The sequence below is a fragment of the Arthrobacter sp. D2-10 genome, assembly GCF_054161285.1.
The window spans coordinates 3372720-3430390 of sequence record NZ_CP096431.1 but is presented as its reverse complement, the minus strand read 5'-3'; the positions used below and the strand labels follow the sequence as shown (position 1 = coordinate 3430390).

44 protein-coding genes (2 of these 44 cut by a window edge) are annotated in these 57671 nt (G+C 60.4%); 23 read left to right on the top strand and 21 right to left on the bottom strand.

Annotated elements, in window-relative coordinates; translation table 11 throughout:
- The 3 genes from M1D74_RS16015 to M1D74_RS16005 form a co-directional block, all read left to right on the top strand.
- Positions 1 to 594, top strand: partial view of a helix-turn-helix domain-containing protein gene (locus tag M1D74_RS16015; protein ID WP_458115977.1) — the 3' portion only. 3 nt of this gene lie to the left of the window's left edge; only the last 594 of its 597 coding nucleotides appear in the window; the start codon falls outside the window, past its left edge; the stop codon is at positions 592 to 594.
- A 402-nt stretch (positions 595 to 996) separates the two neighbouring features.
- A complete protein-coding gene (locus M1D74_RS16010; protein ID WP_458115976.1) occupies positions 997 to 1491 on the top strand; it encodes a hypothetical protein in 495 nt (164 codons plus the stop codon).
- Positions 1492 to 1500: 9 nt separating this feature from the next.
- Positions 1501 to 2331 (top strand): DUF4386 family protein, encoded by an 831-nt coding sequence (locus tag M1D74_RS16005; RefSeq protein WP_458115975.1) that lies wholly within the window; start codon positions 1501 to 1503, stop codon positions 2329 to 2331.
- Here M1D74_RS16005 and M1D74_RS16000 read toward each other — a convergent pair.
- The 5 genes from M1D74_RS16000 to M1D74_RS15980 all read right to left on the bottom strand — a co-directional run bounded on the left by M1D74_RS16000 (position 2317) and on the right by M1D74_RS15980 (position 7286).
- A complete protein-coding gene (locus M1D74_RS16000; RefSeq protein ID WP_458115974.1) occupies positions 2317 to 2451 on the bottom strand; it encodes a hypothetical protein in 135 nt (44 codons plus the stop codon). The genes M1D74_RS16005 and M1D74_RS16000 overlap by 15 nt on opposite strands.
- Before the next feature lie 286 nt (positions 2452 to 2737).
- Entirely contained in the window at positions 2738 to 3349 is a 612-nt protein-coding gene (locus M1D74_RS15995) for a recombinase family protein (protein ID WP_458115973.1), read from the bottom strand.
- A 2021-nt stretch (positions 3350 to 5370) separates the two neighbouring features.
- Positions 5371 to 6063: a hypothetical protein gene (locus M1D74_RS15990; RefSeq protein WP_458115972.1), complete on the bottom strand. Its 693-nt coding sequence runs from the start codon at positions 6061 to 6063 to the stop codon at positions 5371 to 5373.
- 468 nt (positions 6064 to 6531) lie between these two features.
- Positions 6532 to 6909 (bottom strand): hypothetical protein, encoded by a 378-nt coding sequence (locus tag M1D74_RS15985; RefSeq protein ID WP_458115971.1) that lies wholly within the window; start codon positions 6907 to 6909, stop codon positions 6532 to 6534.
- A gap of 44 nt (positions 6910 to 6953) precedes the next feature.
- The gene (locus tag M1D74_RS15980) at positions 6954 to 7286 is read right to left on the bottom strand and encodes a hypothetical protein (protein ID WP_458115970.1); all 333 of its coding nucleotides are present in this window, start codon (positions 7284 to 7286) and stop codon (positions 6954 to 6956) included.
- Between the two features lie 280 nt (positions 7287 to 7566).
- Here M1D74_RS15980 and M1D74_RS15975 point away from each other — a divergent pair, with 280 nt between their 5' ends.
- The 7 genes from M1D74_RS15975 (at position 7567) to M1D74_RS15945 (ending at position 15425) form a co-directional block, all read left to right on the top strand.
- Complete coding sequence (locus M1D74_RS15975) at positions 7567 to 8235, top strand: LuxR C-terminal-related transcriptional regulator (protein ID WP_458115969.1); 669 nt, start codon at positions 7567 to 7569, stop codon at positions 8233 to 8235.
- 53 nt (positions 8236 to 8288) lie between these two features.
- On the top strand, positions 8289 to 9434 hold the full coding sequence (locus M1D74_RS15970; protein ID WP_458115968.1) for a sensor histidine kinase: 1146 nt from the start codon (positions 8289 to 8291) through the stop codon (positions 9432 to 9434).
- Between the two features lie 38 nt (positions 9435 to 9472).
- Complete coding sequence (locus M1D74_RS15965) at positions 9473 to 10429, top strand: hypothetical protein (protein ID WP_458115967.1); 957 nt, start codon at positions 9473 to 9475, stop codon at positions 10427 to 10429.
- Between the two features lie 275 nt (positions 10430 to 10704).
- Positions 10705 to 10872: a hypothetical protein gene (locus M1D74_RS15960; protein WP_458115966.1), complete on the top strand. Its 168-nt coding sequence runs from the start codon at positions 10705 to 10707 to the stop codon at positions 10870 to 10872.
- Positions 10873 to 11386: 514 nt separating this feature from the next.
- A complete protein-coding gene (locus tag M1D74_RS15955) occupies positions 11387 to 11869 on the top strand; it encodes a DUF4870 domain-containing protein (protein WP_458115965.1) in 483 nt (160 codons plus the stop codon).
- A gap of 308 nt (positions 11870 to 12177) precedes the next feature.
- Positions 12178 to 12984, top strand: coding sequence for a PASTA domain-containing protein (locus M1D74_RS15950; protein ID WP_458115964.1), 807 nt, complete (start codon positions 12178 to 12180; stop codon positions 12982 to 12984).
- A gap of 182 nt (positions 12985 to 13166) precedes the next feature.
- Positions 13167 to 15425, top strand: coding sequence for a GDSL-type esterase/lipase family protein (locus M1D74_RS15945; protein WP_458115963.1), 2259 nt, complete (start codon positions 13167 to 13169; stop codon positions 15423 to 15425).
- A 257-nt stretch (positions 15426 to 15682) separates the two neighbouring features.
- Here M1D74_RS15945 and M1D74_RS15940 read toward each other — a convergent pair whose 3' ends face one another.
- Both M1D74_RS15940 and M1D74_RS15935 read right to left on the bottom strand, forming a co-directional pair.
- Positions 15683 to 15973: a hypothetical protein gene (locus M1D74_RS15940; protein WP_458115962.1), complete on the bottom strand. Its 291-nt coding sequence runs from the start codon at positions 15971 to 15973 to the stop codon at positions 15683 to 15685.
- A gap of 815 nt (positions 15974 to 16788) precedes the next feature.
- Complete coding sequence (locus M1D74_RS15935) at positions 16789 to 17415, bottom strand: NYN domain-containing protein (protein WP_458115961.1); 627 nt, start codon at positions 17413 to 17415, stop codon at positions 16789 to 16791.
- A gap of 282 nt (positions 17416 to 17697) precedes the next feature.
- On the opposite strand from M1D74_RS15935, the gene M1D74_RS15930 reads away from it, so the two are divergent.
- The 4 genes from M1D74_RS15930 (at position 17698) to M1D74_RS15915 (ending at position 24159) form a co-directional block, all read left to right on the top strand.
- The gene (locus M1D74_RS15930; protein WP_458115960.1) at positions 17698 to 18468 is read left to right on the top strand and encodes a YfbU family protein; all 771 of its coding nucleotides are present in this window, start codon (positions 17698 to 17700) and stop codon (positions 18466 to 18468) included.
- Positions 18469 to 18667: 199 nt separating this feature from the next.
- The gene (locus tag M1D74_RS15925; protein ID WP_458115959.1) at positions 18668 to 19072 is read left to right on the top strand and encodes a TnpV protein; all 405 of its coding nucleotides are present in this window, start codon (positions 18668 to 18670) and stop codon (positions 19070 to 19072) included.
- Positions 19073 to 19176: 104 nt separating this feature from the next.
- Positions 19177 to 22662, top strand: coding sequence for a hypothetical protein (locus tag M1D74_RS15920; protein WP_458115958.1), 3486 nt, complete (start codon positions 19177 to 19179; stop codon positions 22660 to 22662).
- A 153-nt stretch (positions 22663 to 22815) separates the two neighbouring features.
- Entirely contained in the window at positions 22816 to 24159 is a 1344-nt protein-coding gene (locus M1D74_RS15915; RefSeq protein WP_458115957.1) for a helicase-related protein, read from the top strand.
- Positions 24160 to 24177: 18 nt separating this feature from the next.
- Here M1D74_RS15915 and M1D74_RS15910 read toward each other — a convergent pair whose 3' ends face one another.
- Both M1D74_RS15910 and M1D74_RS15905 read right to left on the bottom strand, forming a co-directional pair.
- Positions 24178 to 24480, bottom strand: a complete 303-nt coding sequence (locus M1D74_RS15910; protein WP_458115956.1) for a hypothetical protein — start codon at positions 24478 to 24480, stop codon at positions 24178 to 24180.
- Positions 24481 to 24527: 47 nt separating this feature from the next.
- A complete protein-coding gene (locus M1D74_RS15905; protein WP_458115955.1) occupies positions 24528 to 24737 on the bottom strand; it encodes a helix-turn-helix transcriptional regulator in 210 nt (69 codons plus the stop codon).
- 447 nt (positions 24738 to 25184) lie between these two features.
- Between M1D74_RS15905 and mobC the strand changes: the two genes are divergently transcribed.
- Genes mobC through M1D74_RS15890 form a run of 3 tightly spaced genes read left to right on the top strand, consistent with a single transcriptional unit; the run spans position 25185 to position 27912 of the window.
- Complete coding sequence (mobC, locus tag M1D74_RS15900) at positions 25185 to 25604, top strand: plasmid mobilization relaxosome protein MobC (protein ID WP_458115954.1); 420 nt, start codon at positions 25185 to 25187, stop codon at positions 25602 to 25604.
- Positions 25601 to 27142: a relaxase/mobilization nuclease domain-containing protein gene (locus M1D74_RS15895; protein ID WP_458115953.1), complete on the top strand. Its 1542-nt coding sequence runs from the start codon at positions 25601 to 25603 to the stop codon at positions 27140 to 27142. The genes mobC and M1D74_RS15895 overlap by 4 nt, the downstream gene beginning before the upstream one ends.
- Before the next feature lie 2 nt (positions 27143 to 27144).
- Positions 27145 to 27912: a hypothetical protein gene (locus M1D74_RS15890; RefSeq protein ID WP_458115952.1), complete on the top strand. Its 768-nt coding sequence runs from the start codon at positions 27145 to 27147 to the stop codon at positions 27910 to 27912.
- A gap of 282 nt (positions 27913 to 28194) precedes the next feature.
- Here M1D74_RS15890 and M1D74_RS15885 read toward each other — a convergent pair whose 3' ends face one another.
- The 10 genes from M1D74_RS15885 to M1D74_RS15840 all read right to left on the bottom strand — a co-directional run bounded on the left by M1D74_RS15885 (position 28195) and on the right by M1D74_RS15840 (position 43255).
- A complete protein-coding gene (locus M1D74_RS15885) occupies positions 28195 to 28617 on the bottom strand; it encodes an organic hydroperoxide resistance protein (protein WP_458115951.1) in 423 nt (140 codons plus the stop codon).
- Between the two features lie 175 nt (positions 28618 to 28792).
- Complete coding sequence (locus tag M1D74_RS15880; RefSeq protein ID WP_458115950.1) at positions 28793 to 30058, bottom strand: alpha-hydroxy acid oxidase; 1266 nt, start codon at positions 30056 to 30058, stop codon at positions 28793 to 28795.
- On the bottom strand, positions 30051 to 31568 hold the full coding sequence (locus M1D74_RS15875; protein WP_458115949.1) for a rhamnulokinase: 1518 nt from the start codon (positions 31566 to 31568) through the stop codon (positions 30051 to 30053). The genes M1D74_RS15880 and M1D74_RS15875 overlap by 8 nt, the downstream gene beginning before the upstream one ends.
- Positions 31569 to 31577: 9 nt before the next feature.
- On the bottom strand, positions 31578 to 33632 hold the full coding sequence (locus M1D74_RS15870; protein ID WP_458115948.1) for a bifunctional aldolase/short-chain dehydrogenase: 2055 nt from the start codon (positions 33630 to 33632) through the stop codon (positions 31578 to 31580).
- 2 nt (positions 33633 to 33634) lie between these two features.
- Positions 33635 to 34801, bottom strand: coding sequence for an L-rhamnose isomerase (rhaI, locus tag M1D74_RS15865; RefSeq protein ID WP_309070226.1), 1167 nt, complete (start codon positions 34799 to 34801; stop codon positions 33635 to 33637).
- A gap of 289 nt (positions 34802 to 35090) precedes the next feature.
- A complete protein-coding gene (locus M1D74_RS15860) occupies positions 35091 to 37592 on the bottom strand; it encodes a beta-glucosidase (protein WP_458115947.1) in 2502 nt (833 codons plus the stop codon).
- A gap of 114 nt (positions 37593 to 37706) precedes the next feature.
- Entirely contained in the window at positions 37707 to 39953 is a 2247-nt protein-coding gene (locus tag M1D74_RS15855) for a family 78 glycoside hydrolase catalytic domain (RefSeq protein WP_458115946.1), read from the bottom strand.
- Positions 39954 to 40117: 164 nt separating this feature from the next.
- Positions 40118 to 40939, bottom strand: coding sequence for a carbohydrate ABC transporter permease (locus tag M1D74_RS15850; RefSeq protein ID WP_458115945.1), 822 nt, complete (start codon positions 40937 to 40939; stop codon positions 40118 to 40120).
- Between the two features lies 1 nt (position 40940).
- Complete coding sequence (locus M1D74_RS15845; protein WP_458115944.1) at positions 40941 to 41870, bottom strand: carbohydrate ABC transporter permease; 930 nt, start codon at positions 41868 to 41870, stop codon at positions 40941 to 40943.
- Between the two features lie 98 nt (positions 41871 to 41968).
- On the bottom strand, positions 41969 to 43255 hold the full coding sequence (locus tag M1D74_RS15840; protein WP_458115943.1) for an ABC transporter substrate-binding protein: 1287 nt from the start codon (positions 43253 to 43255) through the stop codon (positions 41969 to 41971).
- Positions 43256 to 43553: 298 nt separating this feature from the next.
- On the opposite strand from M1D74_RS15840, the gene M1D74_RS15835 reads away from it, so the two are divergent.
- Entirely contained in the window at positions 43554 to 44603 is a 1050-nt protein-coding gene (locus M1D74_RS15835) for a LacI family DNA-binding transcriptional regulator (RefSeq protein WP_458115942.1), read from the top strand.
- A gap of 216 nt (positions 44604 to 44819) precedes the next feature.
- On the opposite strand, the gene M1D74_RS15830 is transcribed toward M1D74_RS15835, so the two are convergent.
- A complete protein-coding gene (locus M1D74_RS15830) occupies positions 44820 to 48035 on the bottom strand; it encodes a family 78 glycoside hydrolase catalytic domain (RefSeq protein ID WP_458115941.1) in 3216 nt (1071 codons plus the stop codon).
- Positions 48036 to 48238: 203 nt separating this feature from the next.
- A complete protein-coding gene (locus M1D74_RS15825; protein WP_458115940.1) occupies positions 48239 to 51457 on the bottom strand; it encodes a family 78 glycoside hydrolase catalytic domain in 3219 nt (1072 codons plus the stop codon).
- Between the two features lie 759 nt (positions 51458 to 52216).
- On the opposite strand from M1D74_RS15825, the gene M1D74_RS15820 reads away from it, so the two are divergent.
- The 5 genes from M1D74_RS15820 to M1D74_RS15800 form a co-directional block, all read left to right on the top strand.
- Entirely contained in the window at positions 52217 to 53740 is a 1524-nt protein-coding gene (locus M1D74_RS15820; protein WP_458115939.1) for a sugar ABC transporter ATP-binding protein, read from the top strand.
- Positions 53737 to 54768, top strand: coding sequence for an ABC transporter permease (locus tag M1D74_RS15815; protein WP_458115938.1), 1032 nt, complete (start codon positions 53737 to 53739; stop codon positions 54766 to 54768). Before M1D74_RS15820 ends, M1D74_RS15815 begins: the two co-directional genes overlap by 4 nt.
- Complete coding sequence (locus M1D74_RS15810) at positions 54765 to 55814, top strand: ABC transporter permease (protein ID WP_458115937.1); 1050 nt, start codon at positions 54765 to 54767, stop codon at positions 55812 to 55814. The genes M1D74_RS15815 and M1D74_RS15810 overlap by 4 nt, the downstream gene beginning before the upstream one ends.
- Before the next feature lie 67 nt (positions 55815 to 55881).
- A complete protein-coding gene (gene rhaS / locus M1D74_RS15805; protein WP_458115936.1) occupies positions 55882 to 56928 on the top strand; it encodes a rhamnose ABC transporter substrate-binding protein in 1047 nt (348 codons plus the stop codon).
- Between the two features lie 182 nt (positions 56929 to 57110).
- Positions 57111 to 57671, top strand: partial view of a LacI family DNA-binding transcriptional regulator gene (locus M1D74_RS15800; protein ID WP_458115935.1) — the 5' portion only. The gene runs 438 nt beyond the window's last position; the window shows 561 of its 999 coding nt (coding positions 1-561); its start codon is at positions 57111 to 57113; the stop codon falls past the right edge of the window.

Sequence of the window (57671 nt, the reverse complement as noted above, 5' to 3'; positions counted from 1 at the left end):
GATGACCAAACAATGGCGATTGCGGCGACGCTTGATCACATCGGCGCCCGCCTGAAACAACTGCGTACCCGGCGCGGTGTAACCCTGACCAGTCTTGCGGCAGCCACCGGTATATCCAAGAGCACGCTCTCGCGGCTGGAGACAGGGCAACGGCGGGCGAACCTGGAACTGCTCCTTCCCTTGGCCTTAGCGTTCCATGTTCCACTGGATGAGTTGGTCGGTGCACCGGAGGTCGGAGACCCGCGCATTCGGCTAAAACCTGCGAATGCGAATGGGCGCACTGTGATCCCGCTGACCCGCCAGCCAGGAGGCATGCAGGCATGGAAAATCATCATTCCGACCTCCAAGTCCACCCCGGAACTGAAAAGCCATGAAGGCTATGAATGGCTGTACGTCCTCTCGGGCCGCATGCGGCTTGTCCTCGGCGATCATGACCTGGTCCTGGGGTCGGGAGAGGTAGCTGAATTCGACACTCACGTACCTCACTGGTTCGGCAGCACCGGTGAACGGCCGGCGGAGGTTCTCAGCGTGTTCGGCGGACAGGGTGAGCGGATGCACGTCCGCGCAAAGTCCACTAAAGAACAACCCCAGTAACGCGGAGGTCGGCGGCAGGCCGCTCGTTAAGATTCGGGAGCAACGCGGGACCCCAGCGAACGCCATCTTCGAATGTAGAAGCCAGATCGCCCCTGTCGCTTGCGATAGCGCCCAGCTATCGAGCCCGCCCGTATTCCCGCATGGCCCTTAGTTGCTCGCGTTGGATCAACACTTACGACCCCTCGAGCATGGAAGACGTTGGCCGCCTCAAGGCCCGCGGTGAATCGCCCGGCGGGGATTACTGGCGACGACGCCCACAGAGCATTACCAACAACTATCCGAATGTGAGCATCGGGTCTTGCCGTCCCAGTTTCAGCAACAAAACTCACCCACGTCTTCCAGGGAGCGCACCCTCTCTATAGGAGCTCACACCTGCGCAGCTCCCAGAACTAGGAGAACGCGATGAGATCCCCTGCAGCAACTGAGCCCAACCCAAACCCGGCAAACGTCACGTCGACCAGCCAAACGGTTTCCCTTCCCAGTCTCTACCTCATGCGGGCCGGCTACCTATTCATGGCTCTCGGACTGGCAATTACCCGGTGGCCGATCCTCATCGGACACGATACGTTCTTGGCTCCGATGGAAGGCGTGGTGTTGTGCATGCTTTTTGCGCAGTCCCTGCTGTTCTTCCTCGGCGTCCGCTACCCGCTGCAAATGATCCCGATCTTGCTGTTCGAGCTGGCGTGGAAGGTGATCTGGCTCAGCACTGTGGCACTGCCACTCTGGCTCGCCGGTGACTTAAACGGCGCCAACGCCAGTATCGCAATCAACTGCTCCTTGCTCGTGATCGTCCTCATCATCCTTCCCTGGCCTCACCTGGTCCGGCAGTACGTGACCAAGCGCGGCGACCGATGGCTGCCCGCCCGTCCGCTGACCCCGGTCCCACCAACTCGCTAGGAGCCAGTCATGACATCCACTGAACCACCAAACCGGAAGCGCCGTCCCATGGAAGCTCACCGGAAAACCTCCCTGTCCGCAGGCGTCCTCTACCTGATCACGTTCGCCTCCATCCCGACCCTTTTTCTCTATGAGGGTGTGAAGACCGACGCCGCCTACATTGCAGGAGCTGGACCCGACACCGCGGTTGTCTTCGGCGGCCTGCTGGAGGTCATTGTCGCTCTGGCGTGTATCGGTACGGGCGTCGCTCTGTACCCGATGGTCAAGCGGCAGAACGAAGGAGTCGCGCTCGGTTTCGTCGGCGCGCGAATCCTGGAAGCCGCCGCCATTTCCGCCGGTGTTGTGGCCCTCATGTCGATCGTCAGCCTTCGGCAAACCGGTGTAGGAGACGAAGCGCTGGTTACCGGTCAGGCACTGCTTGCGCAGCACATTTGGACCACTCTTCTTGGTCAAGGTTTGATTCCCGCATTCAACGCGCTGCTACTCGGCTCGCTCATGTACAGGTCCCGATTGCTGCCCAGGGCGCTACCCATCTTCGGGTTCATTGGAGCACCACTGCTCAGCGGCGCTGACCGGGTAATCGACTACACCGAGGAGGACTTCACCCGCACGACGGAACAGTACGACGTTGTCATGGACTGCGTCGGCAACGTAGCGTTCAACCAACTGCAGACAGCGATCAAGCCCGGGGGGGCGCTGCTGTCAGTCATCACCGATCTTCACGGGGCCATCACTGCTGGGCGACGCTCCCGCCGGACAGGTAAGCACGTCATCGCTGGTAACGTCCCCTTCGTTGCAGCTGACCTCGCGCATGTCGCGCGGCTCTCAGAAGCGGGGTAATTTCGCCCGGTCATTGACCGAACCTTCGACCTCTCCGACATCGTCGACGCGCACCGCTACGTCGACACTGGACGGAAGAAGGGCAACGTCGTCCTTCACATCGCGACTTAGATCCAACATAAGGACACACCACGGGGTCCTGTTCCTTCCCATGGGCTGAATCGTCATTGCGGTCATGTGCCCGCAGCCGATCAATGGACGCGTCGTTGCCGGGTCGCAGTAGCAATCGAGGCCGACTAGGAGAAAGTGACTGCCAGGCCGAGGCGAGATGTAGCGCTGAGGTACACCCATACGCACCAGGCAGTACCAGTAAGTTTCGCGGCGCGTTAGGGCCGGTTTCCGGTCTTTTGCAATGGATGCGTGCAGAGGTCTAGACATGAGGCACCAGACAGCTGCGGAGGCGTCCTCATTCCCTGGGAAGCGTGGCGATCCATTGTTGTGCGTCGAGGTTGGCGATGCGGCGGTACAGGGTGGCTCTGGACATGCCGAGGTCACGGGCGACGTGGGAGGCGGGTTGGCCTTGTTCGATGAGTCGGCGGGCGTTGGCGATCTGGCTGTCGCTAAAGATCGGTCGTCGTCCGCCGAGGTCGAGGCCGGCGGTGCGGCGTTTGGCGTTGGAGTCGTTGACGCGTTCGCGTTTGATCTCGAGCTCCATCTGCGCAAGGGCAGCCATGACGGTGAAGACCATCGAGCCCATGGGAGTGCCGGTGTCTACGTTCCCGCCGCCGAGGTTCAGGACGCGCAGGTTCACTTTCTGAGCTCGAAGTTCATCGGCCAGGGCGAGCATCTTGGAAGTGGAGCGGCCGAGACGGTCGAGGGTGGTGACGATCAGGGTGTCACCTTGATGCAGTGCGTTGAGGGCTTCGTTGAACTGGGGCCGCTGAGCGTGAGCACCGCTGACGCTGTGGTCGATGTACAGGTCATCGCGGCGGACGCCGGCGGCGAGTAGGTCGACGACCTGCCGGTCGGTGTCCTGGACGCGAGTTGATACCCGCGCGTATCCGATGAGCTTGCCCATGCGGCTCCTCTATGTGGATTGGTCCCAAATTGTCTCGCAACCAACTTCTCAGTCGCGAAATGACATCCCTGCTTATGAGACAGGGTAGCAAGACATGGAGGGAGTAGCAGTGGCGGGGATGCGGGCTGTCTCGGCCTGGTGTGTTGCAACCCTAGCGTTGCAAGACAAGGACCAGTTTTCTGTCGCGGTTCCTTATATCTAAGGGACGAGCCGGACCTCGCCCTTAGGTAACGCCATCACCATGGTTTCCACAAGGGAGATTGTGCAGAGTTCAATAGAATAACCACAACCATCAGGGGGAACCCGTGAAGAACCGAATCCTACTCGCATCGGTTTCCTCGGTGGTTCTATTGAGTGGATGTTCTGGGGGGAGCCTGAGCGACCAGCCATCCCAAACCCAATCTCCATCCCTGATACCATCGCAGGCCGAGTCGCCGGCGGCCACCACGACAAGCTCGCCCGGTACACCTGGAGTACCAGCATTCAATCGGGATGCACTAGTTGGCACTTGGAGGGGTGAAGTCACGGGGGACAGTAGTAAGTATGAAGTTGTCGCCGTAATATCCAACACAGGCGGACAACTAACTGCGGAGGTTTCATACCCACAAATTTCATGTGAATCGCGGTGGCAAGAGAAAGAAGTCAATCAAAGTGAAGTCCTCCTCGTGGAGGATCTTGTATCCGGTCCCTGCCTTGATGGTTCGGAGGTGGCGCTGAGTGTCGTAGATGACCAATTGTCCGCGGAGTTTCGCTCTCCACAATCGGAGAGTACGCCGACCTCAATCATGATCCCAGAGGTGGAGCGCAACGACCCAGTAATTGGAACTGCGAGATTCGACGTCACTCACCGAGATGGTTACGAGATGTCGTTCGATGTCGCATGGCATCAAGCAATGGATACCCCTGGGGAGGAACTGAACGCAATCACAAGTTCGGACTGCTTGGGTGAGCGCTTGTTCATCACGAACCCCGAAGGATTCTCATTCAAAACGGTGCGCATATCGGTGGAGATTGACCGCCCAGAGGTGAACGGCTTCCAATGGCCTGCGGGAGCCGTTCCCAATCTGAACCTACACAATGGTCAGCGAGGAATGACCTGCGGGTTTGGGGCTACGGGGGAACATAGCCCTTCTGCTACGGCGGTACCTGGAGAGACGGTGCAGGTGTTTTGGGCCCAAAAAACCCCGAACAATCCCGAGGGTTTCATAGACTTCGACCTTTCTACCCTCTCAGTATCCGTTGGAGGTACTCCTGGAACATCAGTAACAAAATGCGTCGTATCAGGTGCGGAAGACATTCCCGAAGCGCTTGGCGGGGACTCAATCTGCCATGTGGCATATCCAGGGTGACCCGGCACATCAGATAAGGCATGACACCACAAACAAGGGATCCTCACCGTTCAGTTGGCACCTGCACCGAGTTGTTAGAACTAGGGCGTGATTACCTGAGACTCGAACCGGGACTGCGTGCAACTCGTCGTCCGCCTTCAGCGCAGCTGCGGCATGCTTGCCTCTAGAGCTTTTCTGAACCGGTCATTTGCTGTGCGCACGAGGTTGATGTGCTCTTCGTGAACTTTCCGCTCGTTTCGCAACCAGCCAGTTCGTGCATGACTGCCACGACATCTCGCGCATCGAAAAGTGCCTGCGTGGTTGACGGTGCTACATTGTTGACCGGCCTGTTGGGCAACCACGAGTTCAGCCCGTCTCGTACTATCGTCTTGCATCCCATAGACTTGCAAGACTATCGAACGTTGCAGACGCCGGACCTGCATCTTGTACCTTCTCGGGCAGGTCGTACGGTAATCTGCGCACTACCGCTGCCCTTCCTACACTCACCGCACCGTACTGAGCTTGAGGCCGCCAATTCTAGATCCTCAAGACTATGAAGGGGGACCATGAGGGCAGGCGCTGCCTGACTGAACGACCGCGCTCAGCCAGCCAGGAGGCGTTGATATAGATCAGACTGCTCCGGGCGGGCAACTATCCGGGCCTCCGGCGAAGTGCAGGTGATGGACGAGGTAATCAGTGCCGCTTTATGACTTCGTTTACATCATCCAATACAGCTTTGGAATCGTGCTGAGGGCATAGTTCTTGGAGCGCATAGACGATGGCCCACCTTCGAAGCCATAAGTGCTCCGGGAGCGAAAAGTAGAGCTCACGCAGGTAGGTGATGCGCTCCGGTTGGGGTAGGCCAGCCAGATGGCAACCTTCGGCACCGTACTGCAGAAGATCCGCGTCGCTGGTACCCTCTTCGCCCTTGGCTTGATTGTAGTCGTAGTCGAGGTGTACTAGTTCCAAGAAAGCCAGTTGCTGTTCGGGCGTGTACTGAGAGATATCAAACTCTGCATACGGTGGTGCCTCAAGCGGAATACTCGTCGGCCCAGACTCGGCGTTTAGGTCATAGACCGAGTAGAAAATTGCTTGGCCAAATATCGCGAAGCTCACCTCGTACTGTTCATTGGTGAACTGGTTCTGCCCCGTCTCGGTGAAGCCCGCGGAGAGCAGAGCGCCCCTCGCCTCCGTAGTACTTTGCGCCGCGATCTCGTCGAGCGACCCCTCTGTGAGAGGACTAATCATCTTGACCGTCCATTGTCGTTCAATCGGACGGGCCGCTTCGATATCCATCGCGTCGTGATCCACCGTTCCAATCAACGGGATGTTCGCGGGGAAGCCCGGCGGAAGCCCGTCGGGCGAACCCGTGACCTCTGTTGTCACAATGTCTGCACCCGGCTTAGCGGGCGCCGATGTTGATGCGCTGGTCGGAGCTGAGGATGAGGATGCTGGGCTTGCCGTTGGCGTAGCCTCCGCACTGTTTGAATCCGAAACAGCACAGCCGGGGAGTAAGCCAACCGATAAGACAAGTAGTGATGTGGTCGCCGCACGTCGCATGGCATCTCCCGGTTAGTGATATGTGCACCGCTGCACGATGTGTGTGGCACTTTTCCATATGCGCAATGGGGCACCGTGGTGGGTACTGAGGCAGACGATGTTTCCTCACTGCAGCCTAGATCAAAACAGCCTTCTGAAGTGCTGCCAATGGCCCGCGATGACCCATAGAAACCTCCGCGGTACCTGCAGCCGTTGCCTCAAGCGGAAACCCTCCGGGAGGGCGCTTCGTTGCTTCACAAGAAACTTCCGCGCGCGGCGCGGCGCCCGTTGGGGTGCCGAGGTATGCACGACGTCCTATTTAGATAGAGCGTTTCGAACGTGGTCAGAGAACTTTTTCAGAGGAGGGTATCCAGCCGAATCTTTTGGACCTAGAGGTATGAACAGGAAGGTTGCCTGCGATGTTAAGTATTGGCCAGGGACAAGCAGGACGGTGTTTTGAGCCTCTTCAGTCTCGTTGAATACCAGTCCAAAGGTTATGACGGTGAGGAAACCGGCTCTTTTGACGGTGTATTGGATGGAATGATGCTCATCAACTTCATTTTCAGTTACCTTGGTGATGCCCCCTGAAGCCGCGGACGCTGCCTCAAGCCCGATAGCTCGTACTTGCGCGAACGATTTCGGTGTATGTAGGACTAGTTTCGTTGCCTGGATTTTCTCGTCGATGGACGCCATGACGTCACCTTTCATTTGGGTTTGGTTGTTCGTTCCGGCTTTGTTCAGAGCCGTTCCATGGAGTAGAGCAAAGACCCAGATTGGTCGTACACGGTGACTTGGTCGTTGCCGTTGAACTCGACTTGATACGAGGCTTGATTGGGCGGTTGAGAGACGACAAGCGAGTAGCGTCCGTTCGGGCCCTCTTCGTCTGAGAGGGAGCATGACATTCCTCCTCCGATGTCCAATGGCTCCCCGCCGGAGTAGAACATGCCCTGGCATGCGCCTCCTTCGGTGATGACCTTGACACCCGTCCCATCATCGGCGGACCAATTGCCCGTGAGGTCCGGTGCTCCACCGCATGCGGTCAAGGATGCGATGAGAACGGAGAGAACCATGCCTTGACGAATCGGCTTTCGAGATTTCAGTGACGTTTGCATGCGCTGCGGCCTTCCGAATGCGAGGGCTGATTGTGAACCCGATCCTGACGTTATGCATGACCTTGGAGTACGACCAGAGAATCTTCCTACTACTTGGATGTTTGTCACCGAAACTGGGGACACATCTCTGCTCTTCGACCCTGACCGATGTGTAACGCGTCACAATTGGTGCCTAGGATGCCGGAACCCAGAATGGTGTAATCAACTCACCGAGATGTACGAGCAAGGGGGCTGCTGCATGGACACGGTGCGTGCTGGAATCATCGATGATCACGAAGCCGTGCGAATCGGTTTTGCAGTGTCGGCTTCACGGCAGATGAATATCAAGCCTCGGGTAATGGTGATCGGACTGGCGCCGACGGTGGACGCTTTCCTAAGCGCCGGTGCTGGGATCTGCGACGTAGTTGCACTCGATCTATCCTTGGCCGACGGTTCTCGACCCGGGGATAACGTCGCACGTTTGACGGATGAGGGCTACAAAGTTCTTGTCTTCACGCTTGGAGACAACGTGTCCCACATTCAAGACGCCTTGGCTAACGGCGCCATGGGGGTGTCATTGAAGTCGGAACCAGTGTCAGAAACTTTCGCAAAGATTCGCCGGGTTTCGACGGGGGAGACAATCGACAGCCAAGAGTTGGCTGCAGCGATCGAGGTGGACACCAGTTTCGTGGATGCGAATCTGTCAGATCGAGAGCGCGAATGCATTGCCCTCTACGCTGCAGGGCTGGGTCAGTACCAAGTTTCTCGACGTATGGGAGTTGCGGAAAGCACAGTGAAGAAGAACATCGACCGCATTCGGGAAAAATACGAGGCCGCAGGGAGGCCCGCGAATACCAAGATCGATCTTTATCGGCGGGCGGTCGAAGACGGCCTTCTGCCGCCGCTCTTGCCCTTACAGAAGGGCTGAGGATGTTCGCGCCCCGACTCACCGGTATCTCCTCCCGAGATACACATCGCCTGATGGGTCGAGGTATCACCGCGTTTTCTCTGTTATTGCTGTTGCAAGCCGGCGGGTCGATTGCGGCTCAGACACCTTACGCATCGCATTGGTGGAACGCACTGTTCCTTTGGTTCTTCTTAACCGTGGTCGCCGGCTCCGCCGCCGCTTCGATCAGGGGCCGCGGTCTCTTCTGGATCGCACGTATTTCGGCGGCGCTCATTTTGTCAGGGCTGGCACTATGGCCGCTCGCTGTCCCGCCAGGAGTGCCAGGAAGTTTTGGCACGCCGTGGATGTGGGCAATGATCAACGTCGGTGCGGCGTGGTGTGCCTTTGGCTTCGGAGCACGAATGGGCTGCCTTTACGCGTTGTTAATCGGGGTCATCTTCACTTATGTCCGTACGACTCCTCAGGGAGGGGCAGCGCCCTTAAGTCTTGCTCTCCAGGATGCATTGTTCGCAACTGTTCTTGGACTCATAATCTGCGTAACCATCGGCATTCTGCGGCATGCTGCAGAGCTCACTGACGCGGCTGCTGAAGAAGCCATCGAACGCTACCGCGATGCTGCAACTGTGAGTGCCCTCAGCCAAGAACGCCTCCGAGTGGACGCCCTGCTCCACGACAGCGTGATGACTTCCCTTTTGACGGCCGCTCAGGCCAGCTCCCCGGAGGAACGGGCGGCTAGCGCCAAGCTGGCATTCAACGCTCTCGACCGGCTTCAGCAGGAGTGTGGCGGCACAGTGGAAGCGACACCAGCGACCCTATCTGAAATTGCCGCACGCATCCGCTTTGCTGTTGGGGGCAACGCGACGCACCCGGTTGTGACCGTCACAAGCGATTCTGGCGAAGATTTCTTACTTCCTGCAGAGGTCGTCGAAGCGGTATTCGAAGCGGCAACTGAAGCGGTTAAGAACTCCAAACGCCATTCTAGGGCCAGTCGATGCGAGGTCCGTCTCAAGGGGCATCGCACCGCCGATACTAAGAAGATCAGCGTTACTGTCAGGGACAACGGTGCAGGGTTCGACTACGCTCAGGTCTCGGATCGGCGTCTTGGCATTCGCATCTCCATTGTCGGACGTATAGAAGCCGCAGGTGGCTCAGCAAAGGTTCATACTGCCCCGGGTATAGGGACAGAGGTTCGAATGGACTGGGAATGGATTGATCCATGATTCGAGCCATATCGACGAGGATCATGTCGTTCTTGTGCTTGACGTTCAGCGCGATCCATGTCGCTCTGGGTCTCTTGAATCTGAATCTTGTCTCGGCGACCTGGCCTGTCTACATTGCCATGGTGATATATTGCGCCGCCGCAGTCCTCACCCTCAGGCCAAGCCCGGGCCGACTACCGCTGGGCTACGGAATCGCTTCACTATGCGCGGTTGTTCTCATGAATCTACTTGTCTGCGGCGTACTGCCTTTGGACACATGGCCAGGTTATGCCTCGTGGCAGTTGGCGGCGACCTACACATTGCTAGTGATCATGAATATCCGGGGCAGAGTATTGCTCTCTTGGGTCGGCGTGATCTGTTCCGTCATAATCACCACTCTCTGGGCATCCGGTGCCTCGATGGGAGTCCTTGGGGGTCTGATGCTGAATGTGGCTACTGTCGGGTGGGTCTTAGTGAGCACCGGCGTCGGTCACCTGCTGCGCAGCAACGACCGGAAAGTCGCCCAGTACAGAGCCGACGCACAAGCGGCTGCAGATTGGTATGCCGCCGACCGTGCTCTCCATCTGGCTCGCACTCGATGGCTGGATCACGTGACAGAAATCGCGGGCGGCCCACTGTCTCTAATCGCTGACCCCGCACATGAGATCACGGACAACGAACGACAGGAATTGCGGCTGGCAGAAGCCCAGTTCCGCGATGAAATCCGCGGTCGAGTCCTGGCAACCTCAGAGGTCGTTGAAGCGGCCCGGAGAGCCCGCGAACGCGGCATCACGGTACAGCTTCTGGATGACCGGCGGCAAGACCTTGCCCCGCGCGTGCTGGCTGCCGCGTCTGAACGGGTCGTAAGCATCCTCAACGATGCACGCTCCGGTACAGTCACAGCCCGGGCGAGACCACAAGGCAGCAAACTCGCAGTGACGATTTTTGCCTCAACCCCCGAGTCATCTGAAGAGGCGACATTTGTGGAATTCCCGGATCAGTCCGACGGGCAGTAAGTAGGATGACGCCCACAGATTGCGATCGTACGCCCTTCTGGGGACATTTCAGCGGCGGCACCGCAAACCTCCTAGACCGCTCTATTCCAGAATGCCTACGATCCACCATGGACTGGAATTGAAGCCGGGCCCAGTACGAAGGTCTCCCGCTTCGCAGGAAAGGAAAGCCCATGCTGATCGGCCTCATCTCGACGACAGGTCAGGTCGACGGTGCGGCCAGCTTCGTAATGAGTATCCACCGCTCACTCCAGTAACTCCGCATCGAAGGGTTTCTCATGAACGCAAAAAAAATACTCACCGCCATCGGTCTCGTACTGATCGGCATCGGGATCATAAAGGTCTCCATCATTGGCTACTATCCGCGCGAAATGCCGTTCTTCATCGGCGTTCTTATTGTTGGAGCTGCCTGCACCCTCATCGGGCAGAAGCTCCCCACAAAATAGGCCCCGAATCCCCACGCAGCCCTGAGGAATTTCAATGCAAAAGTATCTGCCGCATAACCGACCGTCGCACGCTGTAGCTCTCATCGTGCTGGTCACAGCATCCATAGGTCTCACAGGATGCTCAAACCCAGGGGCTACAACCTGTGACGAGTACGCGGCACAGTCCCTCAACGAACGGTCAGAAACACAAGAAGCGCTTCTCATTGCCCACGACCTGGAACCCAACGCGATGGGTAACGCGCTCGGAATTGCAGAGGCAATCAACTCCTTCTGCGGATTGAACGGAATATCGGCCGAGGAATCTGCAGCTGGGCAAAACGGCAGCAGCCCTATTGAAAACGCTGCTGATTGGTCAGCCCCGACCTGGTGAACATGGCGCCGAGCTAGTTCAGACCCAGTTAACTTTCTGACTTCTCTGCTCGGGAATGGCGACGGGCGCTTAGCCTCAAGCTACGCGCTGCTACCCGAGGGCGAATCTTCCTCTAAGCACAAACTCCCATGAACAGGAATGAAGATGAGCAATGATTCACCGTACCCATCACCCGAGCGTCCGCCAACACAGGTTGCGGGGTCCTATACGTTCACCAGCGATACGCCACCAGTGATACCGCCCAGCAAAGCTGGTTTGTACAGGCCCCCCATAGCACCGTCGTCGACTCCGGAACTTGCACCCTCTGAGGACAAGCAATGGGCGACCATCGCCCACCTTGGCGGAGTCGCCGGCTTTATTCCTTCCTTGGTGATCTACTTGATCTACGGCAAACGCGGACGCTTCGCAAGGCAGGAGTCTGCAGAAGCGCTCAATTTTCACCTCACCATTTTCGCTGCATACATCGTCTGTGCCATTTTTTCCTTGATCCCAATAGTCGGACTGTTGTTCAGCCTTTGCATCTTCGGGCTGTGGATAGCAAATATCGTGCTGTCCATTTTAGCGGGCATGTCCGCTAATCGCGGTGAACCGTTCAGGTATCCCTTGCCCGTGCGAACAATAACTTAGAAATTTCCTTCCTCGGAACGACACCAAGAATCACAATAGGAAGGCCAGAGATGGAGAAGCCATCGAGGGTTCAGGACGACGGAGGTCCGACCGAAACGCAGGCGCCACCTGAGCGAACGGGAAAGTCCCGCAGTGCCCCGCGCTGGCTGCGCCTCAGTTCGGCGATCCTCCTGCTTTGCATCGCCTCAGGTTCCATAGGACTCATCTTGGGATGGGTCGCCCGAGGGGCAATCATTCCGGAACCGCTAACGGTGACCGACTCTCCGTCTCCACCTAGCCTCAGCGACGCATCAGCAGGAACCCTTCCAATGCCTGACGTCCGAGGGCTGAACGAAGCCGACGCACGTCAGGTCCTGGCCGACGCGGGTTACAGCCCAACGGTGGTGGAAATTGATGAAATTCCATCCGTGTTGGCTGCTGGAACTGTTGCGGCTCAAAGCCCTGTTGCCGGTACGACGAAACCCGAATCCATCATCCTGTCCCTTCCATCCCCTGCAAAGATGCCCGACTTGACGGGGGAGACCCTCGAAGAGGCGACGCGCATACTGGCTGCCATGGGAGCGCAACCAGTGGTGGAACGAACATATGACGGTAGTGCTGATGCCGGAACAATACTCAAGACCGATCCCGCCACCGGAGCAGTTCTCATCCCAACGCCTATGCTTATAGTCGCCAGTGCTCCAGCAAGCGAGTCACTGTCCTCATTGGAGGGCGACGGGGACTGCAATGCAGTTGCTTCCGCCAGCGTTAACGGAACCACTATCACTGATGGAGTTAGCTGCAGAGTTGGAGAGGAGATGTCCAAAACCTTCTGGCTACTCGGGCGGGATCTAGCTGGGCTCAAGGCGATCGTTGGGATAGAGGATGGTGCAGATCCGGGAAGTCGAGCCAAAGTGAAAATATCCGCCGACGAAGCCGTCCTCCTCGATCAAGAACTCGCTTACGGGCAAAGTGTCGAACTAGACGCCGACATCACCGGTGCGCTCCGTCTCGAGGTAGAAGTTTCCCGAACTGCTGACACGGCCGGAAACTTGAGCAGATACTCGGTCCTATTGGGGGACGCTGTCGTAGTCGGCTCCGCGGAAGCGATTGCAGGGCTAGAGGTCACCCCATGAGTAAAGCCCATCATTCAATCGTTGCTGTACTGGGTGCGATCGCCATTTGCATCGGATTATCATCACCGTCCGTCGCAACAACCGGAACACTCGCCCCCGACGCTGAGTCCGCGGGAAGTCTTACAGCACCATTCCAACCCAAAGGCTCTGATGTCCTGATTCTCCTTGACACTTCTGGCTCCATGGCGGACGAGGACAGTCAAGGGATAGTGAAGATTGACGCTGCCAGGAGTGCCATCCTTCAACAGACCCAGGAACTTCCTGTCTCGACGAGGCTGGGCTTGATGACATACCCGGCTGGTAGTTCAAACGAAAGAGGGTGTCAGTCAGGGCATCTACAGCTCCCTGTCAGTAGCTCGTCCGCAACTAACGTGGGTACGACGCTGACCACGCTTCCCGAGCCGGACGGCGACACACCAACGAGCGATGCGATGCTCGAAGGTGCCGATTACCTCAAAAGTGAGGGCTCATCCCAAGCGACAATAGTCCTCGTTTCCGACGGTGAATCCAACTGCGGCGACGATCCGTGTGAAACCGCGAAGAAGCTCAAGGCCGAAAACATCAACGTCACAGTAAACACAGTCGGTTTCGACATCTCCGCGTCGGGCGCTGCGGAGCTTGAATGCGTCGCCGCTGCCTCCGGCGGAGTCTACGTGACAGCTCGGGACGCATCTGAGCTCGCGGAAGCGTTGAAAAGTCAGCTGGGGAATGGACTGGGCGTGAGTGTCACAGCTCCGGCAACCCCAGTCCCAATGTATGAACAAACTTTCGATGTCATGGTTACAGTGTCAGTTGCGCCGGGACACCGCGCTTCCAATGTGATCGTTCAAGTCCGGGACACCGATACGTCGTCCGGATCGTCCGTTCATAGGCCAATCATGATGCTCGGCAATTTGGGATCTGGAACCAAAATTACGACCCGCTGGCTAATCCGACCACCGACTAATCCTGAACTAGATGAGTCGACCTACTCCGTCAGCGTCACCGCTGAAGGGTCTGCCCCAATAACCGAGAATTTTCGAGTTTCCTATACCCACGACTTACCAACCGGTGCGAACCTCAGTGGCAGTCTGAGAAATTTCAAAAACATCGTCGTGCTTGGAGACTCCTACTCCTCCGGTGAAGGGGCCAGCAACGCCGCCCGCCCATATTTCCAGGTAGCGGATCAATCACCCGCCTGTCACCGGACGAAGAACCAGTACGCCAACTGGCTATACAGTCCGGAACAAGTACGTGTTCTCGCCTGCTCCGGTGCCGTCAGCCTCAATATCTACAACTCGGGGCAACACGGGGAGCCAAGCCAGCTCGATCAACTCAGGAAAATGCTCGCGACTGGTTACCGCCCGGACGCCATATTTCTAACCATCACTGGGAACGACATTGGATTCGGCGACATCGCAAACGCCTGCGCGAAGAGTGCTCTCGTTGACCGTGCAGTGACGGAGCGCAGCCCACTCGCTAATTGTCCGGCGAGTGAGGTCTCCGGAGAGGCACATACCGCCGTCCTCGACCTTGTCGAATCGGTCCCGGCATATCTGATGACTGTGCTCGTACGAACCAGTTGGGTCTTCGAGGACCTTGGCATCGAGACTCCTCCTATAATCGTCCTCAAATACCCGCAGATGCTCGCCGTCGACGAAGGGCTCCCGTTGCGTTGCAGCGGGCGGCATGGTTTCCAAATGGCGGCGCTCGGAGCCGCCTTCAAATCGTTCTCGGCCCTTCAAGACAAATTGAACGAGAACATTGACGAAGGCGCAACGCTGGCGCGCGAGGAAGGCGTGACCAGCGTCCACGTGGCCGAGACAGGTCAGGCTATCCCCGCCGCGCACAATCTATGCTCCTCGGACCCATGGTTTGTTCCAGTTACCGCAAACGACGCGGCTGCCGGGTCCCCAGAAATGCTGCATCCAAATATCGCTGGCCATCAAGCAATCGCCGCGAAGCTGAACTCATGGGCAGCCAGCCCAGAAGCAGCGGATTTAGTTCCGGCGACTTCATCAACCGGTGCAGACCCATGGTGGAAGAAGGCAACGATTCAGTGGTGGCCTACGGAGTCCGAAGTGACAGTGCCGCTCAGCCAGCCGATAGGCGTGGGGAAGATCGGGTACGGGACAAACGTAATCCATGTAACCGGTGGAGACCCGCTCACAGGTGTAACCATCTACGTGAAATCAGAGCCCCGTGTCCTCGGTAGCGTCACCTTGAATGAGAAGGGTGAAGCAACTCTGACGGTTAATCTGCAAGCCACCGAACTCCCGCCCGGGAATCATACGGTGAACGCCATGGGCACCATAGAGGGCAGACCCGTGGTTGCTTCAGTACCGGTCACACTAGCGCAACCATTTCCCCTAGCCTTCTGGATCATAGGAACTATCTCGGTCGTCATGCTTGTCAGCGCCTGGCGATTGCTGGCGCGAAAGGTAGGTGGAGCGCGCACATAATCTGTGGGCGGCAGTATCCCGCCTAACTGGACGATGTGCGTCCCGGCCCTCCGAGGGACGAGCCCGTCCCGGGCGCGGCGCCCGACCACCGATGCGCTTTCCGACGAGGCATGATGGGATGACGACGGATTACAACTCGTGCGAAGGGATCGATGCTGAACCCGTACCCTCAGAAGCAGCGCCACCCCCCCCCAGCTCGAGTAGCTGTGGGGGAATATAGCAAGCTGTCTGAATTATGAAGGGGCACCTTAAAAGTCCTAGTCACCGATCGGACTGTCACATAGGACGCATTGGCGCCGCTTGCCGGCAGTGTTCGCCGCAATAACCAGCAGTCCCTCGGGATGGGTATCCCATTTGTCTGCGACCGATGAGCACCAAGCCGGGTGGAAGACTGTGCCGGTGCGCGTTACGTAGACCTGTTCGGTTCCTACGCGCGGGGATCCGTCAACGCGACGACTGGCGGGTTCCATGGGCTGCAGCTCTCCCAGTTCGGCGGCCCGCTGGTGAGCCTGCCTGCTGTTTCGAACCGTGCCGCGCTTGGGACTCATCGACTGTTCTTTCTGCTCGTTGGGGGTTGGGCCTCTTCGTCCGCCGCTTTCCTCGCCCCGCTGGTTGCGGGGAACGAACTCGGGGTTCGCTGACCTAGGCGTCTTGGCCTCATCCCTTTTGTCGCGATTGGCACTTCTACGCTTGATTATCGTCCAGTTCGGTTCCGTCGCGCTCCTATGGGTCTTGCGCAGGAAGCCCTTGCCGCCCGGCTTCACCGCCCGACAGGGCTCACCCTTGACTGAATAGCAGGTCGTACAGAGCTCTTGATTCTTCTCGAAGACTGGCTGCCTGATTCGAATCATCTTTCCACCCGGGGAACCGCCGGTTGAGCCACTCAATGCCATCTTCGACCTCCATTATCAGGGGGCTGGCGCATACGCCCCATGGACACTGAATCACCGTAGCCGAGCAGAACAACACTCCGTTTGGCGGCTCGCTCGGACGCCCTTGCCAGGTTGATGTGTGCCAAGGAGGCTGTGCACACTCATCACTTGCTCGAGACGAGCTTTTCCGTGCCGATGACGTGGTGAATGTGTGCAGGAGGGCTTCTGCTTCCTGCTGTCCATATGTGTGCAGGAAAGCAGTAGAGCGAAGGGAGCTTTTGTCCTGCCTATGTGAACAGGAGGCGCTTAGCTCGACCGACATCGATTGAGCGCACAGAGAATGGTGAGCGAGCATCGCACTCGTTCGTCGTATGGATTTAGGCAGAAAAAAACCCGGACCAACGAGGGACCGGGTGAGTTATGTACTTAGCTTATTGCACACTGTAAGACAGTGCAACTTGGCACTGTAAGACGGAGTGGTTTTTGCTTTACTACCAGCCTGTAGGCCGAGTAATCGTGCCTATGGTGTCCGGCAGTTGGTTGGAGGTGAAGTGACTGGGTGTCACCTGCCAGTTCCAATCTTTGGATTTTGCGATGATTTTGGCCGGAATCTTCAAGGCTCCTGCTGTGTAGCCGGTGCTCGGGTTGATAACTGCTGTAGGCATCAGCGTGCGGACGTGCTCGACAGGGAAGCGGAGATCGCTGTCATTAGAAATCACTACGGCGGCATCGATCCGTGAGCTGAGGGCATCAATGAGCAGGTGAGATGCGACGTTGACGTCGCTGCCCTTCTCTTCGGTGTGAAGGTAGGACACCAAGAAGTTTGCGTTAGGAACGTCGGCACCCGTGGAGTCTTTGACCATGATCGGCCAGGCTGAGCTAACGAGCTGTGGTTTCCCGTTTTGGCCTCGTACGGCCATGGGCGCGTGTTTAATTTTCTGCTGGTAGTAGCCGCGCTCGACTCGATCAGCAACGCCTGTTTGTAGCAACGCCCTGATGTAGGCGTCCTGATGCTGGAAACCGGTGGGATCGGTCTGTGAACTGATCGGAGCAGTGCAGTACACCAGGCGATCAATCTTCGCGTTGCTCCAGGTAGCGGCCCCGCTCCAGTTCTCCACTGTGGCCTTGTGTAGGTAAGTCCCAATGACGGACTCCGCGAACGCTCGGACATTGAGCCACCGCCACCCAGGAGTGGAGGCACCACAGTGCCCCTTGCCGCCGTAGTACAGGTTGAACCCATCTACGTAGACCCCAACACGCATCGCACAAACCTCTCACCGGTACACCGATCCCAGTGCACCATACGTGCACACGATCCACTCTAGAGCTTGCAGGTGTACTACAGCAAGCGCATACTGTCTTATATGTACTCGCAGAGTTCATGAAAAGGAAAAGAATCAATGGCCACAGTGACTATTCGTTTGGACGACAATCTTCGGGACCGAATTGCTGACGAAGCAGATAAGAGCGGGCTCACAATCAGCACTTATATCCGCAACGCGTTGGAGAACCACCTATCCTTTGCGCAGACCGATGACTTGGAAAGTCCACGGCCGGATGACATGGACGACGTTGATTTGTCGCCCTTTCAGCGCCGTGTCCTCGTACAGTTGCATCGAGCGATTTTGGCGGCTCAGGGTGACTTGAGTGACTCCTACTACGATGCTCGAGAAGAATCGCGGCAGGTCCAGATCCTTGAGCATGGTTACGAAGGCGACTACGGGGAGGAATTTGCGGGCATCAGTTTCCCGATGTCTCGCGCGCAGTGCGCCTTGGTCTGGGACATCCTCGACATGTTCCGCATCCTCAATGCAAGCGTCGATGCTTTGGATAAGAGTGAGCCGGGAGCTGGATGGACCAGACTTGGCATTGATCGCAACTACGGGTCTTTTCAAGGGTTCGATGCGAACCACTCTCTCGAGCACAGGTTGTTGAGCTATACCCGATTCCTAGTTGAGAGCGGTAGGTGGGAGGAACAAGCAGAGTTTCTGAGCAGTCGGGAGAGAGGTAACTCCCACAGTCCGATGGTTCCGGTCTACCGATCAATGCTTAGCGTATTCAAGCCGATATGGAGTAGGGCTTTAAGAACGGGTACCCGCTGGCATCTGTCCGAAAGTGAACTGCGATCAGTATTCACTGCTGTGCCAGAGGCAAGCATTACGGGAGATTAGTTTTGGGAGTCCTGCAAGGAGCGTGAGCCGCCTAGGTCGTTAACGCGCGGCACTCACTCGCGGGTGCTGGGTACGGTGGGAAGAGTATTTCTACCGGCACCAGGGGGACGTCCGATGGCGCGATCGCGCAAGCGCAACCAGATTGATGGTCAGGCAAGTCTCGATGCATTTCTTTTCGCCCCACCAGAGGAGGTTCGTGATGAACAAGTACGGCAAGTTCGCGCAGGAGACGTGGAAGATGACCGCGCCGTCGCAGTACGCCCTGATCCCGGACCCGGAGGAGTTCTTCCGGAGCCTGGGCGAGGAAGCGATGCAGAGGGTGGGGGAGCTGCAGTACGAGCTGGCGGGACCGGATCCGAAGGGCGAGAGCTACCTGGAGAAAGGGGGCAGGCTGAACGCGTCGAGGATGCAGGCCGAGGAGATCGTCAGGGCCGAGATGTTGACCCCGGACGTGATGGAGACCGAGGGCGACGAGACGGACGAGGAAACGGGGATGTCAGCGACCCACGAGTACCTGCAGACGGTGGAACAACTGCGCAGAGAGTTGGCGGAGGGGACAGCGATCGAGGAAGCGGAGTACCAGAAGAAGGTGGACAACAGCTAGGTGACACCGCTCGTCCGGAACGAGTTTCCCGGTTCATTCCTGCACGGCAGGACGATCTAGCCCCCTCTGGTGCCAGGGCCCGCTTCCAGGCGAATGTTGCTGCGTTGCGCGTACTGCGTGAGCTGCAGGAACAGGACCGGATCGCGACAGACGCTGAGCGGAAGGTATTGGCCCGGTGGGGAAGTTGGGGTGCATCCGGTGTTGCGGAGGTATTCGATGAAAGCCGCAGTGAGTACGAAGCCGACCGCGCTGAGTTACGCGAGCTGCTGAGCGAGGACGAGTATCGGGCGGCGAACCGCACCGTCATCAACGCCCACTACACCGATCCGGCTCTCGCAACGGAAATCTGGCAAACCCTCAACACTCTCGGCTTCGACGGGGGACGGGTCCTGGAACCGGGATCCGGCGCTGGAACCTTCATCGGTCTGGCACCCGAATCAGCGACCATGACCGGTGTGGAGCTGGACCCGATCACGGCCGGCATCTCCCAGGCCCTGTACCCGGACGCGGACATCCGGGCCGAGTCATTCGCTGATACCCGCCTGCCAGCCGGCTACTTCGACGCTGCCGTGGGGAATGTCCCGTTCGCCAAGACCAGGCTGCACGACCCGCGCCACAACGCGGGTAGCCACTCGATGCACAACCACTTCATCATCAAGTCACTGGACCTTACACGTCCGGGAGGCGTTGTCGGCGTCATCTCCTCAGCGTTCACCCTCGATGCGCAGAATCCTGCTGCCCGCCGCGAAATCTATGAAACGGCGGACCTGCTCGGAGCCGTCCGGCTCCCCACCGGAGCGCACCGCCGCGCTGCGGGCACCGATGCCCTCACCGACGTGCTGATCTTCCGCAAGCGTCTTCTAGGCGAGGAGCCGCTCAACCCGCAGTGGCTGGAATCGCACGCCCTCCCCATTGAAGATGGTGCTGGTCAGGACCTGGCCCGTATGAACGCCTACTTCATTGACAATCCAGGACGCGTGCTGGGTGAGCCGGTCGTGGGTAATGGCATGTACGGCTCGGCGACTCTCACCGTCCGCAACGAGGACCTGCGATCGGTGCCAGAACAGTTGCACCAACAGTTGCAGGACATTGCCCGCGCCGCCGTCGACGCCGGCAGGGGAGTGGCCGAGCGTCAGCCCGGCCAGATCATTGAATCAGTCGCGATCGTGCCCGTCGGCAGCGAATTGCAGGTCGGGCACATCACCGCGGAGGCAGACGGAACGTTCACCCAGGTCGGCATCGACGGTGCTCTCACCCCGCTCAGCGTTCCCAGGACACAGCAGGCAGAGCTGCGCTCACTGCTTAGCCTGCGGGACCTTGCCCGGTCAGTGCTCTCCCTCGAGGCGGGCAACGTCGAAGACACCGCCGAACTGGACGCAGCACGCGAACAGCTGCGCAACACTTACCGCACCTATGCGAATACCTACGGCCCCATCAACCGGTTCATCGAGCGGCGGACCGGGCGGACCAATGACGCCGGCGAAGACATCATGGCCCGGGTGACACCCAAAGCGGCGGCACTGCTGCGCAATGACCCGTTCGGGCCGCTGGTCCCCGCGCTGGAGAACTTCGACGAGGCCAGCCAGACGGCATCCCCGGCAGCCCTGCAGCGCGAACGTCAGGTGCAGCCCCGCCAGCCCGTGCGCGGCGTGGACACACCTGCAGAAGCCCTGGCTGTCACCCTCGACACCACAGGGGAAGTCGACCTGTCCCAGGTGGCACTCCTGCTGGGCATCGAGGAAGCCGCCGCGAGGGACGCGCTCGGAGACCTCGTGTATGAAGTGCCGGGCGGGGGCGGGATGCTGGAAACACGCGCCGAGTATCTGAGCGGGAACATCCGCGAGAAGATCGACGCGGCGCAGGAAGCCGCAGCCGAAGACCCCCGGTTTGAACGGAACATCGCTGATTTGCAGGCCGTCCTGCCACTGCCGTTGGGTGTGCATGAAATCGAGGCCCGCATCGGGTCGATCTGGATTTCCCCCGAGATCCATGAGGAGTTCCTGCGGAGCATCCTCCGCGACCAGCAGGCCCGCGTGGATCGGGTCAGTGGCGCCAACTGGGACGTGCAGGCGAACCGGCACAGCTTCATGGCCCGTAACGACTGGGGGACCGGTCGCATGTCGGCCGGTGAAATCTTCAAGAACCTGCTGGAGCAGAAGCGGGTCCAGGTCACCGACCCCGATCCCGACAACCCCGAAAGCTCCCGGCGGATCATCAACCCGACCGAGACAACGGCGGCGCAGGAAAAAGCGGAGCTGATGCAGGACCGCTTCAGCGAGTGGGTATGGGAGGACCCGGAACGCGCCGTCGCCCTGACGGATGAGTACAACCGCCGGTTCAACTCCCTGGTGCTGCGGGATTACAGCGTCGAAGGTGAGCGCCTCACGTTCCCCGGACTGGTCAAGGACTGGACTCCACGTCCGCACCAACGCGCTGCCGTGGCACGGATGATTTCCGAACCGTCGGTGGGTCTCTTCCACGAGGTCGGCGCCGGCAAGACCGCTGAAATGGTGATGGGATCGATGGAGCTGCGCCGGCTCGGTATGGCCCGCAAGCCCGCCGTGGTGGTTCCGAACCACATGCTCGATCAGTTCGCCCGCGAGTGGCTGCAGATTTACCCGCAGGCGCAGATCCTCGCCGCCTCGTCGGCGGACCTTGCAGGGGATAAGCGCCGCCACTTCGTCGCCCGTGCGGCCGCGAACGACTGGGATGCGATCATCATGACCCGCACCGCCTTCGAGCGAGTGTCACTGTCCCCCGAAGCAGAGGACCGGTATGTGGCGCGTCAGGAGGAGAGGATGCGAGCCGAGCTGCGCGCCGCCAGCGAACGTGCCGCGGAGCAGGGCCGGCCAAGCGTGACCGTCAAACGCATAGAAGCGAGCTTGCAAGCCGCCGCTGAGAAGCGGAAAGCGAAGATGGACCGTGAAACCGATCCTGGTATAACGTTCGAGCAAACCGGCATCGACTACCTCATCGTGGATGAGCTGCACGATTTCAAGAACCTCGCTACAGCATCCAACATCCGCGATGCAGCCATTGACGGGTCCAAACGTGCCTCCGACCTCCACGCCAAGGTCGAGTACCTGAGGGAAACCCATGGGGACCGGGTCATCACCGGCGCGACGGCCACGCCGATCGCCAACAGCGTGACCGAGATGTACGTGATGCAGCGCTACCTGCGCCCGGACCTGCTGGAGAATGCCGGCATCAACGACTTCGACACCTGGGCAGCGACATTCGGTCAGGTAGTCACCGAAATGGAGATGACCGTCGCCGGCGGGGACACCTTCAAAATGAAGGAACGCTTCGCGAAGTTCCAGAACGTGCCCGAGCTGCTGAAGATGTTCCACACCTTCGCGGACGTGAAAACCGCAGAAGACCTGAAACTTCCAGTGCCTGACCTCGCGCAGCGCGAAGACGGGCAGCGCCTGCCCCGCATGGTCACCGTCGAACCATCCGCGGAGCTGCAGGAGTACATCGCGGACATCGGTGAACGAGCTGAGCGGATCCAACAGCGCCTCGTCGACCCAACCGAGGACAACATGCTGAAGATTTCCAGCGACGGCCGGAAGGCTGCACTGGACATGTGACTTGTCCACCCGGAGCTTGGGTCCCTCATTAGTGAAACGAAGATCAGTGCCACCGCTGACCTGATCGCCCGGGTATACGAGGACACAAAGGACCACACCTACAACGACCCCAAGACCGGCGACCCGCATGCGACACCGGGCGCCCTGCAGATCGTGTTCTGCGACCTGGGCACACCATCGGATACGTGGAACGTGTACGAGCAGCTGCGCGAAGACCTCGTACAGCGGGGGGTGCCCGAGCAGAAGATCCGGTTCATGCACGAAGCCAAGAACGACGCCGAGAAGGGTCGGCTGTTCTCGGCCTGCCGCACCGGCGACGTCGCCGTACTCGTCGGTTCAACGCAGAAGATGGGTGTAGGTACCAACATCCAGGCCCGGGCCGTGCACCTGGTGGACCTGGATGCACCATGGCGGCCAGCCGATGTGTCCCAGAGGCATGGCCGGATCATCCGGCAGGGCAACCAAAACCCGGAGGTCGCGATTTCTCAAATCGTCACCAAGGGATCGTTCGACACTTACATGTGGCAGACGCTGGAACGCAAGAGCAAATTCATTGACCAAATCATGCGTGGCCGGCTCGACGTCCGGGAGATCGAAGACGTCGGGGAGAACACGCTGTCCTTCGCGGAGGTCAAAGCAATTTCCAGCGGGAACCCGCTGATCCTGGAGAAGTCCAAAGCGGATCAGGAACTGTCCCGACTTAGCCGCCTGGAGACTGCGTGGCACCGAAACCAAGCGGCGCTTACACACCGCAAGAACAGCGCACAGAAGCGCGGCGAATCATTGGTGGCCGAGCTGCCCGCACTGCGTGACGCCGCGGCGCGCACCGTCCCCAACTTCGGTGACGCTGCATTCCGTATGACCCTCAACGGGCGCGCCTATGACAAGCGCACCGACGCCGCCGAAGCGCTGCGTGAATGGGCGAGCACGCACGCAGCGGTCCGACCGCCCATCAGCGGGTCCAGGGACCTCGGTGTCATCGGTTCCATCGGCGGGCACAACATCAGGTTCGTGCAGGGCCAGGCGAACATGGTCGACATGGGGGCTTCCCGAATAGAGCTGCAGATTGATGGTGCCCCCGGAGTTGCGGTAGACCTTTCACGCACGGACTCACTGGCTCCCACAGTTGGGGTGATCCAGCGTCTGGAGAACCAGGTGAAGCGCCTCCCCGACGAGGTTAAGAAACAGGAGCAGCGCATCGAGGAAGCCCGCCAGGAGTACCGTGACGCTGCGACTGCCCTGGCGGAGCCGTTCAAGCACGTGGAGGCTCTGGAAGCTGCCCGCTGCGAGGTTGAGAGCATCGCGAAGGCAATGAGGGGAGAAGATTCCGAACAGACCAGTCTCGACCCCGAACTGGAGGTTCTCAAACGCGATATGAGGCTTAGCTATCCGACAGCTCCGCGACCCGGAAAGGTTCCAGCTGCTGCCCTTGCTGAGGTCTCAGGCGCGCGTGCACGAGGGTCCCAGCTGGAGCAGGGCGAGGAGTTGGAGCGCTAACCGGCTTGAGGGAGCGTCTTACTCCGTTGTGCCGGGCGTAGTGTTCGTTTCGGATGATGCTGAACTGGTTGTAGCGGAGCGCTTGCGCCGCTTGGCCGCTGCATTGTTGTCGAGTCCGAGCTTCTTCAGTTCGTCCTCACTCCAGCCTTCTTTGGTGGCGCGCACGTAGGCTCTCTTGTCTTCTCTTTCGGCCTCGGCCAACTGTTCGCGGAGTTCGTTTACGCGTTGCCGGGCGATCACCAGTTCGGAGACCACCTCGATACGCGAGTCGAGTATCTGACGAGCTTGGTTTCGGGTTGCTTCGAGATCGATTGTCGTCATGCATCAACCTTAATCCGTGCCATCGTCAATCGACGGAGACGTGACCATCAGGCACATAATTCACCGCTAGTTCGAACTGGTAGATCGTGCAGGTGCGCGTTGCGTGGATCGTTGAACCAGCTGTCGACGTCGGCCATGTCGTAGCGGATTGCTTTGCGTCCGAAGTTGTAGAACGGGGGACCCATTTCCCGCCGCCTCCATGACGCCAGCTCCATCATGCTGACGCCGTACTTCTCAACCACCTGGCGCGGTGTCACCAACCCATCCATCTTTCGTCTCACTTTCATCTCTCGATCACCGTTCCTTTCCGCAACGCCGTCATCACTTGGCCGCGAAGTGAATTGGCAAGTTGGAGTCGGGGGACCGTGGAATACCGGAGGGAGCGAAGCGAGTGAGGATATGCCGCGAAAGCCGCCGGCGGAGACTTGCCAAGAGAAGGGCGGACAGTACCTTCAACAGCCGAAACGGAACGGCGCAGCCGTGCAGGCCACATGGCGCGAAGCGCCTCCTCAGAAGCTTGAGAACCCCACCCGCCAAAAATCGTCGGGCGACTTAGAGAGCGGAGCACCGGCGGAGCAAGCTATGCGCCTATGTGCCATAAACGCCGATCCGCGCTGGCGCCTTCGGCTGGTCGGTGACACACTGATGGTGTGGGGCCTCCAGGGGAGGGGCGCTGCGCTGGGCCGGTGAAGAGGGGGACGGGCATGGCTGAGAGCGACGAGAACGACGAGCAGGGAACCGCTGCCAAGCCAGCGCGTCGTGTGTGGTCGTCGCGGCGTAAGCGCATCGAGGGTAAGACTCAGTATGTGCGTGTCTCCATGTCTGAGATGGAGCGTGCCAGGCTGTTGAAGCTTGAGGCGCAAACCGGGTTGTCTCCGTCAGCGATTCTGGTTGACGCAGCCCTGGGTACTGGTGACCCTGCTTCTTTGCACTTGCGTAAGCAGGAACTCGCGACTCTTCTGGAGATCCGATACCTCGTTGCCACCGCGGCGAACAACATCAATCAGGTCGCACGTCACCAGAACACAACCGGGGAGATGGCTTCGAACGGACGAGCCGTGGTGCAGGAAGCCCGTGAGGTGATGGCGAAGATTGTTGACGTGCTTGAGGAACTGAAGCCGTGATCCCGAACATCACCAAGGGTGACCGTCCGGTCGGGCTGATGAAGTATCTGGTCGGTCCCGGCAAGCGCAACGAGCACACGGACCCGCATCTGGTCGCAGGCAGTCCCACAATTTTGGCGTGGTTCGATGACGTGCAACTGGACGAGAGTTCGGCTGTCATGGTCGCCAAGGAACTGGACCTGAACCGGCGCACCTTCGACATGGAGATCCCGAACCATGTGTGGCATTGCTCGTTGTCACTGCGGGCCGACGAGCGTCCGGTGACCGAGCAGCAGTGGACTGACATTGCCCAGGAGTTCGTGGACGAGATGGGCTGCACGGAGGCAAGTGGCAAGGCACCGGTGCAGTGGGTCGCCGTTCACCACGGAAAGAGCATCGCTGGGAACGACCACATACACATCGTTGCCTCCCGTGTCCGATCGGACGGCACGAAGTGGCATGACGGAGCCGACTATCCGAAGGCGCAACGAGTGGCCCGCGGCATCGAGAAGAAGTACGGCTTGATGGAGCTGGGACAGTACGCCGAACGCGGCTTCAAACCAGCAGAACAGACGGTTGGCCGCGGGCAGGAGCCGGCACGTTTCCGGATGGAACGTGTCGTCCGTTCAAGCGCTGTCGCATCCCAGTGCGAGGCGGAATTCGTGCGCAGGCTCCGCCGCAGTGGCTTGCTGGTCAGTGCCCGCTTCGCGGACGGCGGGCGAAGCGTCGTCACCGGGTACGCGGTCGCCGAACGGCCACCGAAAGGCATGCGCCCGATCTGGTTCGGCGGAGGCAAACTCGCCAAGGACCTCACCCTCCCTGCGCTGCGGACCGGCTGGCCCGATACTCCGCAGCAAGCACAGGAAGCCGCCGAGGAATGGTGGGCCGCCAAGCGCCACCACAGGATCGCAAACCCGGGCGCCCCAGACATGAAACAAGACTCCCCGGCGACCTCATCGGCGGGTAGAGCATTTGATGAGGACCTGGCACGGAAGTTCGCACTGCAGCTAGCAGAGGCCCGACGAGCGATGACGAAAGTTGCACCGGACGATCATCAAACCTGGGCGCACGTGGCACGCGAAACTTCCGGGCTGCTTGGCGCCTGGTCCAGGGCAACCGAACCAATCCCCGGGCCGCTAGCTGAGGCCGCGCGGGCGATGGCGAGATCCGCTCACCGTAGCGGCATGAAAATCACCGACCCCGTTGACCCGCCGCTGCGAATGGCCGGCACCACTGCTTTCCTGCTAGCGGCGACTACCGCGCCATCCCCGGTTGCCCAGGCGCTGATCATGCAGCAGATGCTGCGCACCTTTGGTGCCATCCGCGCCATGCATGAAGCCGGTAAGGAACTCCGAGAAGCAACCGTTCTGACCCAAACTATCCGGAATCAGCTGGCCGCCGTCGCAGCACCCTTGCCGGACGTTCCCGAACCAAAGCTGCAGCCGGCACATGACGGACCAAGCCGGCAGGTAAGAGCGCTGACCGAAGTAGACGGATACGCAGCACGGCAGCGCCAGCAGGAACAACAAGCCGCACACGATCAAGGAATGGGGAGATAATCGTGAATCACGGACCAGACGGAGCCAACGACCTGCTACGCGGACAAGCACAGGCCGCGCTAGCCGTAGCCGGGCGGCTCGGGGAAGTGCTCGCCCGCCAACGCGCCGAACGGCAGCAGGAACTACAACGCGCAGCCGAGTCCGAGCGCCGCCAACTCCAGGAACGCTTCGAAGCCGAACGCGCAGTCATGCGAACCCAACTCGCCGCAGTACATCAAACGCAATTCTGGGAATCCGCCCGGCCCCAGGACATCGCCACCCACTACGCCCTCGCACAACAGTGGGAGCTCTTCGACGACATGGCACGGCTCTCCCGCGAACACATGCACGATGAAATTAAGGACCGATACAACCTAGCCCCTGAGCAGTTCCTCGACGGGTACGCAGCATCTTCAGAAACTGGAGGCAAGCAAACCACGGGGAGAACATTCGAGAAGCAGGAAGTCCAGCAAGACTCCACTCAAGCCGAACAGCAAGCTGCAGCCATCACTAGGGGAGACATGCAGAACGACTCTGACATGCAGGAGGCCTACGAGGCAGGCAAGGGTTGGTGGGACTCCAGTGACCGCCGCGCACAACTCGCTGAACGGCTCATGGACGTCTTCGGGCACTCCGACGAAGGCAAGGAGGCCGTCTCCGCTGTACTCGCCGCAGACCAAGACCAAGGAACACACCCTGAGGAGAGCGTTCGAACGGGGCACAAGCTTTCGAAGGGCAAGAAGTTCGTCAGTCGAGGCGCAAGCAGGGAACGTCAAGTTGGTTTGGGCTAGAAGAGGGCTGCTTCAGCCCTCAGCGAACAGTCCGTATGGACACCGTCGCCCCTTCGGGTGATCCCTGCATAGACCAATCCCAGAAAGCCGATACAACATACATTTCTGGTTGGGACCGACCACGGCGCCGCGACTCCTGCTGGATGACGCTCGTGGAACACGGTCCTATCTTCAGCACGAACACTCAGAGCCACCATCACCCCTTTCCCGCCCAGCTTCTGATGATGACGGCCGGGTACGTCCCTGTCAGGTGAGCCCGCCCGGCCGTAATCTCTTGCCTCGTTAGTCGTCCGAGACCGTGATGGTGACTTGGACGTTACCGCGGATGGCGTTGCTGTAGGGGCATACTTGGTGAGCTTCATCGGCCATGGCCTGCGCCTGATCTTGTGGCACGTTTGGGATCACAACTTCGAGGGTGACTTCCAGGCCGAAACCCCCGTGATCGTATGATCCAAGGCCGACTTTGGCCCCGACACTGGAGTCACCCAGCTCCGTCTTGGACTGGCGTGCTACTAGCTGCAGTGCGGAATGAAAACAAGCGGCGTAGCCGGCGGCGAAGAGTTGTTCAGGGTTAGCTCCATTGCCTGAGCCGCCGAGAGCAGCCGGAGTCGCCAGTTCAAGGTCAACGTGCCCGTCTGAAGTCCGGGTGCGCCCGTTGCGGCCCGCACCGGTAGCTAGGGCTTCTGCAGTGTAAATGGTATTCACGTGATGTCCTTCAGGTTCAGATTCGAAGGTGCTGGCGGTTGTGCCGGTCAGGGCAACGAAGTTGGAGCGAATGGCGTCACGGAAGCACACGAAAACCGTGGGGTGCTTACCAACCCAGTCGATACGTCCATTTCCAGAGCGACCATCGGCCGGTTGCCGGTAACGGACGCGTTTATTAACCCAGGACGGCGCTCTGCGCCCGCGCTGCTGTGGTTACCGGTACAAGGCGAGTTAGTTGGGTGACGTGCTTGGGTTCCAACTCACCGAGGTGGGAGACGCCGAGCAGGCGCATGGTCCGTTCAATTTCGTCCCGCAGAATCGCAATGGTCTTGTCGACGCCTTGGCGGCCGCCGGCCATCAGTCCGTATAGGTAAGCTCGTCCGATGAGGGTGAACTTCGCGCCGAGGGCGAGGGAGGCCACGATGTCCGCGCCATTCATGATGCCGGTATCGATCATGATGGTGGCATCACGGCCAACTTCGCGAACTACCTGCGGGAGCAGATGGAAGGGGACGGGCGCCCGGTCGAGCTGCCGCCCGCCATGGTTGGACAGGATGATCCCGTCGACTCCCATATCTACCAGGCGGACTGAGTCCTCAACGTTCTGCACGCCCTTGATGAGGATCTTGCCTGGCCATAGGTCGCGGATGATGGCGAGGTCGTCGTAGCTGATGGTGGGGTCCATTGCCGCGTTGAGCAGGTCTCCGACGGTGCCGCCGGTATCGCTCAAGGATGCGAATTCAAGCTTTGGGGTGGTCAGGAAGTCAATCCACCACCATGGGCGCGGGACAGCGTTGAGGATGGTTCCGATCGACAGCTGTGGTGGGATGGAAAAGCCATTGCGCTTGTCACGCAGGCGTGCGCCCGCCACGGGGGTGTCGACGGTGAACATGAGGGTGTCGAAACCGGCTTCACCGGCGCGGCGGACCAGTTCGTAGGAGATTTCCCGTTGCCGCATCACATAGAGCTGAAACCAGTTGCGTCCCTGCGGGTTGGCGGCTTTGACGTCCTCGATCGAGGTGGTGCCGAGGGTGGACAGGGTGAAGGGGATGCCCGCAGCTGCGGCTGCACCGGCACCTGCGGTCTCGCCCTCAGTTTGCATGAGCCGGGTGAAACCGGTCGGTGCGATACCGAACGGCAACGCACTGGGCCCGCCGAGGATCTCTACGGAGGTGTCCACGTGTTCAGCTGGGCGGAGCACCGAGGGATGGAACTCAATGTCCTCGAACGCCTGCCGGGCACGGTTGAGCGACAGCTCTCCCTCCGCACCACCGTCGGTATAGTCGAAGGCCGCCTTTGGGGTGCGGCGCTTGGCGAATGTACGCAGATCCGCGATGGTAAGAGCGGAATCAAGTCGCCGCTTCTTACCGTTCAGCTCGAGCTTCTTGAACTGCATCAACTCGAGCATTTCCGAGGGTACGGGAAGTTGGCGCTTAGTCATGGGATAAGTCCTTCGATAGGGACACTGCCGATTCGGTATTGAGGGGCAACGCAGATGAACGAGGTTCGTAGTGGGTCCGAGCCCTTCCTGCTGCCACCAGGCTTCTCAGGGTGCTCAAATTCCCCTCGATATGGCCGTTGGCGCGGGCTTGAACGAGGATGTTGCCCAACGCTGTGGCTTCAACCGGCCCCGCTATCACCGGTTTACCCGTAGCATCAGCGGTCAACTGACATAGAAGCTGGTTCTGCGATCCCCCTCCTACAATGTGGACTACTTCCGCTTCCACGCCCGTCAGGGTTTCGGCATCGGCAAGGGTCCGGGCGTATCCAACTGCGAGACTGTCGAGGATGCAACGCACTATTGCTGCAGGGTGCTGCAGAAGTGGGGACTGACTATCGCCGACGGCATGCTGGATGCGCTGCGGCATATCACCGGGGGGTACGAAGGCATCCGAGTCCGCATCAATCTGAGGACCACCCGGGGGCAGTGCTGCCGCGGCAGCCAAGAGGGCTTCCAGTGTTTCGTCGGTTCCGTCTTCAGCCCATGAACGCTGGCATTCACTGAGGAGCCATAAGCCCCCAACATTGCGGAGGTACCGGATGGTCCGGTCGACGCCGCGTTCGTTGGTGAAGTTCGCAGTCCGGCTTGCTTCGGTAAGTACTGGGTGCCGTAATTCCATGCCCACGAGTGACCAGGTGCCGGAGGAAATGTAGGCAAAGTTCGGCGACGAGGCGGGAACCGCCGCGACGGCCGAAGCAGTGTCATGAGACCCGACGGCGATGACCTTCGTTGATGCCGGCAGTTTCGTCCGGTCGGCTACCTCAGGCATTAGATTCCCGATCAGTTCGCCCGGACCTATCAAGGGCGGAAACAGATCGGCGGGCAATTCGAGGGCATCGAAGAATTCGGTTGCCCACTCCCCGGCAACAGCATCGAAGAGGCCTGTGGTTGAGGCGTTCGTGACCTCGGTGCGGCGTTGCCCTGTCAGCCGGTAGGCGAGCAGGTCAGGGATGAGTAGGGCTTGCACCTCGTCCAGGTTCCGCTCAGCCGCCAACTGGTAGATGGTGTTGAAGGGGAGAAACTGCAGCCCGGTGGTGCTGTAAAGGCGCGCGTGGTCGACCTTTTCGTGCACCTTCTCGACAGAGCCTTTAACGCGATCATCCCGGTAGCTGAACGGCTGAGCGAGCAGTTCACCTGCAGGGTTGACCAGGCCGTAGTCCACTGCCCACGTGTCGATACCGATACTGGCAATGTGTTCACCTCGAGCGGCTGCAACTGTCGCCGCTTCCCGCAGACCTGTGAGGACTTCCTCGAGAAGCGCATTAAAATTCCACCGAAGGCCACCCTCGGAGGGGGCTGCTCCGTTCGGAAACCGGTGCACTACTTCCATCTGTATCTGCCGATCGGGCGCCGTTTGCTCCGGGCCGTCGGCGCTCATCCGGCCGAGGATGACCCGGCCGGATGAGGCGCCGATATCGATGGCTGCGTAGACCGCAGGCTTCGAACTCATCGACGGAACTTAGCGGAGGAACGCGGCGGCGACGCCGGCGTCGACGGGGACGTGCAGCCCGGTGGTGTGGGACAGTTCGGCGGAGGTGAGTACGACGGCGGCGTTCGCCACGTTCTCCGGAAGCACCTCGCGCTTGAGGAGCGTCCGCTGGGCGTAGTACTCGCCCAGCTTCTCCTCGTCGACGCCGTAGACCGCGGCGCGCTTGGCGCCCCAGCCGCCGGCGAAGATACCGGAGCCGCGGACCACGCCGTCGGGGTTGATGCCGTTGACCCGGACACCGTACTCACCGAGTTCAGCGGCGAGCAGGCGCACCTGGTGGGCCTGGTCTGCCTTGGTGGCCGAGTACGCGATGTTGTTCGGGCCGGCGAAGACGGAGTTCTTCGAGGAGATGTAGATGATGTCCCCGCCCATCTCCTGGTCGATGAGGACCTTCGCGGCGGCCTTCGAGACCAGGAACGAGCCCTTGGCCATCACGTTGTGCTGCAGGTCCCAGTCCTTCTCGGAGGTCTCGAGCAGCGGCTTGGAGATGGACAGGCCGGCGTTGTTGACCACGAGGTCGAGCCCGCCGAAGGCCAGGACGGCTGCGTCGATCGCCTGCTGAACCTGCTCGGGGCTGGTCACGTCGGCCTGCACGCCGATCGCGACGTCGGAGCCGCCGAGTTCGTCGGCTACCTTCTCAGCGTTTTCGAGGTTCAGGTCGGCGATGACCACGCACGCACCCTCAGCGGCCAGGCGGGTGGCGATGGCCTTGCCGATGCCGGAGGCCGCGCCGGTGACCAGCGCGATGCGGGTGGCGTGGGACTTGGGCTTGGGCATCCGCGCGAGCTTTGCCTCTTCCAGCGCCCAGTATTCGATGCGGAACTTCTCCGACTCATCAATCGGTGCGTAGGTCGAGATCGCCTCGGCGCCGCGCATGACGTTGATGGCGTTGATGTAGAACTCGCCTGCGACGCGGGCGGTCTGCTTGTTCGCCCCGTAGGAGAACATTCCGACGCCGGGGATCAGGACGATCGCGGGGTCGGCTCCGCGCATGGCCGGGGAATCAGACTCGGCGTGGCGCTCGTAATAGCCGCGGTAGTCCTCGCGGTACTCCTGATGCAGTTCCTTCAGGCGGGCAACGGAAGCCTCGATGGAAGCATCTGCCGGCAGGTCCAGGACCAGCGGCTTGACCTTGGTGCGCAGGAAGTGGTCCGGGCAGGAAGTGCCCAGGGCTGCCAGCCGTGGATGTTCGGAGGCGCTCAGGAAGTCCAGGACGGCGTCGTCGTCGGTGAAGTGCCCGACCTGCGCCCGGTCGGTGGAAGCCAGGCCGCGGATCACCGGCGCCAGCGCCGCTGCCTTCGCGCGGCGCTCCTCCGGTGCGAGCGCCGCGTAGCCCTCGAGGGGTTCACCGAACGGGTTCGGGCGGCCGTTCTCGGCGATGTAGCGTTCGGCGGTCTCGATGATCCACAGGGAGTTATTCTCGGCCTCTTCGGAGGTCTCGCCCCAGGCGGTAATGCCGTGCCCACCGAGAATGGTGCCCACGGCCTGCGGGTTCTCGGCCTTGATCGCGGCGATGTCCAGGCCGAGCTGGAATCCGGGACGGCGCCAGGGAACCCACACCACCTTGTCGCCGAAGATCTTCTCGGTGAGCGCTTCGCCGTCGACCGCCGTCGCAATCGCGATACCGGAGTCCGGGTGAAGGTGGTCAACGTGCGCGGCGTCGACGAGGCCGTGCATGGCGGTATCGATCGAAGGGGCGGCGCCGCCCTTGCCGTGCAGGGTGTAATCGAACGCGGCGACCATCTCGTCCTCGCGGTCAAGGCCCGGGTAGACGTTGGTCAGGGCGCGCAGGCGGTCCAGGCGCAGCACGGCCAGACCCTGCTCCTTGAGCGTGCCAAGGTCACCACCGGAGCCCTTCACCCACAGCAGCTCGACGTTCTCACCGGTTACCGGGTCGGTGTCGGAGCCCTTCGCGGACGTGTTGCCGCCCGCGTAGTTGGTGTTGCGCTTGTCCGCTCCCAGCCGGTTGGAGCGCTCGATGAGAGCCTGGACTGTGCTGTTTACTGTGCTCACTGCGTTCTCCATCGTTACGCGCCCCATCCTGCCTGCTGCCCGCCCTGGCGGTCTGCATTGATCTTTTCCTGGTAGCCGCTGGCTGCGTAGGCAGCCATCGGGTCCGCGGGGAGGCCGCGGGATTCACGCCACTGCGCGAGCGCCGGACGGACGTCGGTGTAGAAGGCATCCATGAAGAGGGCATGGGCGCCGAGTACGTCGCCGGCCTCCTGCGCCTTGGTCAGCGCGGCGCGGTCGACGAGCAGCGCACGCGCGGCCATCTCCTGGACATTGAGCACCGAGCGGATCTGCCCGGGAATCTTCTCTTCGAGGTTGTGGCACTGGTCCAGCATCAACGCGACGTTGCTGGCGGGATCGAGCGCGCCGCCGCGGACAACTTCGTACATGATGCGGAACAGCTGGAACGGATCTGCCGATCCCACAATGAGGTCGTCGTCGGCGTAGAAGCGGGAATTGAAGTCGAAGGATCCGAGCTTCCCGAGACGGATCAGCTGCGCCACGATGAACTCGATGTTGGTGCCGGGTGCATGGTGGCCGGTGTCCAGGCAGACAAACGCCTTCTCGCCCAGGGCCAGCGTGTGGGCGTAGGAGGTGCCCCAGTCCGGAACGTCGGTGTGGTAGAAAGCCGGCTCGAAGAACTTGTACTCGAGGACCATGCGCTGGTCATCGCCCAGGCGGGCGTAGACCTTCTGCAGGGAGTCATGCAGCCAGTCCTGGCGTGAGCGCATGTCACCCTGCCCGGGGTAGTTGGTACCGTCGGCCAGCCAGATCTTCAGGTCCTGGGAGCCGGTGACATTCATGACGTCAATGCACTCGTACATATGGTCCAGGGCCTTGTTGCGCACGGACGGGTCACTATGGGTCAGGGAACCGAACTTGTAGATGTCGTCCTGGAAGGTGTTGCTGTTGATCGTGCCCAGCTTGATGCCGAGGCCCTGCGCGAAGTCCGACAGCTCCGAGTAGTTCTCGACCTTGTCCCAGGGGATGTGCAGGGCAACAGAGGGAGCCAGGCCGGTCAGTTCGTTAACCTTGGCGGCGTCTGTGATCTTTTCCTGCACAGTGCGCGGGGTGCCCGGTGTCTGGAACACCTTGAAACGGGTTCCGGAATTGCCGTAAGCCCAGGACGGCACCTCGATAGCGAGGTTCTCCAGGGTCGGTGTAATGCCGCTTAAGTCAACCATGTGTGTCTCCATCTGGTGCTGGCGTCCGGGGGTGCTTCGCCATTCTGTTTATGTACTTCTGCTGGGGCAGCGGTGCCACCTGCAGGGATGAACATCGAACTTGAATCGTTTCATTGTAACGTTTCAAAGATACCGGCAGGCCCGATAAGTGTCAATGATCCGCTCGAACGGATGTGATCTCAACGCCAGAAATGAACGTGACTGCCAGGATTGCCCGCGAGGTCGCGGGCTACGCTGTGGGTTATGCCCTGGAAGTGCTGCCCAAGGCATAATCCACAGCGTCGGTGAATCACTTCTGCGGGTCGAGCGGGGAAGCGGCGGATCTTGTCAAGCTGATCGTGGCAGCCTGGGGTAAATCTGTGACGCTCGTACCGATCAGCAGACGATAGTTCCCTTCCTCGTACTGCCAACCGTTGTCCCAGTGGGCAAGGAGACGGGTGGGAACGTCGATATTTACGTTGGCAGTCCCCCCACCGTCAACTTCGATAGCGGTGGATGCAACTAGCCAGCGGATTGGACGATCCACAGCAGAGTCATCCTTTTCGGCGTACACCTGAACTACCTGCTTGCCCCGTCTCGAGCCAGTGTTGGACAAGGTTACCTCCAGCGGCAGCACTTCGCCCGCGGACGCACCCGGGAGTGTTGCGACCGCGTCGATGCTCCATGTGGTGTATCCGAGGCCGTAGCCGAATTCGTAGGCCGGTACGGTGCCGGATTTGAGCCATGCTCGGTACCCGATGTGGATGCCCTCGTCATAGCTGAGTTTCCCTTCGGCGCTGGGAGTCACGTTGATGACCGGGACGTCTTCCTGGGTTGCGGGCCAGGTTGTCGGGAGCCGGCCGCCGGGTTCGGTACGGCCGGTGATGACGTCGGCAATGGCGTTGCCAAATTCTTGTCCGCCGAAGTATCCGATGAGAGTGGCCGCAACCTCATCCCGCCAGGGCAGAAGGACCGGGGCGCCGGAATTCACTACGACGACGGTGCGTGGGTTTGCGGCCGCAACCGCGGATACCAATCGGTCCTGTAGTCCGGGTAACGCCAGTGTGGTGCGGTCGTAGCCTTCTGACTCGACGCGGGAGTTCGTTCCCACCACAACCACGGCGACGTCGGCACCCTTGGCGGCAGCGACTGCTTCGGTGATCAGTACTTCGGGGTCGGTATCGGCCGGTTCGGTTCCCAAGAAGATGCTTAGGGCGCTGGCAAGGGGACCTACCCGGTCATCGGTTTCGAGTTCCACGCGGATGGTCATGGGTTCGTTGGCTGTTGCGGTCACGGGGACCGAGGACGATGGGGGCGCCAGGAAGGCTTCAGCGAAGTCATTGCCGTGCGGCGCGATGGCGACGTCATGGACCATGGTCTCGTCCACGAAAATCCGGCAACGCCCTACCGTAGCGATACCTAGCCGGACGACGCCGGACTCTTGGGGGGTGAATACCGTGTGGAGTTGGAGGGTGGACGATTCAGCGATGGGTGCGTCACCGCCAAACCAGACAAGGGACGTGGAATAGCGGTCTTCGCCGTGCAGCTCGTTCTTGTTGGCGTCCAGGAAGGACACCCGGATGCCCTCCGTGCCTGTGGTCGGGTTTCGCAGCTGCTGGAGGGGCAATTCAGCCACTCCTTCCTGCACCACGGCTCCCAGGCTGTAGCCGACTTCCGCACCACTGAAGGCGTTCCGGAGACCCTCGAGCGGGGAGATGACCTTTTCCGGGACCACGGTGGCCGATCCGCCACCCTGGGTGCGAGCATGCAGGGCGTTGTGTCCAATGACTGCCACCGTGGTTACCGTGGCGGGATCGAGCGGCAGCAGGCCGTCGTTCTTGACCAACACGGTGCCGGCCGCTGAAACTTCCCGTGTAAACGCCACGAGGTCTTCCCGGTCCACCGGCTCGGCGCTGACCGGTTCGAAACCTTCGAGCGCTCCTACCCGGGCAGCGAGCTGCAGGATCCGCAACACCTTACGGTCGATGCTTGCCTCCTCGACCTCGCCTGCCTTCACCGCATCAACCAGAGCCGCACCCCAGGCGCCATAGGGTCCTGGCATAGCCAGGTCCTGCTGATACCGAGCGCTGTTAATGCTCCGCACGGCCGTCCAGTCACTGATGACCACGCCGTCGAAACCCCACTCGCTGTTCAACGGGGTTTCCAGCAGGTCATTTTCACTCGCCGTGGCACCGTTGATCGAGTTGTAGGCGCTCATCACCAGCCACGCCCGCGACTGGACGATCGCCTTCTCGAAGGCCAGAAGGTACAGCTCCCTCAACGGCCGGTCCGCTACCTGCACGTCCACCGTAAATCGATCTGTCTCGGAATCGTTGGCGACGTAGTGTTTGGGAGTTGCGCCCACTCCGTTGCGCTGCACTCCAGCGACGTACGCGGCTGCAAGTTCGCCGGTAAGGACAGGATCTTCGCTGAAGGCCTCGAAGTGCCGTCCGCCCAGGGGCGAACGGTGGAGGTTGATCGTCGGACCTAGGACGACGTCGATGCCTTTACGTCTCGCCTCGACGGCGGACCCGGCTCCGAGACGGTCAGCTATTGCCGGATCCCACGTGGAGCTGATCACTGTGGCGGAGGGGAAGTTCATGGACGGCTGCCGTTCATCCCAGACCTCGCCGCGCACACCCGATGGGCCGTCGGAGAAGACGATGGAGCGAAGCCCAATCTTCTCCAAAGGCCATGTGGACCACAGATCACGTCCGGTCAGGAGCTGGACCTTCTCCTCAAGATCGAGGCGGCTCAGTAGTCCTGTGAGGTGTTCGGTGGTTGCTTGATCAAGAGGTGCCACGGTGTCCATTGGCGTCCTTCTTCCTTCAGTGTTCAGTGCGGGGACCAGAGCGGGTGGGCCCCAGGGGACGAGTTCGGGTGCGACGAAAGCGGATCGACTTTGTCAGACGGGCCGTCAAGGCTCCTAGACCGCGGCGATCATGCTGACCGTGAAGCTGTGCCGGCCCGGGCCGACGGTCTGCTTTGTGCTGTCGGGCAGGACAACGTCAGCTGTGACGCCGTCGGGTACGAGCGCGTCGATCGTCAGGTGATCTCCGTTCAATGCCCAGCCGCATTCGGCGCGACCATAGGGGGTATCCAAGCTTGCCTTGGCGTAGTCGAGGCCTGGGCCGGGGGTAGGCTGTAGCAGCAACCGGGAGTAGCCAGGCTCAGCCGGGCGCAGACCAGCCACTGTTGTGTAAAGCCAGTCCACGACGGCTCCGAGGGCATAGTGGTTGAAGCTGGTCATATCACCGGGGTTGATGGTCCCGTCCTCGAGCATGGAGTCGTAGCGTTCCCAAATCGTGGTTGCACCCATCGTGACGGGATAGAGCCATGACGGGTTGCCAGTCTCCAGGAGCAGCGCGTACGCCTCTTCCACATGGCCGGTCATTGTCAGTGCACGGTTGATGAAAGGAGTGCCGGCGAAGCCTGTCGAGATGCGGTAATTGGAGGCCCGGACGAGTTCGGCGAGCCTGTCACCGGCTGCTTCCACCAGACGCTCGTCCAGCAGGCCGAAGCAGACCGCCAACGTGTAGACGGTGGTGCAATCGGAGGTGATCCTCCCATCAGCGGTGACGTAGGCCTGGTTGAAGGCTGCGCGGGTTTGCTGTGCCAGTTCCCGCCAGCGTTCGGCGTCGCCGTCCTTGCCGAGCAGCCCGGCTGTTTCGGCCGCGAAGATGGCGGAGCGGTACAGGCATGCCGTCGCGACGACGCCTGGATGGGCCTTTGCTTTCCATGGTTCGTCCGGGGCTGCGTCGGGGTCGAGCCAGTCACCGAACTGGAAGCCTTGGTCCCACACGCCATTGTCGGAAAGTCGGGGGAGCACTGACTCGAGGTGGAGCACCATTCCGGGGTAGTGCTCGGCGAGCCGGTCAAGGTTGCCGTAAGAGTGCCAGAGCGCTTCGGGCACCCAGACGGCCGCATCGCCCCAGATGGTCTTGGGCCCGGAGATGAGCTCTTCGAGCTCTGCGTGTTCGGGGGGGTAGTTGGCGTACTTCAGCACGTCAGGGACAACGTGGGGAACCCCGTGCTTGCTGTGACGGGTCTCTTCGGCCAGATCCAACAGCCACTTATGCAGCAGATCGGCGGTCTCGAACTGGTATGTTGCCGTTGCTGCGTAGGCCGCGATGTCACCGGTCCAACCCAAACGCTCGTCGCGCTGTGGGCAGTCAGTGGGCACATCGAGGAAGTTGCCCTTCTGGCTCCAGATTGAGTTGCTGACAAGCTGGTTCACCAGGTCATTAGAGCACTCGAACCAGCCGGTACGGCGCATTTCCGAGTGCACGACCACGGCCTCGATTCCGTCCATGCTCAAGCCCTCGGGCCACCCGTTGATCTCGGCGTACCGGAATCCGTGGAAGGTAAGGGTGGGCTCGAACAGATCCTCTCCACCTGAGAGGATGAACGTATCGGTGGCCTTTGCTCCACGCAGCGGTCGGGTCCCGAGCTCGTCATGTTCGAGGACTTCGGCGTGCCGGATAGTGATCTCGGCCCCCGCCGGTCCCTGAACCTTCACACGCAGCCACCCCACGAGGTTCTGCCCGAAGTCCATCAGCGTTTTACCGCTTGGTGAGGTCCAAATGCGCTGCGCTTTGAGGGTTTCCTGCCGTACTACCGGCGGACCGACCTGCGCGATGAGAGTTGAACGGTCGAAGTCGATGTGCCGCAGGGGCAGCACAGTGCTTTTGCCGCGCCGGCGGGCATCGATTGTCTGTCCGTTGTAGAGGCTAGCCACCGGGCTGTCGCTGGTCCGGGCGTTCCAGGACTGGTCGGTGACTATGCGTTCGGAGCTGCCATCGGCATAGCGCAACTCGAGTTCACCGACGAAACCGATCTCCTCTCCGTAATTGGCGTTGGCGTTCTCGAAGCCTAGATCACCGCGGTACCACCCGTTCGCCAGGAGCACCTCCAACTCCGCACCGTCATGGATAAGGTCGGTGACGTCAAATTCCTGTACCTGGAGGCGCCACTCGTAGGACGTCCAGCCCGGCGAGAGGAGGGCGTCCGAGACGGGATGGCCTCCTATGCGGGCTTCATAAACTCCGTGAGCGGTGGCCCGGAGCGTGGCCGAGACCAACTCAACTCTCTGGCGGAGCTGGACAGTCCGGGCAAGGACGACGGCGGCTTCTCGGTGATCGTCCGCGGTGATCATTGTTGCGGCTTCGAGCATGGTGTTTCCTTTGATAACTCTGGCAGTTGAAGTCAGGCCTGAGGCGTGGGGGAGTATGGACAGGGCTCTGTGCCTGGAGCGCGGCCTGCGCATGGTGGACCAGGCGGGCTGTGTGCACTTTGTGAGTGTGATCGGCAGGCGGAAGCCCTTGATCACCGATCGGGTCAGCCTTTCAGCCCACCGGCGAAGCCTTGCACGATGTACTTCTGCATCAGGAAGTACGCGATCAGAATCGGCAGGATGCTGATGATGATGCCGGCGAAGATCAGGTTCCACTGCGCCCCGTACTGGCCCACGAAGCTGTAGACGGCCACCGGGATGGTCTGCTGGTTCGAACCCGAGAGATAGAGGAGCGGGGTGAGGAAGTCATTCCAGGTAGCGACAGCGGTGAGGATGATGACAGTACCGGTGATCGGTCTGACCAGCGGGAAGACGACGGACCAGAACGTGCGGAAAGGGCTGGCGCCGTCAAGGGCTGCCGCTTCCTCGTAATCCGATGGTAGTGCTCGCATGAATCCTGCGTAGAGGAAGATCGCGAACGGCATGGCCGCGCCTACGGTGACCAAGATGACGCCCGTGAGGGTTCCGAGGAGCCCTAGGTCGCGGACGGTTTGGTACAGGGGCAGCAGACCGAGCTGAACTGGCAGCAGCAGGCCGGCAAGGAATGCGAAGTATGTAAATTTTGACCAGAGAGCGCCGACGCGGGATAGCGGGTAGGCGGCAGCAGCGGAGAGGACCACGATGAATGCAATCGAAGTGATCGTGACGATCGCACTGTTCATCAGCGCACCGCCAAGACCGCCCTGCTGCCAGGCTTGAGAGAAGTTCTGAAGCGTCGGCTGCGAGGGCAAAGCGAACGTGCCGCTTGCATCGTTGGGCGCTTTCAGTGAGAGAACGACGAGGGTGTAGACCGGGAACAGGAACACCAGCCCCACGACGACCATGACAAGTTCGAGAATGGCTGTACGCCACGAGTATCTGAACATCTCAGCTTTCCTTCCGATTCAGAAGCCGGTACTGGATGGCCGAAACGAGGGCAACGAATATCGTCAGCACGACCGCGAGGGCGGCGCCATAGCCGAATCGGCCCAACTGGAACGCGTTCGAATAAATCAGTGTTGAGATGGTGTTCGTCGCGCCGCCAGGACCGCCCTGGGTCATAACGAAGACCTGGTCGAACATCTTCAGGCCGCCGATGATCGACAGCATCACATTGATCGTGATTGCTGGAGCCAGCATGGGGCGGATAACCGACCAGAACCGCCGGATGGGTCCAGCTCCATCGATCGCTGCGGCTTCAAGGAGCTCATCAGGTACTCCCTGAAGGCCCGCGAGGAAAATCACCATGGAATACCCGACGAACTGCCAGATCGCCACGCAGATAATGGCCCAAAGAGCGACATCTGGATTACCCAGCCAGTTCTGGCCCAGGGCACCAAGACCAACGGACTCCAGCGCCTCGTTGATACCTCCGGCAGGGTTGAAAAGGTTCTTCCACAAAAAGCCGACGGCGATGGAGGTGATCACGACGGGGGCGAAAATGGTCACTCGCAGTACGTTGCGAGATTTGATACGCGAGTTCACACCGAGTGCGATGAGGAGTCCGAGCACGTTCTGTATGACGGTGACAGCGACCGCGATGAGCAGTGTGTTCTTGATCGCTGTCACCGCGTTGGGGTCGGAGAGCATCCGGGTGAACTGCTCGAACCCTATCCAGTTGACGGTCGAGGAGATTCCATCCCAATCGGTGAAGGCGTATGCGCTGCCTCTCACGCTCGGTACCACTACCGCGAAGGCATAGAGTGCGGCTGCGGGAAGGATGAACCACCACAGCGAGCTGCCATTACCTCGGCGTCGGCCGCGGGATCGCTGCTGGGCGGATTTCTCGGTGCGGGGTATGGCTGGGGCTACTGCCATGAGGACTCATCCCTCTGTCTCTGCGTCACATTTGGTGGTGGGCAGTGCGATGCCTTAAGTGGGAGGCATCGCACTGCCCGGGTTTAGGTTCTGGCGTGTTACTGGGTGTACGCGGTGTCCATGGCGGCCAGCGCGTCCTCAACGGAAGTCTGGTCTCCCAGCAGCTTCTGCAGTTCGTCGAAGTACACCTGGTTCACAGCGGAGTTCGGCCAGGTCTGGTCAGGGAAAGCGGCAGTCTTGTCGCTCTGTGCCTGTTCTGCGACGCCAGTAAGGGAGGGATCCGGTTCATATCCTTCAACGGGCTGGCTCGGGAAGATTCCCCCTGTTTCCAGGGCGATATTCATTCCCTCCTCGGACATGATGAAGTCCATGAACTTCATCGCCAATTCGACGTTGTCCGACTTAGCGTTGACGCCGTAGCCGGCGCCGAGGCCAACAGGAAGCACTGTTTCCGACGGGTCGTCGGTAGCAGGGAACGGGGCAGTGGAGAACGTCGTGCCGTCGGGAGCTGCCTCCTTAAGGGTGGCGAGGACGTTGCTGACGTTGACAGTGCCGATTGCATCACCGTTGACGATCTGTTCCTGGGCAACCTCGGAGCTGGTGCCCAGGGCATCTGCGGTGAAGCATCCTGCGTCATTCATCTGCTTGTACTGTTCCAATGCGGTCGCCCATTCAGAGTCACTGAATGACGTTTCCCCAGCGGCCTGCTCATTGGCGAAGTCCGGATTAGCCCCATAGACGAGCGTGGCAGTAAGCGCATACGGGATGAAGTGGAAGTTTCCACCGGCCGCCCCCGCCAGCGCATAGGCAACCTTGCCCTCGTCCTGAGCTGAGCTGCAGAGCTCAAGGACCTCCGAGAACGTGGTCGGGGCGGTCGCCCCAAGCGCCTCGAGTGCCTGATCGTTGTAGATGGCCGGGATGATGGTGAAGTTGTTGGCGCCGAAGTAAACCTTCCCGTCCAGGCCCATCACTGATTTGTTCGCCTCATTGAAATTCCCGGTCCAGCTTTGCGACGTGAGGTCTTGGAGGTAGCCGGCTTCAGCCAATGTGTGCACAGCGATCGGGTTACCGGCGCCGGGGAAGACCGTGACGATATCCGAAGCCGTTCCCGAAACCAGTTCCGTGTTGATCTGAGAGAGGATCTGCGGGTAGGGCAGTCCAGTAAACTCGATAGTGGTTCCGGCGTTATTAGCCTCGAACTCCTCAATGAGGGCCGCAGCGACCGGGTCACCGCTGAAGCCGGACCAGGTCAGGGTGTTATCCCCGCTTCCGCCCTCACCCTCCGAAGCAGACTGGGGGCCAGAGGCGCATCCGGCAAGGCTCAAGGCGACAACTCCAGCGGCGGCCACGGCCATGGACGTACGGCGATACAAGGCTCGGCGCATTTGACGAGTCCTTTCTCGTTAAGGCGCGATCAACACGCCGTTGTGGGGGTGGCGCAAATGCGCCGTTGTTAGGGAGGTTCGGCGCAGTAACGCCGAGGTGTAGGTACGACATCGGCATCACGCCGACCCGTTGGATGGATGGATAAGTGAGATCCATCACCACTAAAGTAGCCTCCCGCCACCGTTTCGTCAATCGATTCACAAAAAAAGTTGAAACGATATAAGAGATGAAGCGGATGTACCCGGGAACCCATACAGTAGAAAGAGGCTGTAGGCATAGCAAGAGAGAAGGATCCTCGTGTCATCCGAAGCAAAAGTTCCTGCTACCTCGAGGCGCCGGCCGTCGCTCGCGGATGTAGCAGCCCATGCTGGCGTGTCTCAGGGCGCCGTATCAAAGGTGATCCGTAACGCCTACGGCGTGAGCGCGAGCATGCAGGAGCGAGTCCAGCGGTCCATTGACGACCTGGGGTATCGGCCTCGAACCGGTGCCCGAGGTCTCCGAGGACAGACCTTCACGATCGCTATCGGCTTGACGATTCCGCAGCTGAGCAATGAGTTCTTTTCTCAGGTCGCCTCAGGTGCTGCTCGGAAGTTGGCTGGTAGCGGATATCAACTGATTATTGGCACATCGCTAGACCACAGGGACGATCAAGGAGTTCTTGACGCGCTGATTGACCGACAGGTTGATGGGATCATCGCCATATCGCTTGATATCAGCGCGAAGTGGCTGGAACGATTCGCCCGATATGCTCCCACGGTTCTCATTGGACGCCATGATCAGTCCCAGAACTACGACACCGTCACTGATGATGATCTGGCCGGAGGTTATCTGGCCATGGATCACCTGCTAGGCCTTGGTCATGAGAGGATCGCTTTCCTGACCGTTTGGGGTATCGCTGACCGGCCCGAATCGAGGCCACCGCATGCATTGAGGCAGGAGGCCTACGAGCAGCGAATGGCATCGCGGGCCCTGCAGCCGCAATTCGCCTATGCAATCAGCGAGCAGGAGGCCTATGAAGCGACCCGTAACCTCCTCGACAGTGCTACGCCTCCTACCGCCATCTTCGCAGGAAACGACGCATTGGCGATCGGTACGCTGCGCGCCATCACAGAGCGGGGCCTGACACCGCAAGACGTGTCCGTTGTCGGTTATGACAACATCGGTCTTGCAGGCCACCCCCTCGTTTCCCTGACCACAATCGATCAGTACGGCGAGCAGATAGGCGAAGCTGCAGTAGAACTGCTGTTGGAACGCATAGAACAGACGCGGACTGAACCTCGACACGTCCAACTGGATCCGCAACTCGTTGTCAGGAAGTCGACCTCAACGCCGGCGCCCGTCGGTTAGGAACTCCAACGCCGGCCCAGCTCATCACCCGGCACTTCACGCCGGTGTAGCGGGACGGGCCCCATCCCGCACAGTTGATCATCCACGTAGCTTTTGGCGTCCTGTAAGGAAGAACAGCCGTGGGTTCGGCATCTTTGCAGTAGTCGGCTTTACCGCGCGGCTATAGAAGTTGCGGGCTGGCCGCGGGTGTGGGGCCCGCGGCCAGCTGGGGTGGGGTTATTTCAGGGTGCTGGTGAGTGTGTAGCTGCCGCTTTCGAGTTGGTAGGTGGCGATGCCGTCGGTGAAGCCGAGGAAGGTGACGCCTGGTCGGGTGGCGAGGGGGACCCCGGCTTCTCGGACGGTGTCGGGTGCGGCGGTGGGGATGCGCAGGGTGGCCCGGCTGTTGGCGGGGATGACGGTCCGGTAGCTGAGCGTGTCTGCGGTGACTTTCCAGCCTGCTTCGATTTTTCCGTAGGGGGAGCGGTGGGACCCCGAGGCTTGGGTGATCTTGCCGGTGGGGTCGATCTGGGGTTGCAGCAGGATGTTCTTGAAGCCGGGTTTGGTGGGGTCGGTGGCGATTCCCACCATGGATTTATACATCCATTCACCGATGGCCCCGTAGGCGTAGTGGTTGAAGGAGTTCATTGCCACCGGCCCGAAACCGTCGTCCGTTGAGTACGAATTCCACCGTTCCCAGATGGTGGTGGCGCCGTTCTTCACCGAATACATCCAGGAGGGCATGGCGTCCTGGTGGAGGAGTTTGTAGGCCAGGTCGGGGCGGCCTTGGTCGGTGAGTACCGGTGCGAGCACGTTGACGCCGAGGAAACCGACGGACAGGGTGTCTTCGGCGTATTTGGTGCGCTCACTTGTGGGGTGTGCTTCCTTGAAGGCGGCGCTGTTGCCGATGTTGTCGGCCAGGAGGTTAACGATCTGGCGGCGTTGGGTTTCCGTTTCGTAGAGGCCAAGCTTGAGCACCCACAGCAACCCGGTCTGGGTGTTGTTCTCCGGGGTCTTCGGCGACCCACCGAGCAGAGGCTCAGGGACCGGCGGCGTGCCGAGTCCTGAGCGGACGGTGACTTTGCCGGTGAGTGGGTCGGTGCTGACGTATTTGAGTATGAAGGTGCGCTTGATGTTGTCAAAGAGTTGCTGGTATTTGCGCGCCTCGGCGTTCCGTCCTGTTGCATGGGCCATTTCGGTCAGGAGCTTGGTGGAGTAGGCGTAGTAGACGTCGCTCATGAATTCGGTGGCAGTAGTTTGCGGAGCGAGCCAGTCGCCCCAGAACGCGCCCTGGCCGGCGTAGGTGGCGCCGGTGCGGCTGGTGATCCAGTCGACGTACTTGGTCATCGACGTCCAGCTCCGGTCGATCACGGTGGTGTCACCTGACATCTGCCAGAGCGTCCACGGCACCACCACACCGGCATCGGCCCAACCGCTAACATTCGCGGGCAACGAGAAGGCCCCGCCGGGTGCGGTCATGGGGTACTGTGCGCCGTCCACTCCGTAGGTTTGCTGGGATTCGATCAGGGTGTCCTGGAAGTGGGACAGGAAGTTGACGGCGTCGACGTTGTATAGGCCGGTGTGGGCGAATACTTGGGTGTCTCCGGTCCATCCCTGGCGTTCATCACGCTGGGGGCAGTCGGTGGGGACCCAGAGGTAGTTTCCACGCTGGCCCCAGCGGATGTTGCTGTAAAGCTGGTTGACCAGGGCGTTATCGGTGGTGATTTCGCCGGTTTCATTGATCGCTGATGTGGCGACCTTGCCGGTGAGGTTGTGGATCGTGACCGGGCCGGTACCGTCGGTGATGCGTACGGCGATGTAGCGGAAGCCGTAGAAACTCAGCGAGTCCTGGTGGGTTTCTTCGCCGCCGGCGCCGTGCAGGGTGTAGGTGCTGGTGGCTTTGGCGGATCGGAGGTTGGCGCGGTAGACCGAGCCGGCTGGTCCGTCGGCGCCGGCGCTTTGGTCGTTGAGCATCTCGCCGGGCAGCAGGCTTATCTGGGTGCCTTCCGGGCCGCTGACAGTGTATTGGGGTACGCCGACCATGTTCTGACCGAAGTCGTATATTGCAGTGTCTCCTGGGTGCAAGGTGACTTCGGCGGTGGCAGCCCCTGCGGGGTCGGTGACGGTGCGGGCCGGGTCTGTGACGATTTGGCCCTTGCCGTTGGTGCTGGTGTCCTCACCCGCGACTCCCGTATATACGGTTACGGACTGCGGGTCGCGGTCCCACTTCGACATCAGCCGCGCGGTTTCCCCCGGGTAGGCCACCAACTTTGAGGCCGGGAACTGGGAGGCGAAGCCGTGTTCGGACACCTCGGACCAGCCAGCGGTGTCGTAGTTGTTGGCAGCCCACCCCGGGAGGTCCTGGCGGGCGTCGTAGGTTTGGCCGTCGTAGACGTCGTCGGCGCGGTATGGGCCGGAATCAGTGGCCTTCCATCCCGCATCCGGTTTGGTGACGACGGTCTGCTGGGATCCGTCAGAGTATGAGATGACCAGTTTGGCCTTCAACGCCAGCGGGTTGCCGTCCTTGGAGTAGTACTTGCTCTGGTCAGAAACCCGGGAGTTATACCAGCCGTTGCCCAGCACCGCACCCAGCGTCGCCTGTGGTCCGCTGCCTAGCTCCTTAGTCACGTCATAACTCATGTAGTTAGTGGTGGTGTCGTAATTGGTCCACCCCGGCGCCAATAGCTCCAGCGTTTTAGCGCCGTCCTGCATCACGCCTATCCGCTGGCCATTGAGGTACGCGTCATAAGCGCCCAGAGCAGAGATATAAAGCCGGGCCTGCTGGACCGTTTTGCCCGTGAGCGTGAACTGATGCCGCAGCATTGGTGCACCGGGAGAGTTCGGGGCCTTACCCGCCATGCTGATCCAGCGGGCACCGGACCAGTTCGTAACACCATCGCTGCTCAGCAGGGAGGTCTCGAAACTGGCAGCGGGCGCCTGAGGCAGCAACTTGCCGTCTTTATCCCACACCCGGACAGTCCAGAAATAGCGCGTTGATGGTTCCAGGTTCGTTCCTGCGTAACGAACGGCGACTGAACTCGCGGACGCCACCTGGCCGCTGTTCCACATATTTGCCGCCGAGGGGGTCAACTTCTTGGGATCCGTGGCAACCAGCACCTGATACGCCGACTGCCGCTGCCCGCGCGTGGAAGAGGAAATCTGCCAGCCAAACCGGGGCCGGGCCTGATCTATACCCAACGGTTCCGTTCGGTGCTCCACGGTGAGCCCGCTTACGGATGCCTGGGCCGGCGCTCCAACAGCTGTCGGCGCGACGCCCACCGCCGGGAAGAAAACGACCAACATGCCCAACACAAGCGCCATGACCACGGCACGCACACCCTGGCCGCGCCGGTAGCGTCGCTTACGCGCTACCGACCCCCTCAAGCTCAGAACACGCCATACCGACTGCCTGAACAGCACCCCTCCCGGGGCCGAATACGGAACAAAAAATTTCACAGACCTACTCCTTTGGGGGACAGGACGAAGAGGACAAAGGGATGTTGTTGTGGGAAGAATCTTTGAACGGTGAGATGGCATAGCCGAAGAGACCGCGCTTCCCTCGATGGGGGATAAAGTTACGGTCAGGCGTGGGAGGCCGGTGCTGCTTGGTCACTCAGGCTGGCCGCGGGTGTGGGGGCCCGCGGCCAGCTGGGGTGGGGTTATTTCAGGGTGCTGGTGAGTGTGTAGCTGCCGCTTTCGAGTTGGTAGGTGGCGATGCCGTCGGTGAAGCCGAGGAAGGTGACGCCTGGTCGGGTGGCGAGGGGGACCCCGGCTTCTCGGACGGTGTCGGGTGCGGCGGTGGGGATGCGCAGGGTGGCCCGGCTGTTGGCGGGGATGACGGTCCGGTAGCTGAGCGTGTCTGCGGTGACTTTCCAGCCTGCTTCGATTTTTCCGTAGGGGGAGCGGTGGGACCCCGAGGCTTGGGTGATCTTGCCGGTGGGGTCGATCTGGGGTTGCAGCAGGATGTTCTTGAAGCCGGGTTTGGTGGGGTCGGTGGCGATTCCCACCATGGATTTATACATCCATTCACCGATGGCCCCGTAGGCGTAGTGGTTGAAGGAGTTCATTGCCACCGGCCCGAAACCGTCGTCCGTTGAGTACGAATTCCACCGTTCCCAGATGGTGGTGGCGCCGTTCTTCACCGAATACATCCAGGAGGGCATGGCGTCCTGGTGGAGGAGTTTGTAGGCCAGGTCGGGGCGGCCTTGGTCGGTGAGTACCGGTGCGAGCACGTTGACGCCGAGGAAACCGACGGACAGGGTGTCTTCGGCGTATTTGGTGCGCTCACTTGTGGGGTGTGCTTCCTTGAAGGCGGCGCTGTTGCCGATGTTGTCGGCCAGGAGGTTAACGATCTGGCGGCGTTGGGTTTCCGTTTCGTAGAGGCCAAGCTTGAGCACCCACAGCAACCCGGTCTGGGTGTTGTCCTCCGGGAGCTTTGCCGACTCCGCCACAATCGAGTCAAGAACTGCTGTGCCGAGTCCTGAGCGGACGGTGACTTTGCCGGTGAGTGGGTCGGTGCTGACGTATTTGAGTATGAAGGTGCGCTTGATGTTGTCAAAGAGTTGCTGGTATTTGCGCGCCTCGGCGTTCCGTCCTGTTGCATGGGCCATTTCGGTCAGGAGCTTGGTGGAGTAGGCGTAGTAGACGTCGCTCATGAATTCGGTGGCAGTAGTTTGCGGAGCGAGCCAGTCGCCCCAGAACGCGCCCTGGCCGGCGTAGGTGGCGCCGGTGCGGCTGGTGATCCAGTCGACGTACTTGGTCATCGACGTCCAGCTCCGGTCGATCACGGTGGTGTCACCTGACATCTGCCAGAGCGTCCACGGCACCACCACACCGGCATCGGCCCAACCGCTAACGCCGGAGCCTGGTGGTGGAGGGTACGCACCACCAGGTGCGGTGGCGGTGAATTGTGCGCCGTCCACTCCGTAGGTTTGCTGGGATTCGATCAGGGTGTCCTGGAAGTGGGACAGGAAGTTGACGGCGTCGACGTTGTATAGGCCGGTGTGGGCGAATACTTGGGTGTCTCCGGTCCATCCCTGGCGTTCATCACGCTGGGGGCAGTCGGTGGGGACCCAGAGGTAGTTTCCACGCTGGCCCCAGCGGATGTTGCTGTAAAGCTGGTTGACCAGGGCGTTATCGGTGGTGATTTCGCCGGTTTCATTGATCGCTGATGTGGCGACCTTGCCGGTGAGGTTGTGGATCGTGACCGGGCCGGTACCGTCGGTGATGCGTACGGCGATGTAGCGGAAGCCGTAGAAACTCAGCGAGTCCTGGTGGGTTTCTTCGCCGCCGGCGCCGTGCAGGGTGTAGGTGCTGGTGGCTTTGGCGGATCGGAGGTTGGCGCGGTAGACCGAGCCGGCTGGTCCGTCGGCGCCGGCGCTTTGGTCGTTGAGCATCTCGCCGGGCAGCAGGCTTATCTGGGTGCCTTCCGGGCCGCTGACAGTGTATTGGGGTACGCCGACCATGTTCTGACCGAAGTCGTATATTGCAGTGTCTCCTGGGTGCAAGGTGACTTCGGCGGTGGCAGCCCCTGCGGGGTCGGTGACGGTGCGGGCCGGGTCTGTGACGATTTGGCCCTTGCCGTTGGTGCTGGTGTCCTCACCCGCGACTCCCGTATATACGGTTACGGACTGCGGGTCGCGGTCCCACTTCGACATCAGCCGCGCGGTTTCCCCCGGGTAGGCCACCAACTTTGAGGCCGGGAACTGGGAGGCGAAGCCGTGTTCGGACACCTCGGACCAGCCAGCGGTGTCGTAGTTGTTGGCAGCCCACCCCGGGAGGTCCTGGCGGGCGTCGTAGGTTTGGCCGTCGTAGACGTCGTCGGCGCGGTATGGGCCGGAATCAGTGGCCTTCCATCCCGCATCCGGTTTGGTGACGACGGTCTGCTGGGATCCGTCAGAGTATGAGATGACCAGTTTGGCCTTCAACGCCAGCGGGTTGCCGTCCTTGGAGTAGTACTTGCTCTGGTCAGAAACCCGGGAGTTATACCAGCCGTTGCCCAGCACCGCACCCAGCGTCGCCTGTGGTCCGCTGCCTAGCTCCTTAGTCACGTCATAACTCATGTAGTTAGTGGTGGTGTCGTAATTGGTCCACCCCGGCGCCAATAGCTCCAGCGTTTTAGCGCCGTCCTGCATCACGCCTATCCGCTGGCCATTGAGGTACGCGTCATAAGTGCCCAGAGCAGAGATATAAAGCCGGGCCTGCTGGACCGTTTTGCCCGTGAGCGTGAACTGATGCCGCAGCATTGGTGCACCGGGAGAGTTCGGGGCCTTACCCGCCATGCTGATCCAGCGGGCACCGGACCAGTTCGTAACACCATCGCTGCTCAGCAGGGAGGTCTCGAAACTGGCAGCGGGCGCCTGAGGCAGCAACTTGCCGTCTTTATCCCACACCCGGACAGTCCAGAAATAGCGCGTTGATGGTTCCAGGTTCGTTCCTGCGTAACGAACGGCGACTGAACTCGCGGACGCCACCTGGCCGCTGTTCCACATATTTGCCGCCGAGGGGGTCAACTTCTTGGGATCCGTGGCAACCAGCACCTGATACGCCGACTGCCGCTGCCCGCGCGTGGAAGAGGAAATCTGCCAGCCAAACCGGGGCCGGGCCTGATCTATACCCAACGGTTCCGTTCGGTGCTCCACGGTGAGCCCGCTTACGGATGCCTGGGCCGGCGCTCCAACAGCTGTCGGCGCGACGCCCACCGCCGGGAAGAAAACGACCAACATGCCCAACACAAGCGCCATGACCACGGCACGCACACCCTGGCCGCGCCGGTAGCGTCGCTTACGCGCTACCGACCCCCTCAAGCTCAGAACACGCCATACCGACTGCCTGAACAGCACCCCTCCCGGGGCCGAATACGGAACAAAAAATTTCACAGACCTACTCCTTTGGGGGACAGGACGAAGAGGACAAAGGGAAGCGTGCTTGCGGTGGTGAGCAGCAAGAGCAGTAGCCAAACGGCTCGTCAGGCTTGTGCAGAGTCACCGCCATAGGCCTGTCCAGTTGCCAGGAACTATGCCCCCAACTGAGCTCCTAGGAAAGGCCGAATGGGATCAGGTCCGGTCGCATGAGGTGGCGAAGCGACTTGTTTGAGCCCCGTAGGTTGTGATGCTGCGCCCGGTCTTTATAAGGGCGGTGACGAGGCCCGCAATGTCCGCTGGTCAAGCGGGTGTATGGCCATAGTGCATTTCCGAACGCCGTGCTTTTTTCTTTTCGGGCCGTGAAACGTCGACCTTGCCATGGCCTCTCCTTCGAGGTGGTGTTGTTCAAGAAATGCGTCTATACGAAGTTCCGTATGTGGCCCAGCTCTTCAACTGGGTATGTTTTGACCCAAGCCACAGGCACCGACTGAAAGGTTTCAATTCTCATTAGACAGTGAGCTACCTCACTCCGCAAGTAGGAAGAAGAAGATTACTTGGCCCTGGCCCACCCGCCGAGTGGCGCCAGGACCGGAGGACGCGCGTACCTCAATATGAGTGTCTCGCTTGGATCAGCGCAGCCTGTTTCTTACTCGGTCCCTTTTGTTGAGCTAGGTCACACCTCACTCTTGACCTGTCGCAGTAAACACGCATAGAGTCTGCCTGACTCGTTTGTGAAACGATTCACACAACGAACGACCTCGAGGAGGAGATGTCGTGTCGGTAGGCACTTCGGCCGTCGCGCCGCCCGCGCTCGAACTGACCAGCGTAGCTAAATCGTTTGGTTCTGTAGTGGCGCTGCGCTCAGGCACAATCAAGTTGGAACAAGGATCGATACATGCTCTTATCGGTGAGAATGGCGCGGGCAAGTCGACCCTCGTCAAGATCATTGCCGGCCTGTATCGGCGAGATGCTGGTTCATTCTTTCTGCGTGGTGAAGAGGTTGACTTTCATTCGACCGCGCAATCGAAGGCGGCGGGCATCGCAGTCATTTATCAGGAGCCGACGTTGTTCCCGCATCTGTCGGTCACCGAAAACATCTTCATGGGTCGCCAGCCGACGAACCGCTTCGGAAGAATCGATCGCAAGGCGATGCGGGCGGAAGCCCAGGAAACCTTCGAACGTCTAGGTGTGGCCATCGACCCAGACAGGGTCACAGAAGGTCTCTCGATCGCGGACCAGCAGATCATCGAAATCGCCAAGGCCATCTCGCTGGACGCGCGGGTGCTCATCATGGACGAGCCAACTGCAGCGCTGAGCGGGGTGGAGGTTGAACGGCTTTTCGCGGTTGCACGCAGCTTGCGGGATGAGGGCCGCGCTCTGATGTTTATCTCACACCGCTTTGACGAGGTGTTTGCGCTCTGCGACAAGGTCACGGTTATGCGCGATGGAAGCTACATCGACACCAGTGCCATCAGTGCAACTACGGTCGATGATCTGGTTCGGCAAATGGTCGGGCGTGACGTGGCGGAGCTCTTTCCCAAGCTGCCTGCAGAGATCGGGGAGGAAGTTCTCCGGGTTGAAGGCCTTACCAGCGCCGGTGTTTTCCATGACATCAGCTTCACTGTCCGGGCCGGCGAGATTGTCGGCCTGGCTGGTCTCGTGGGTGCCGGGCGAAGCGAAGTAGCCCGGGCAGTCTTCGGCGTTGACGGTTACGACTCCGGATCGGTGCAGCTGGGTGGGCGGAAACTGCCAAAAAACAACCCCCGCGCCGCCATGGCGCAAGGGCTCGCCCTGGTACCGGAGGATCGCCGCAAGCAGGGTCTGGTCCTGGACGACACTGTTGGTCGCAACATCACGTTGGCCATTCGCGGTTCGCTCACCAAGGCAGGCTTAATCTGGAACTCGAAAGAAAATGCTGCCGCCGCTGACTGGTCAAGCCGGCTCGAGGTGAAAACCGCTGCCCTCGATGCTCAAACGGGGACACTGAGCGGCGGCAACCAGCAGAAAGTCGTGCTCGGCAAATGGCTGGCGACCAACCCGAAACTCTTGATCGTCGACGAACCCACCAGAGGGATTGACGTCGGAACAAAGGCCGAAGTGCACCGCCTTCTCTCAGAGCTGGCCCAGCAGGGCCTGGCCATCATCATGATCTCGTCTGAACTTCCGGAAGTACTCGGAATGGCAGATCGAGTACTGGTGATGAGGGAAGGCCAGCTCACCGGCGAATTCTCCCGGGCAGAAGCCACCCCTGAAGCAGTGATATACGCAGCAACCGCCGAGAAGGAACACGCCCGATGACTGCCACCCTGACCAAGCCTTCCTCTAGGGGCATCGGCCGCGTCGCCAAGAATATCTTCGGCGCACGCGAAACCGGAATTCTCCTCGCGCTCATTGTGATCATCGTGGTGGCCACAGCCAGCAACCCCAACTTCCTGTTCTCTGGGGACGGCTTCCGCGACCTTCTCCTGACGCCGTCGCTCCTCATGCTCATCGCCGTTGGCTCAGCGATAGTGATCATCACCCGCAACGTCGATCTCTCCGTGGGATCGGTAATGGGCCTGACCGCGTATCTGACCGGGCGGCTGTTCATCGACCTGCCGGGCATACCGTCCATCGCGGTGTTCCTGGTTGCCATCGGTACGGGCGCGATCCTCGGCCTCATCAACGGGGCGCTCGTCGCTTTCGCCAAAGTCCCGGCCCTCGTCATCACATTGGGAACCCTGTATATATACCGCGGCATCAACGTCGCGTGGGCGGGCAGCGACCGGATCAATGCATCCGATCTCCCGGCCAGCTTCCGCGGCCTCGGTACAGGTCAGATCTTCGGGATCCCTTATCTGACGCTCCTGGCGGTCGCGGTACTTGTGGCGGCTGCCTGGTACCTCCGGAACGCAAAAGGAGGCAGGGAGCTCTATGCGATCGGCTCTGAACCTTCCGCGGCCCACCTCTACGGCCTGCCTGTCACCCGAAGGGTGCTGATGGCCTTCATCGTCAGCGGAGCACTGGCGGGTCTGGCCGGGGCACTTTACGCCGCGCGTTACGGGACGGTCAGTTCCGGCGCTGGCACCGGCTGGGAGCTGCAGGCAATCGGTGCAGCGGTGATTGGGGGAGTTGCTATCTCCGGCGGAGTTGGCACGCTCTGGGGCGCTGCGATCGGCGCGTACCTGTTGCTAACAATCAACCGTGCTCTTCCGATCCTGGGAATCTCGGACTTCTGGCAGAGGGCAGTTGTTGGCGCTCTGATCATCGGTGCGATCGTTCTCGATCGCGTGCTAGCTCTCAAACAATCTCGAAAGCTCCTGGAAGCCAGGGAGGAAGAACGATGACCACCGTCGCACCTGAAACCAGAATCACTCGCACCTATAAGGCATATGCCGAACCGGGGTGGCGTCGCGCCTTGTTGACCCGGGAGGCGGCCATCATTGGCCTGTTGCTCGCAGTTATAGCGATTGCGCTGGCAACAGTGCCGAACTTCGATAGTCCCCTCACGGCGACCTTCCTGCTCAGAGACATAGCACCGATCTTGCTGATTGCGCTGCCAATGACGCTCATCATCATCACTGAAGAGATTGACCTGTCAGTGGCGAGCATCGTGGGGCTCTCGAGCGTAATGACTGGAGTACTAACCCAGGCTGGTTGGCCGATGGCGGTCGCCGCCGTCGTCGCCATTTTGATTGGCACAATAGCCGGCGCCCTCAACGGGTTCCTGGTAACTGTCGTGGGGCTGCCTTCCCTGGCGGTCACAATCGGCACCCTTGCTTTGTTCCGGGGTATTGCAGTCGGGCTTCTCGGAACGACGGCCATCACCGACTTCCCGGAGTTTTGGACGGACCTTGCCAAGGAGAACATCCCCGGCACGCCGATCCCGGTCATCATGATCCCCTTCATCGTGCTTGCACTGGCGTTCGCAGCACTGTTGCATTTCACGCCGTTCGGCCGCTCGCTCTACGCGATTGGGATGAATAAGGAAGCGGCTGCCTTCTCCGGTATAGACGTGGGCCGCACAAAGTTCATCCTCTTCGTGATGAGTGGAGCCGTCTCAGGTTTCGCTGGCGTCTACTTCACCCTGCTCTATAGCAACGCTCGCGGAGACAACGCCACCGGTATGGAGTTGCAGATCATCGCAGCCGTACTCCTCGGTGGTGTGTCGATCTTCGGAGGCCGCGGCGCTATCCACGGCGTTATCGCTGGAGTACTTCTTATCGGGATCATGGGCAGCGCCCTCCGCCTGGCCGACGTGACCGCTGACCTCATCAACGTCCTTACCGGTGTGCTCCTGGTGTTGTCCGTCGTCTCGGCGAGTGTTCTGGCCTGGTTCCACCGCCGGCGTAAATCACCCGCTGCGTCACCGGCGCAAAAACGCGAATCCTAGCTTCAAATCCATCAAAGCTTCAGCCAAACAATGTCCGGACTCACCCGGATCTGGAAAGGAAAAAAGGATGTTCACATCTAACCGAGGACGCCGATACGGCGGCCTCACCGCCATGGCGCTTGGCGTCTCAATCGTGCTCACCGGCTGCGGAGGCGGTGGGGAACAAGGAGGCGCAGCAGGCGGCGCCGAAGGATCTGACGCCAATCTGGAGATCACGTTCCTCCCGAAGAACCTGGGCAACCCGTACTTCGACACCTCCAACGCAGGCGGCGAAGAGGCGATTGAGGAGTTCGGGGGAACCTTCGCTGAAGTCGGCCCGACCGAAGCGAGCCCAACAGCGCAGGTGAGCTACATTCAAACTGCTGCTCAACAAGGCGTTGGCGCCTTGGTTGTATCGGCGAACGACCCCGAAGCCATTTGTGATGCGCTGAATGAAGCGCGTGATGCTGAGGTCAAGGTCGTCACCTTCGACTCCGACACGAATCCGGAATGCCGCGACCTCTTCATCAATCAGGCAACCGCGGAGGGTATCGCGAAGTCCCAGGTTGACCTCATCGCGGAACAGATCGGTGATGAGGGACAGATCGCCGTTCTCTCGGCGGCAGCCAACGCCACCAACCAGAACGCTTGGATCGAGATCATGAAGGAAGAACTGGCAGCCAACCACCCGAACATCGAGCTGGTCGATGTTGTGTACGGCGATGACGACGACCAGACTTCTTTCGACCGTACCGCTGCCCTGTTGCAGACGTACCCCGAATTGAAGGGCATCGTTTCACCGACCACGGTTGGAATCGCCGCGGCCGCCCGGTACCTCTCGACCTCCGAATATCAGGGGAAAGTTGCCCTGACCGGTCTTGGAACGCCGAACCAGTTGCGTGAATACGTGGAAGACGGCACCATCACTGCCTTCGCCTTGTGGAACCCCGCCGATCTTGGATACCTGAGCGCCTACGCCGCCAAGGCCCTGGTCGAAGGCGAAATCACAGGTGAAGAGGGAGACAGCTTCGAGGCAGGCAAGCTCGGTGAATACGAAGTTGGTGCGGACGGTGTCGTGCTGCTCGGCGAGCCTTTCGTCTTCAACGCTGACAACATCGGCGACTTCGACTTCTAGCCTCTCCGGCACTGGGAGCAGGGTTCTGGCCTTGATAGGGCAGGACCCTGCTTCCATGCTTTTGGCTGGCCACCTGCGTGGTCGGTCGTTCAGCTGTTATCCCATCCTTCTATCCGGGGACATTAGGTGGGTGCTGCCGCGGCGAAAGCTAACTGAATTCTGATAAAAGGGGATAATACGAGATGGTTCGCATCAAGGATGTGGCTGAGCGGGCTCAGGTCGCGGTGGGCACCGTTTCTAATGTGCTCAATAATCCGGAGCGCGTGTCAGACAAGACGCGTGAGCGCGTACTCGACGCCATCGCGGAGCTAGGCTTCGTCCGCAACGACGCCGCCAGGCAGCTGCGGGCGGGAAGCAGCCGGACCATCGGGCTTATTGTGCTCGATGTCAGGAATCCTTTTTTCGCTTCGCTCGCCCTCGCGGCGGAGGATCGCGCAGCCGAATCTGACAGCACCGTGCTGTTGGGGGACAGCGGACACGATGGTGGACGTGAACGAAGGTATCTCGACGTCTTCGAGCAACAGCGCGTAAAGGGCCTGTTGATCTCACCGGTTGGCAAGGTGGACAACCGCTTGAACCAGTTACGAGCGCTCGGGGTCCCAGTGGTATTGGTTGATCGGACTGATCCCGAGCGGCGCATAAGTTCAGTATCTGTCGATGATGTTGCTGGCGGGTACCTTGCAGTCAAACACTTGCTCGATCGGGGACGCCGACGAATCGCGTTCATCGGCGCGTCGCAGGAG

What these genes read in the sequence shown, in the direction of transcription:
- M1D74_RS16010 (WP_458115976.1), top strand. Translation starts at nt 997, where the DNA reads ATGAGATCCCCTGCAGCAACTGAGCCCAACCCAAACCCGGCAAACGTC.
- M1D74_RS16005 (WP_458115975.1), top strand. Translation starts at nt 1,501, where the DNA reads ATGACATCCACTGAACCACCAAACCGGAAGCGCCGTCCCATGGAAGCT.
- M1D74_RS16000 (WP_458115974.1), bottom strand. Translation starts at nt 2,451, where the DNA reads ATGTTGGATCTAAGTCGCGATGTGAAGGACGACGTTGCCCTTCTTCCG.
- M1D74_RS15995 (WP_458115973.1), bottom strand. Translation starts at nt 3,349, where the DNA reads ATGGGCAAGCTCATCGGATACGCGCGGGTATCAACTCGCGTCCAGGAC.
- M1D74_RS15985 (WP_458115971.1), bottom strand. Translation starts at nt 6,909, where the DNA reads ATGGCGTCCATCGACGAGAAAATCCAGGCAACGAAACTAGTCCTACAT.
- M1D74_RS15980 (WP_458115970.1), bottom strand. Translation starts at nt 7,286, where the DNA reads ATGGTTCTCTCCGTTCTCATCGCATCCTTGACCGCATGCGGTGGAGCA.
- M1D74_RS15975 (WP_458115969.1), top strand. Translation starts at nt 7,567, where the DNA reads ATGGACACGGTGCGTGCTGGAATCATCGATGATCACGAAGCCGTGCGA.
- M1D74_RS15970 (WP_458115968.1), top strand. Translation starts at nt 8,289, where the DNA reads ATGGGTCGAGGTATCACCGCGTTTTCTCTGTTATTGCTGTTGCAAGCC.
- M1D74_RS15960 (WP_458115966.1), top strand. Translation starts at nt 10,705, where the DNA reads ATGAACGCAAAAAAAATACTCACCGCCATCGGTCTCGTACTGATCGGC.
- M1D74_RS15955 (WP_458115965.1), top strand. Translation starts at nt 11,387, where the DNA reads ATGAGCAATGATTCACCGTACCCATCACCCGAGCGTCCGCCAACACAG.
- M1D74_RS15950 (WP_458115964.1), top strand. Translation starts at nt 12,178, where the DNA reads ATGCCTGACGTCCGAGGGCTGAACGAAGCCGACGCACGTCAGGTCCTG.
- M1D74_RS15945 (WP_458115963.1), top strand. Translation starts at nt 13,167, where the DNA reads ATGGCGGACGAGGACAGTCAAGGGATAGTGAAGATTGACGCTGCCAGG.
- M1D74_RS15940 (WP_458115962.1), bottom strand. Translation starts at nt 15,973, where the DNA reads ATGAGTCCCAAGCGCGGCACGGTTCGAAACAGCAGGCAGGCTCACCAG.
- M1D74_RS15930 (WP_458115960.1), top strand. Translation starts at nt 17,698, where the DNA reads ATGGCCACAGTGACTATTCGTTTGGACGACAATCTTCGGGACCGAATT.
- M1D74_RS15925 (WP_458115959.1), top strand. Translation starts at nt 18,668, where the DNA reads ATGAACAAGTACGGCAAGTTCGCGCAGGAGACGTGGAAGATGACCGCG.
- M1D74_RS15910 (WP_458115956.1), bottom strand. Translation starts at nt 24,480, where the DNA reads ATGACGACAATCGATCTCGAAGCAACCCGAAACCAAGCTCGTCAGATA.
- mobC (WP_458115954.1), top strand. Translation starts at nt 25,185, where the DNA reads ATGGCTGAGAGCGACGAGAACGACGAGCAGGGAACCGCTGCCAAGCCA.
- M1D74_RS15880 (WP_458115950.1), bottom strand. Translation starts at nt 30,058, where the DNA reads ATGACTAAGCGCCAACTTCCCGTACCCTCGGAAATGCTCGAGTTGATG.
- M1D74_RS15875 (WP_458115949.1), bottom strand. Translation starts at nt 31,568, where the DNA reads ATGAGTTCGAAGCCTGCGGTCTACGCAGCCATCGATATCGGCGCCTCA.
- M1D74_RS15870 (WP_458115948.1), bottom strand. Translation starts at nt 33,632, where the DNA reads ATGGAGAACGCAGTGAGCACAGTAAACAGCACAGTCCAGGCTCTCATC.
- rhaI (WP_309070226.1), bottom strand. Translation starts at nt 34,801, where the DNA reads ATGGTTGACTTAAGCGGCATTACACCGACCCTGGAGAACCTCGCTATC.
- M1D74_RS15860 (WP_458115947.1), bottom strand. Translation starts at nt 37,592, where the DNA reads ATGGACACCGTGGCACCTCTTGATCAAGCAACCACCGAACACCTCACA.
- M1D74_RS15855 (WP_458115946.1), bottom strand. Translation starts at nt 39,953, where the DNA reads ATGCTCGAAGCCGCAACAATGATCACCGCGGACGATCACCGAGAAGCC.
- M1D74_RS15850 (WP_458115945.1), bottom strand. Translation starts at nt 40,939, where the DNA reads ATGTTCAGATACTCGTGGCGTACAGCCATTCTCGAACTTGTCATGGTC.
- M1D74_RS15845 (WP_458115944.1), bottom strand. Translation starts at nt 41,870, where the DNA reads ATGGCAGTAGCCCCAGCCATACCCCGCACCGAGAAATCCGCCCAGCAG.
- M1D74_RS15840 (WP_458115943.1), bottom strand. Translation starts at nt 43,255, where the DNA reads ATGCGCCGAGCCTTGTATCGCCGTACGTCCATGGCCGTGGCCGCCGCT.
- M1D74_RS15815 (WP_458115938.1), top strand. Translation starts at nt 53,737, where the DNA reads ATGACTGCCACCCTGACCAAGCCTTCCTCTAGGGGCATCGGCCGCGTC.
- M1D74_RS15810 (WP_458115937.1), top strand. Translation starts at nt 54,765, where the DNA reads ATGACCACCGTCGCACCTGAAACCAGAATCACTCGCACCTATAAGGCA.
- rhaS (WP_458115936.1), top strand. Translation starts at nt 55,882, where the DNA reads ATGTTCACATCTAACCGAGGACGCCGATACGGCGGCCTCACCGCCATG.